Annotated in this window: 45 protein-coding genes (2 of these 45 only partly in view); 28 read left to right on the forward strand and 17 right to left on the reverse strand. The window is 47.3% G+C overall.

Annotated features, from left to right (window positions below; genetic code table 11):
- From EL341_RS13790 to EL341_RS13820, 7 genes are all read right to left on the reverse strand, one after another.
- Positions 1–310 carry the 5' portion of a class I SAM-dependent methyltransferase gene (locus EL341_RS13790; RefSeq protein WP_126468046.1) on the reverse strand. Its footprint begins 431 nt before the window's first position, so 310 of the gene's 741 nt are visible here — the first part of the coding sequence; it begins with the start codon at positions 308–310; the stop codon falls past the left edge of the window.
- Positions 311–692: 382 nt separating this feature from the next.
- Positions 693–2735 carry a hypothetical protein gene (locus tag EL341_RS13795; RefSeq protein WP_126468048.1) on the reverse strand — a complete coding sequence of 681 codons (2043 nt, stop codon included), beginning with the start codon at positions 2733–2735 and terminating at the stop codon, positions 693–695.
- 641 nt (positions 2736–3376) lie between these two features.
- A complete protein-coding gene (gene dps / locus EL341_RS13800; protein ID WP_047781842.1) occupies positions 3377–3880 on the reverse strand; it encodes a DNA starvation/stationary phase protection protein Dps in 504 nt (167 codons plus the stop codon).
- Between the two features lie 385 nt (positions 3881–4265).
- Positions 4266–4616, reverse strand: a complete 351-nt coding sequence (locus EL341_RS13805; RefSeq protein WP_047781843.1) for a DUF1937 family protein — start codon at positions 4614–4616, stop codon at positions 4266–4268.
- A 134-nt stretch (positions 4617–4750) separates the two neighbouring features.
- Positions 4751–5530, reverse strand: coding sequence for a DeoR/GlpR family DNA-binding transcription regulator (locus tag EL341_RS13810; RefSeq protein WP_074821857.1), 780 nt, complete (start codon positions 5528–5530; stop codon positions 4751–4753).
- A 41-nt stretch (positions 5531–5571) separates the two neighbouring features.
- The gene (locus EL341_RS13815) at positions 5572–6786 is read right to left on the reverse strand and encodes an NAD(P)/FAD-dependent oxidoreductase (RefSeq protein WP_074821855.1); all 1215 of its coding nucleotides are present in this window, start codon (positions 6784–6786) and stop codon (positions 5572–5574) included.
- Positions 6783–8183, reverse strand: a complete 1401-nt coding sequence (locus tag EL341_RS13820) for an NAD(P)/FAD-dependent oxidoreductase (protein ID WP_074821852.1) — start codon at positions 8181–8183, stop codon at positions 6783–6785. Before EL341_RS13820 ends, EL341_RS13815 begins: the two co-directional genes overlap by 4 nt.
- Before the next feature lie 246 nt (positions 8184–8429).
- Between EL341_RS13820 and EL341_RS13825 the strand changes: the two genes are divergently transcribed.
- Positions 8430–9872, forward strand: a complete 1443-nt coding sequence (locus tag EL341_RS13825; protein ID WP_074821850.1) for an FGGY family carbohydrate kinase — start codon at positions 8430–8432, stop codon at positions 9870–9872.
- Between the two features lie 25 nt (positions 9873–9897).
- Positions 9898–11142, forward strand: coding sequence for an ethanolamine utilization protein EutH (gene eutH, locus EL341_RS13830; protein ID WP_074821849.1), 1245 nt, complete (start codon positions 9898–9900; stop codon positions 11140–11142).
- 369 nt (positions 11143–11511) lie between these two features.
- Here eutH and lysS read toward each other — a convergent pair whose 3' ends face one another.
- On the reverse strand, positions 11512–13035 hold the full coding sequence (gene lysS, locus EL341_RS13835) for a lysine--tRNA ligase (protein WP_074821846.1): 1524 nt from the start codon (positions 13033–13035) through the stop codon (positions 11512–11514).
- A gap of 15 nt (positions 13036–13050) precedes the next feature.
- Positions 13051–14149 (reverse strand): peptide chain release factor 2 gene (gene prfB, locus EL341_RS13840; RefSeq protein WP_114987013.1). Its coding sequence is split into 2 segments (ribosomal slippage): positions 13051–14073 and positions 14075–14149, totalling 1098 coding nucleotides; the frame shifts between segments, so codons are not numbered across the junction.
- A gap of 386 nt (positions 14150–14535) precedes the next feature.
- On the opposite strand from prfB, the gene EL341_RS13845 reads away from it, so the two are divergent.
- Together EL341_RS13845 and EL341_RS13850 are read left to right on the forward strand one after the other, a co-directional pair.
- Positions 14536–16551 (forward strand): LTA synthase family protein, encoded by a 2016-nt coding sequence (locus EL341_RS13845; RefSeq protein WP_074821843.1) that lies wholly within the window; start codon positions 14536–14538, stop codon positions 16549–16551.
- A 268-nt stretch (positions 16552–16819) separates the two neighbouring features.
- On the forward strand, positions 16820–17917 hold the full coding sequence (locus tag EL341_RS13850) for a hypothetical protein (RefSeq protein ID WP_074821841.1): 1098 nt from the start codon (positions 16820–16822) through the stop codon (positions 17915–17917).
- A 345-nt stretch (positions 17918–18262) separates the two neighbouring features.
- Here EL341_RS13850 and hpaR read toward each other — a convergent pair whose 3' ends face one another.
- Positions 18263–18712, reverse strand: a complete 450-nt coding sequence (gene hpaR / locus EL341_RS13855) for a homoprotocatechuate degradation operon regulator HpaR (RefSeq protein ID WP_047781852.1) — start codon at positions 18710–18712, stop codon at positions 18263–18265.
- 409 nt (positions 18713–19121) lie between these two features.
- Here hpaR and EL341_RS13860 point away from each other — a divergent pair, with 409 nt between their 5' ends.
- The 12 genes from EL341_RS13860 to EL341_RS13915 all read left to right on the forward strand — a co-directional run bounded on the left by EL341_RS13860 (position 19122) and on the right by EL341_RS13915 (position 31355).
- Positions 19122–19757 (forward strand): fumarylacetoacetate hydrolase family protein, encoded by a 636-nt coding sequence (locus EL341_RS13860; protein WP_074821838.1) that lies wholly within the window; start codon positions 19122–19124, stop codon positions 19755–19757.
- Positions 19754–20524: a fumarylacetoacetate hydrolase family protein gene (locus EL341_RS13865; protein ID WP_074821835.1), complete on the forward strand. Its 771-nt coding sequence runs from the start codon at positions 19754–19756 to the stop codon at positions 20522–20524. Before EL341_RS13860 ends, EL341_RS13865 begins: the two co-directional genes overlap by 4 nt.
- Positions 20515–21981 carry a 5-carboxymethyl-2-hydroxymuconate semialdehyde dehydrogenase gene (hpaE, locus tag EL341_RS13870; protein ID WP_047781855.1) on the forward strand — a complete coding sequence of 489 codons (1467 nt, stop codon included), beginning with the start codon at positions 20515–20517 and terminating at the stop codon, positions 21979–21981. The genes EL341_RS13865 and hpaE overlap by 10 nt, the downstream gene beginning before the upstream one ends.
- A gap of 97 nt (positions 21982–22078) precedes the next feature.
- Positions 22079–22954 (forward strand): 3,4-dihydroxyphenylacetate 2,3-dioxygenase, encoded by an 876-nt coding sequence (gene hpaD / locus EL341_RS13875; RefSeq protein ID WP_047782752.1) that lies wholly within the window; start codon positions 22079–22081, stop codon positions 22952–22954.
- 58 nt (positions 22955–23012) lie between these two features.
- On the forward strand, positions 23013–23405 hold the full coding sequence (locus EL341_RS13880; protein WP_114987018.1) for a 5-carboxymethyl-2-hydroxymuconate Delta-isomerase: 393 nt from the start codon (positions 23013–23015) through the stop codon (positions 23403–23405).
- Positions 23405–24874: an NAD-dependent succinate-semialdehyde dehydrogenase gene (locus EL341_RS13885; protein ID WP_126468050.1), complete on the forward strand. Its 1470-nt coding sequence runs from the start codon at positions 23405–23407 to the stop codon at positions 24872–24874. The genes EL341_RS13880 and EL341_RS13885 overlap by 1 nt, the downstream gene beginning before the upstream one ends.
- A complete protein-coding gene (hpaH, locus tag EL341_RS13890; protein ID WP_126468052.1) occupies positions 24868–25671 on the forward strand; it encodes a 2-oxo-hept-4-ene-1,7-dioate hydratase in 804 nt (267 codons plus the stop codon). The genes EL341_RS13885 and hpaH overlap by 7 nt, the downstream gene beginning before the upstream one ends.
- Positions 25672–25687: 16 nt before the next feature.
- Complete coding sequence (gene hpaI, locus EL341_RS13895) at positions 25688–26506, forward strand: 4-hydroxy-2-oxoheptanedioate aldolase (protein ID WP_047782753.1); 819 nt, start codon at positions 25688–25690, stop codon at positions 26504–26506.
- Positions 26507–26659: 153 nt separating this feature from the next.
- Entirely contained in the window at positions 26660–28045 is a 1386-nt protein-coding gene (hpaX, locus tag EL341_RS13900) for a 4-hydroxyphenylacetate permease (RefSeq protein WP_047781859.1), read from the forward strand.
- 70 nt (positions 28046–28115) lie between these two features.
- Positions 28116–29048 (forward strand): 4-hydroxyphenylacetate catabolism regulatory protein HpaA, encoded by a 933-nt coding sequence (gene hpaA / locus EL341_RS13905; RefSeq protein ID WP_074821826.1) that lies wholly within the window; start codon positions 28116–28118, stop codon positions 29046–29048.
- 178 nt (positions 29049–29226) lie between these two features.
- Positions 29227–30396, forward strand: a complete 1170-nt coding sequence (locus tag EL341_RS13910; protein ID WP_074821823.1) for a p-hydroxyphenylacetate 3-hydroxylase oxygenase component — start codon at positions 29227–29229, stop codon at positions 30394–30396.
- Between the two features lie 17 nt (positions 30397–30413).
- Positions 30414–31355 (forward strand): p-hydroxyphenylacetate 3-hydroxylase reductase component, encoded by a 942-nt coding sequence (locus EL341_RS13915; protein ID WP_074821820.1) that lies wholly within the window; start codon positions 30414–30416, stop codon positions 31353–31355.
- 652 nt (positions 31356–32007) lie between these two features.
- Here the strand turns inward: EL341_RS13915 and recJ are convergent.
- From recJ to xerD, 3 genes are all read right to left on the reverse strand, one after another.
- Entirely contained in the window at positions 32008–33738 is a 1731-nt protein-coding gene (recJ, locus tag EL341_RS13920; RefSeq protein ID WP_074821818.1) for a single-stranded-DNA-specific exonuclease RecJ, read from the reverse strand.
- A gap of 90 nt (positions 33739–33828) precedes the next feature.
- Positions 33829–34566 carry a bifunctional protein-disulfide isomerase/oxidoreductase DsbC gene (gene dsbC, locus EL341_RS13925; protein WP_047781864.1) on the reverse strand — a complete coding sequence of 246 codons (738 nt, stop codon included), beginning with the start codon at positions 34564–34566 and terminating at the stop codon, positions 33829–33831.
- 36 nt (positions 34567–34602) lie between these two features.
- Positions 34603–35502, reverse strand: a complete 900-nt coding sequence (xerD, locus tag EL341_RS13930) for a site-specific tyrosine recombinase XerD (RefSeq protein WP_047782754.1) — start codon at positions 35500–35502, stop codon at positions 34603–34605.
- 103 nt (positions 35503–35605) lie between these two features.
- Between xerD and fldB the strand changes: the two genes are divergently transcribed.
- Positions 35606–36124 carry a flavodoxin FldB gene (fldB, locus tag EL341_RS13935; RefSeq protein ID WP_126468054.1) on the forward strand — a complete coding sequence of 173 codons (519 nt, stop codon included), beginning with the start codon at positions 35606–35608 and terminating at the stop codon, positions 36122–36124.
- A 66-nt stretch (positions 36125–36190) separates the two neighbouring features.
- Here the strand turns inward: fldB and EL341_RS13940 are convergent, their stop codons facing one another.
- Positions 36191–36937, reverse strand: a complete 747-nt coding sequence (locus EL341_RS13940) for a GntR family transcriptional regulator (protein WP_074821813.1) — start codon at positions 36935–36937, stop codon at positions 36191–36193.
- Between the two features lie 322 nt (positions 36938–37259).
- Here EL341_RS13940 and acnA point away from each other — a divergent pair, with 322 nt between their 5' ends.
- Positions 37260–39932, forward strand: coding sequence for an aconitate hydratase AcnA (acnA, locus tag EL341_RS13945; RefSeq protein ID WP_074821810.1), 2673 nt, complete (start codon positions 37260–37262; stop codon positions 39930–39932).
- Positions 39933–40096: 164 nt separating this feature from the next.
- Here acnA and torS read toward each other — a convergent pair whose 3' ends face one another.
- Positions 40097–42838, reverse strand: coding sequence for a TMAO reductase system sensor histidine kinase/response regulator TorS (gene torS, locus EL341_RS13950; RefSeq protein ID WP_126468056.1), 2742 nt, complete (start codon positions 42836–42838; stop codon positions 40097–40099).
- A 210-nt stretch (positions 42839–43048) separates the two neighbouring features.
- Here torS and torT point away from each other — a divergent pair, with 210 nt between their 5' ends.
- Positions 43049–44116 carry a TMAO reductase system periplasmic protein TorT gene (torT, locus tag EL341_RS13955; protein ID WP_181811610.1) on the forward strand — a complete coding sequence of 356 codons (1068 nt, stop codon included), beginning with the start codon at positions 43049–43051 and terminating at the stop codon, positions 44114–44116.
- Here the strand turns inward: torT and torR are convergent.
- On the reverse strand, positions 44089–44793 hold the full coding sequence (torR, locus tag EL341_RS13960; protein ID WP_047781869.1) for a two-component system response regulator TorR: 705 nt from the start codon (positions 44791–44793) through the stop codon (positions 44089–44091). The two genes, torT and torR, sit on opposite strands and share 28 nt — an antisense overlap.
- 178 nt (positions 44794–44971) lie before the next feature.
- Between torR and torC the strand changes: the two genes are divergently transcribed.
- The 4 genes from torC (at position 44972) to EL341_RS13980 (ending at position 50577) form a co-directional block, all read left to right on the forward strand.
- A complete protein-coding gene (torC, locus tag EL341_RS13965; RefSeq protein WP_126468058.1) occupies positions 44972–46135 on the forward strand; it encodes a pentaheme c-type cytochrome TorC in 1164 nt (387 codons plus the stop codon).
- A 24-nt stretch (positions 46136–46159) separates the two neighbouring features.
- Positions 46160–48682, forward strand: coding sequence for a trimethylamine-N-oxide reductase TorA (torA, locus tag EL341_RS13970; protein WP_074821798.1), 2523 nt, complete (start codon positions 46160–46162; stop codon positions 48680–48682).
- Positions 48683–48767: 85 nt separating this feature from the next.
- A complete protein-coding gene (gene torD, locus EL341_RS13975) occupies positions 48768–49442 on the forward strand; it encodes a molecular chaperone TorD (RefSeq protein ID WP_074821792.1) in 675 nt (224 codons plus the stop codon).
- A gap of 325 nt (positions 49443–49767) precedes the next feature.
- A complete protein-coding gene (locus EL341_RS13980; protein WP_074821789.1) occupies positions 49768–50577 on the forward strand; it encodes a DUF4198 domain-containing protein in 810 nt (269 codons plus the stop codon).
- 483 nt (positions 50578–51060) lie between these two features.
- Here EL341_RS13980 and EL341_RS13985 read toward each other — a convergent pair whose 3' ends face one another.
- Positions 51061–51753 carry a helix-turn-helix transcriptional regulator gene (locus EL341_RS13985; RefSeq protein WP_074821785.1) on the reverse strand — a complete coding sequence of 231 codons (693 nt, stop codon included), beginning with the start codon at positions 51751–51753 and terminating at the stop codon, positions 51061–51063.
- 528 nt (positions 51754–52281) lie between these two features.
- On the opposite strand from EL341_RS13985, the gene EL341_RS13990 reads away from it, so the two are divergent.
- The 5 genes from EL341_RS13990 to EL341_RS14010 all read left to right on the forward strand — a co-directional run.
- Entirely contained in the window at positions 52282–52713 is a 432-nt protein-coding gene (locus tag EL341_RS13990; protein WP_074821782.1) for a DoxX family protein, read from the forward strand.
- Between the two features lie 197 nt (positions 52714–52910).
- Positions 52911–53900 (forward strand): secretion protein HlyD, encoded by a 990-nt coding sequence (hlyD, locus tag EL341_RS13995; protein ID WP_074821779.1) that lies wholly within the window; start codon positions 52911–52913, stop codon positions 53898–53900.
- 9 nt (positions 53901–53909) lie between these two features.
- Entirely contained in the window at positions 53910–55664 is a 1755-nt protein-coding gene (locus EL341_RS14000) for an ATP-binding cassette domain-containing protein (protein ID WP_074821776.1), read from the forward strand.
- The gene (locus tag EL341_RS14005) at positions 55657–56811 is read left to right on the forward strand and encodes an ABC transporter permease (RefSeq protein ID WP_047781876.1); all 1155 of its coding nucleotides are present in this window, start codon (positions 55657–55659) and stop codon (positions 56809–56811) included. The genes EL341_RS14000 and EL341_RS14005 overlap by 8 nt, the downstream gene beginning before the upstream one ends.
- A gap of 20 nt (positions 56812–56831) precedes the next feature.
- A protein-coding gene (locus EL341_RS14010; RefSeq protein ID WP_047782757.1) for an ABC transporter permease crosses the window boundary here: on the forward strand, positions 56832–57671 show its 5' portion. It continues 267 nt past the right edge of the window; the window shows 840 of its 1107 coding nt (coding positions 1–840); the start codon lies at positions 56832–56834; its stop codon lies off the right edge, out of view.

Here is a 57671-nt window from a genome sequence, read left to right on the forward strand (position 1 = left end):
CTGGCAGTTGCAGATGTTCCAAATCCCCCTGTTGATAGGTAATCGCATCATCCGCCGTCATCTCTCTGGCTTTATTCAACATCTTCTGTGATAAATCGATGCCCAATACCTGAGCTGCCCCTTGCTCACGAGCGCTGCGGCAAAACCAACCGTAGCCACAGCCTAAATCAGCAATATTAAAGCCGGCCATATTCGGTAACATATCGCAAATCGCAGGCCATTCTGGCGCACCTTTTAAGCCATTTACCGAACGACTAAGCTGTGCATAGCCATCAAAAAATGCCTTATCGTCATAAATATTTTGCGCCATCTTGGTTCCTTAAAATAAAAATCGGATACATTGATCGGTAAATAACACGGTAATTCTACTGCGATATATTACGAAGAAAAAATAAATACGTGGTTAGCCATAATGCTTATCAGTTAAGAGTTTCACTCGGTATGCGATAACTGATAAATTTCGTCATTCCGGTGAAAACAGGGACTTCAATTTTAGGTCAAACGTTATCATTAAGCTAAAACCAAGATTCCGGCTTTCGCCGGAATGACGGGGTAGATGGAATAAAAACGCCTAACCGATCGGCATCACGTAGTTAGCCACCTATTTTAGTCCAAAAAAATATCCCGCTACACATCGCAGCGGGATATATTTATTCAGGCTTAGTTATCAGTAAGTGACTGTATAATTAACCTTAAGCATAAAGTAACTGTTCTGGTTCTAAATTGAAGCCACCGGTAACAATAATATTCAGGTCGTTATTCACCGCTAAGTGTAAGTCCTTACCTGACACGTTGACATCCAACAGTTGATTCACATCCTCAATGCCCAGTTCTGTCAGGCGAATTCTATCACCCTCTTTCGCGCTAAAATCAGCGATGGTTGTAGTACCGGTACTGCCCTGACTAAAGTTAAATACGTCAGCACCACCGCCGCCATAAAGCTGATCATTACCGCCGTTACCGGTTAACAGATTATTTCCGTCATCGCCGATCAAAACGTCATCAAAACGAGAACCAATAAGGCCTTCAATTTCAAATAATAAATCACCTTCGGCATCACCGCCGCTATTAATATTCTTGCCTTCCTCATCCACTCTGAGCATTCTGCCATTATCCAGCCTGACCGTAACGCCAGCCTCGGATTCGCTATAATCGGCGATATCAAATCCCATGCCGCCATATAACGTATCAGCACCCGCTCCGCCAACCAGAATGTCATTACCGGCACCGCCAAACAGCGAGTCATTCCCTTCGCCACCGTACAGTTTATCGTTACCCAGGCCACCCACCAGAATATCATTGCCGCCATTGCCAACCAGCACGTCATCACCATCACCGCCGATCAGATAGTCAACGCCGTTCTGACCAACAATCACGTCATCACCAGCGCCACCAAATCCCCAGCCGGAAACGTCCATGGTGTCATCGCCATCGGTTCCTTCCGCAATCGCCTCATAGCCAACGACGTTGATACCTGCTAATCCATTTTCTGTCACTGAGTACGCGCCACCGGCGTTAAATTGAACATTTTCAACCGAAACCAGATCGTTTACCGAGCTGGCATTGACGATAAACAGATGTCCATCCTTAGTACGGGCAATAGAAAACTGACTCAGCTCACCAGCCACTTCAACGGTGTCATTACCTGCTCCGCCGTCGACGGTGTTATGACCAAAACTAACGCGGAACCGATCGTCACCTTCAAAGCCTTCTAAGAAGTCATCGCGAATGCCATCCTGTAACAGGTCAGCGTTCTCACTCCCCAAGATAAAGGCGGATTGACCAAAGTGATTAGATGACGCGGAGGCTTTATCTGAAACCCAAACTTTATCTCTTAACTCATCAGAGAGTCCGGCAATAACGATAGGCGAGTTTAAATCCATCTGCTCATAAAACGCAGACTTAGAAACTTGCAATAAAGACTTATAAGCCATCGGCATATGCGCTGACCATGACGGGAAGTTTAAAATAGAAAACTTACCGTCTGGATAATTATCCGCCGCATAAAAGTCATTATAAATGACCATATTATTTGTTGCGCCGTTCAGCTCTGGATAAACACCTTTCAGCTGTAGGCCATGGCTGTCCGAAATAACCCGATGAACAGGATCATTCTCATAGCCAATATTCAACACCGAATCCTTCTCTTCATACACATAGGCCGCAGCAAAACCAATAAACTCAGAGTTTTCATAAAAACCATTCCAATTGTCATGACGCAGTGCTGCCATGCCATTCACCGCCGCGCCACCCAAGCTATGCCCGGTAACCAGAACGTCTTCCCCGCTCAGGCCATTTTCTGTCGCATAATCAGCGATGGTCTTAAAGAGTTTATTAAATGCTTTCTTTGGATAGTCTTTATGATTAAAAATTAATCCCAGATCTGACTTAATATCCGAAATGGTATTAATCTGTCCCCATAAGCCCTGAGAACGCGTACCCGTGCCGTGAAAGCTGATGCCAATTTGCTGGAGTGTGCCGGAATCATCAAAACGACCTAAAACTTCAGCCTCAGCCCCTAAGGTTTTAAGTCGTTCTCCCAGATAGGTGCCACTTTTATCAACCTTACCTGAATAACCAATTTCATTTGGCGTTAACAAGCGCCAGCCAGCATCCGACAAGCTTTGCTTCGCGATCGCTTCTTCCTCAGCACCTGACTGATTGTAGCGAATCATATCATTAGCCGTTTGTACCAAATGCCGTCCATCTTTGCCTTTATAATCGTATATAGCCATTATCAACCTTCTACTTTTTATAGGAATATAAAATATGTCAGGCCTGTCATTTCCTCCATTTTCCTATGGAAGAAATAAAACAAACCACGAATAGAAATAGAATATTTTTAAAAAATTAATGCAGAACATTCGGTAGAAGAAGTTATAAAACACCATCAATAAAAACAATAAGAAAAATAGCCAAAAGAATAAATTATCTATAAATAAATATTAAAAAATGACGCTGATATATTAATAGATGTTTATCAAGCCAAAGAGACTCGTTATTTTCTCAAGAAACATTAATATTTCCATTTAAGCAAACTGAATTTAAATGACTTTCTCAATAACTCACTATCGATTCTGCCAATTCCCTTGGCACTGCGACGTAACATGGAAGAAAACATGAATCTTAAAATTTTTATTTTCAAATAAGTATCAAAAGACCAGATAAACTGACTATGGAAGAATTTATTATATTAAACACGTCGTGATGGCTGACGTTTATAGATTAAATAATAATGCTTAAAGAATATTTAATTCTACTTAGGCTTGAATAAATTAATGCTAAATATCTAAACACTTTTCTATAGATAATAAAAACCCCGCTGACGATAGCGTCAGCGGGGTTAAAAAAACGTCGAGTTATTGTCTGGTTGGGCTTAGACTAAATGAGCCTCAATAAACCACAGGAACTTATCCAAATCACGTGAAGCTGCGGTAAACATATCAGCCACGTCTTCATCTTCAGCTTCAGTAATCGCTTTACGCAGTTCATTAGCGACGGTGGCATAACGATCCGCCAGCTCTTTTAAGTGATCGGTTACGCTGAAAATATTGGTTGGATAAGGTTTTAACGAGCTGGTTGCTTCTATCGCCTGTAGCGTCCCCATTGCGGTACCACCAAACTGCACCACACGTTCTGCGAAAGTGTCCTGATGATCCAACAACACATCACGGAAACCATCAATCATTTCATGAACGCTGATAAAGTTTGCACCTTTCATATTCCAGTGCGCTTGCTTGGTAACCAGAGCCAAATCAGCCAGTTGAGCAACCATATAGTTCAATGCTTTAATGGAAGATAATTTGACGCTGTCTTTTACATCATTACGAGTAAACGCTAATTTAGAATCTTTAGTTTTTAGTGATTTAACTGTACTCATTATCCGAATCCTCATTGTTATTTAACATTGAAGTGCTTCTTAATATGAAATAAGTATAACACCATGAAAATATTCTAAAGATAGTATCTACCTATTATAGATATAGGCTACTGTTTTCTTCATTAATTTAATTTACTACTTATTTTAATAGGGAATAATGAGGAGAAAATACCTGACATTTGAATATAAACAATGATTATTTATGCCATCTATATATTTTTTCTATACCTCATATAAAAATTAAATAATTCATGGTAAACATCCGCTACGCCAGTCTTTGCCTCTTAAAAAACGCAAGAAAGCACCCAATGGCACCCTCTTGCTTAGACAGATACAACGATTTTCTCCAGCATATGCATGCTGCAAATTAAGCGGTAATTAGTGATTATAATTTATGTTCCGCGGCAAAATCGTCATAAGTCCATACCTTACGATTGCGTGATTTAAAATATTCAATCTCATTTGCCACACCGCTGCTTTCATCCCAGCCAGGTAGCGTCAGAACAATTAACTCATCACATTTCGCCATAAACGCTTCATCAATGGGGGCCCATCTGATTCTTCTATCCATCTTGGTCGCCAGCACATTCATCGGATGTGACATGGTGATTTGGCTGTATACGGCATAACCTGCCATGGTTAACTTGGTGGCGGCCGAAGTACAAAGATCAAAGCGCTGCTGAACAATCTCCTCATCCGCATGAGAGTAAGGGCAGGCAATAAAGTAGAGTTTCATCGTTTCGTCCTTAACTTAAACATTAAATTCATTAATATAGCAATATCATTAGGTTATTATAAAAATCTAATAAATATAGATAACATTGAATAAAGCTATATCACTATAGCTTTATTCTCCGTCAATAAAATAAATCACCGATTATCTTCAGCATCAGCGAAAATAATTTTCGTCTTTTTATTGGCTTCGGTAATTTTTATATCTCTACTGGTGGTAACAAGAATATCAACATTCTCCCAACCGCTGACTAAACTTATTGCATGCTTATTAGACTTAGTGGAGTCAGCCAACACAATAAGTTTGTCACTGTTTTCCATCATCTTTCTTGCAACGGCCGCTTCATCAATATTCTGATTCATGATGCCCTTATTGGCATCAATCGCCCCCACACCAATCACCGCGTAATCCGCTGAGAACTCACCAATATTCTTCAGCGTAATAGCCCCCAAACAGGCAAATTTGGAGCCACTAAACTGTCCGCCAATCAAAATGGCATCAATGGTCATATTTTCCTGCACAATACCGGCAATCAGAGGTGAATTGGTAATCACCGTCAGCCCATCAATATTTTTCACCTGCTGAGCAAATTCCATGGTTGTGGTACCGAAATCAATCAACAAGGTATCGCCCGATTTAATAAACTCAGCGGCCTTCATGGCGATGGCTTTTTTCTCATCCGCAGCCAGTTTAGCGCGCTCACTAAAGTCACGTTCAAACTTTGACTGAATATTTACCGCCCCACCATGCACTTTTTTGAGTAGCTTCTGAGACTCTAACTTGGTCAGATCGCGACGGATAGTCTCTTGTGCCACATTAAACTGCTCAGCTAAATCATGAACAAACACCTGCCCATTAGAAAACAGCTGTTCAAGAATAGCCTGATGTCGCAAATTACTCGGACGTCCTTCAGTCATAACCAAATACCCTTAAGATCGCTTAACGATGTATCGGCAAACTATACGATACTCACATTGATTTCTGTAGCATTTCCGGAAATCAGTCTGGAATTCACCCCTTTCAACATGATCCGTCGCCCAGGTAAACAGCGATGTTTCTTTTGATACAGAACCTGATTGCCTGATTTGACCACCACCGTACCTGTGATAGCCTGTTTCACCCGGATATTGAGGTCTAATGTCGATAAATTCTCATCAGCGGCAATACAAGAAGGCGCAGTAAATTGAATCTTTTCATCAAAAACAATCGGCAAACGTAAGGAGGCTTTCGGCGCTGGGCACTGTAGGTCTTTGGCAACCGCCAGACCCACTTTCATACCTTCCTGATAGCACTGATCCCCCATATCTGCCGGATGAAGCAAGTTGCCAATGGCATAATAAGCGGCGTCAGAACAGCGTCCCTGATTATCAACCACCGGACAACCGGTATCCGCTCGATAATCCAAATGGCTCCCTTTTATCAAGGTATATTCACCGGTAAATTCACCGGTAAAGATAACTGAATCACACTCAATCTTTTCGCGCTGGCCGTTACATTCAACCATCACATACTCAACGCGATTCAGTCCGCCAATCTCAACTAATTTAGTCTGGCAATAAACCGGAACACCAAAAAGTTTAGCCGCCATAATTAAAGGCCGGTTCGCCGTAATTCTTGCGCCCTGTTCAATCATCGCCTTGGCTTTAACACCCGCATTACGCAACGTCCATAATGCTGAAAAGCTGACAATCTCAGTACCGATAATCACCGGGTTGCGGCAAGGGGTCTGTCGATTTAAATAAATAAATTGCTGTAAAGCCCCGGTGGTTAAAACACCCTGCGGGCGAAGGCCGGAAACCAATCTCGGATGGCGTGGGGTTTCACGAACGCCGGTGGCAATAATGATGCGTTTAGCCTGTATATTAACCAGACCCGCATCACAAGAAACCTGAATTTTTCCGTCAGGATAAATCCCCACCACGGTCATGCCGGTCAATACCGGAACGTCACCGCGAATCTTCAGAATGTGCTCAACAAAATGCGATCCTTTCATCGGCCGTTTAAAGGTCAGTAACCCAAACGTCGGATGCTGGCAATGTCGGGGAACACCACCGGCCTGCGCTTCCCGCTCCAGAATAACAATATCATGCACACCTTGTTGCTTTAACGCCGTTGCTGCCGCAATACCAGAGGGGCCAGAGCCAATAATAACCACATCGTAATTTAGCTTCATTTCAGCACCTCTACCGCTAACGTATTCTCAAAACGATAATTAATGATTTCTGCCACCTTATGGCTACAGTAAAAACCGTTACACCGCCCCATCATCGCTCGGGTTCTCCGGCGCAGGCCTCCCAAACATTCCGGCGGAATATCTGAATCAAAAATCGCCTCAATTTCATTACGGCTGACGCGTTCACAGTGACACACAATGCCACCGTTATGCTCGGTCTGATAACTGCGCTGTTCATGCTCCGCCAACATTGGCATCTTAGGCCAGATCAGTTCAGCCGGCGGAGACATGTCAAACAACGGTGAAAAATTATTCTGATACAACGCCAGAACGTGCTTCGCAACACCCAGTGCGGAAGTCAGGCCGGTGGAGCGAATTCCTCCGACACATATCCACTGTTTTTCCGGATAGTCATTAATGCGGTAGTGTTTCTCTTCCGTTGCGGGACGCAGACCGGCATAGGTTGCCGTTACACTATAGTTATGCAAGCTGGGTAACATGTTGCTGCCCTGACGAATTAAATCTTTCAGGACATTTTCATCCACTTCCGCTTTCCAGCGATCCTCTTGTTCTTCTGCCGTTGGCCCTAACAGCAGATTGCCAAAAATAGTTTTGGCTAACAGCACGCCTTTCGTGATGGCTGTCGGAACAGGCAGGATAATGGCATTAATATCGGCCGCGGCTTCTTTATCGTAAACCAGGAACTGCCCTTTTCTTGGCTTAATCTGGAAAGGTGACGGATGGCAGATACTTTCCACAATATCCCCATTGATGCCTGCACAGTTGATCACCAGAGGAGCTTGAAATTCCCCTTTTTTAGTTTTCAGCGTCCATAAGCCATCATTGAAACTTCCGCTTTCAACCTCACAGTGGAACGCATATCCAGCACCGTGCTTTACCGCCTGAGTTAAGTACGCCAGCGGCGAACTCCACGGATCCATCACGCCTTCACCGGGGACGCTAACCGCCGCCAGCGCGCCTTCCGCCAGCTTCGGCTCCCGCCGATAGACTTCTTCTTTATCAACCAGACACACATCCATAACACCATTCTGATGTGCCTGTTCAACAATAGCGGGCAATTTAGCCAACTGTTCTTCATTCCAGGCAATCACCAACGCGCCAGTCTGCAGCAATGGTAGATTCATTTTATCTTTGATGGCCATAAACTCTCGATAGCCATTCTGTATACATTCCAGTTCAAGACTGCCGGGAGGCGCATCAAAACCGGTATGCAATAACGCACTGTTCGCTTTACTGGCTCCCGAAAGGATATCTCCGCCCCTTTCCAGTAATAAAGCATTAGCACCGGCAATCGCAAACTGACGATGGACAGCACACCCGACCACGCCACCGCCGATAACAATCACATCCCAATTTTTTTTATTTTCGTTCTTCATATGTAGCCAATCCTAGTGACCAATGTCTTTCGATATCATAAAACCACATGATAACCACAATATCAACACATAAAAAAACGACAATGACACTTAATAGCAAAACAAATCACACATTGTTAAATAAATGTGACCAAGGTCATAAATAAGTATCGATATGTGAATTTTATGTGGATTTAAGTTCCGTTTGATCGTAATAATCCACAAAACAGTCTAATTACCAACAAAAATAATAAAGGAAGATGCGTCATGCTTAACCAACGCTACGCCGCGATAGATCAGGGAACTACCGGTACCCGAGTTGTCGTTTTTGATGAAAGCGGACGTTCTCATTCTCCCATGAGCATTCCGCATAAACAGATCACCCTGAACAGCGGATGGGTTGAACAGGATCCGGAAGAGATCTTAGGTAATATTGTAAAATGTTTAGCCAGCTGTGAAGTGGTTGATGCGATTGGCATCTGCCATCAGGGTGAAAGTATTGTCGCCTGGCATGCCGATACCAAACATCCGCTGTATAACGCCATTATTTGGCAAGATATGCGGACAGAAAAACGTATTCAACAGCTAAAGGATGCCGGTCTGGAGCCTATCGTTCAGTCAAAATCTGGACTACCCCTCGATCCTTATTTTTCCGCCAGCAAAATGAACTGGATCATCGAAAATATCGTTGGTGTAAAAGAGCTGGCCGCAAAAGGCAAATTGCGTATCGGTACCATGGACTCCTTTTTTCTCGACCGTTTATGCGGAGTTTATTGCACTGACTATAACTCGGCCTCACGCACTTCACTGTTTAATATCCATACCTTGGAATGGGACAGTGAACTTTGTGAGATCTTCAATGTGCCGATCCACTGTTTAGCCCCAATTCGGGACACCACCAGCCACTTTGGCAACATTAATCTGGACGGGCATCTGACGCCGGTAACCGCCTCAATTGTCGATCAGTTTGCTGGCACTTACGGTCATGGCTGTCGGCATAAAGGCGACGCAAAAGTCACGTTTGGTACCGGCGCATTTCTTCAATCACTCACCGGTACGGAAATTGCCGACATTGGTGATTCAGGACTCCTGCCGACCCTATGCTGGAAATTCCCGGATAGTCCGGCGGTATTTGGTCTGGATGGCGGTGTTTATAACGCCGCGTCAGCCATTAACTGGGCTCGTAAAATTGGTCTGTTTAATGATTTTGATGAGCTTGATAGTTTTTGGAAAGAATCAGCTATTTCACGGGGGCTGGCTTTCGTTCCGGCACTGTCCGGGCTGGGTTGCCCTTATTGGGATCGTTCGGCCGCAGGAATCTGGACCGGTTTATCATTAGATGTAGAAAGAAAAGACATGCTTCAGTCAGTCTTGGAAGGCATTGCCGTCCGTTCTGCTGAAGTGATTCTGGCTATGGATAAGCTATCTCCTCTGGGAGACAGTATTTCCGTCGATGGCGGTCTCTCCTCCAATACTTACTTTAAGCAATTTCTGGCCAATATCATTCAGAAAAAGATTGTCGCACCTGCTAATCGAGAAGTGACTGCCCTCGGTACAGCCATGCTAGCCAGAAAGGGATTTGGCCTCGAACGCCCCATTTCTTTCAATACAGATGCCCATATCACAACACCAAATGATGCCTCGATGTTTGGCGTGATTGAGCAATATCAAGACATTATCTCCCGCTCTCGCGGCCTACGTCATTCATAAAATAAACAAGAATAAGGAATATCACATGGCTGAATTCGGTAACTATGTTATTTATCTGATTATGGTGGGCACCCTACTCGGTGCATGTGCCTCCATTATTAAACCGCAGAGCGGGCTGGGCCAAGAATTCGTTAATGGCATTCACTCTATCGGCCCGGTCTTTCTGGCTCAGGCCGGTATTATGGTCGCGGTACCGATACTGTCACAGGCTATCTCACATCTGCTGGGGCCGGTATTCAGCGCCGTAGGCTCGGATGTCTCTATTGCTGCCCTGTCAATTATTGCCGTGGATATGGGGGGCTATCAGCTCGCCGACGCACTCACCACCAACCGTGACATGTGGATTACCGCCATGCTGGTTGGTTATACCTCCGGTGCCACCATTGTTTATCTGATTCCGGTTGGATTAACCATGCTTAACCGTAAAGACCATAAATATCTGGCGCTGGGTGCGATGGCCGGGCTTATCAGCATTCCTTTTGGTGTACTTGCTGCGCTGTTGCTGATTACCTTTAACAATATTCCGGTACGGGACATTATCTCAACCAGCTCACCGGCCACGTATTACCTGAGCATCGATTTTGTCACCATGTTGCAGTATCTGATGCCGCTGTTTATTTTCTGTTTTCTGTTGGCCGCTGGTCTGAAATACCGCCCAGCGTTCATGGTGGCCGGCTTCCTGATTTTCGGCAAGATTATGGATGCCTTTATTAAGTTAGTGCTGGCCTGTTCCATCATTCAACATTTTACCGGAGTATTTACCCTTGTATTCGGCTGGTGGGGATTCGATCCGATGTTTGCCGATCAAAAAGAGCTATTCCGAGCCATTGAAATTGCCGGTTACATTGGCATTATGCTGGCGGGTACCTTTCCAATTTGTTATCTGTTCCAGAAATATTGTAAAGGTCTGGTCAGTATCTTTGGCCGCAAGCTGAAGTTAACCGATACCGGTGCGCTGGGCTTTATTATGGTACTGGCTAATATCATTGCCACTTATCACCTGTTCAAAGGTATGCGTGCCCGCGACAAAGTACTGTGTGTTGCCTTCGGCGTATGTGCGCAGGCCACTATCGGCGATCATCTGGCCTTTACCGCGAACTTTCAACCGACGCTGGTTCTGCCAATCCTGCTCGGTAAGCTAATCGGCGGTTTCCTGGCGGTGGCTATCGCCATTAAGATTTCAGTACCGGCAGCGGTTAAGTTTGAACAGCAGGATTTGGAAGAAGTTGAAGATATCAAACAACAAAACGGTGAGCTGCAACCTGCCTGATTTCTTTCCCTTATCAAGGTGGAATAACGTCGGATAAGGCATAATAAAAAGGAGCGTGATAAATATCACGCTCCTTGAGGCTGCTGACAAACTTTTTAATCAGCATCAATGGTTGTTCCGGCTGTAAAAATCTTGAGTGAATATCACCTAAGTGCTCAGCCGGAAGGACATCAGTATTCAACTTTAGCGTGCGTCGTGCCTAGCCGGGTTACGGGCACTCCGGCGGGCAAGCCCGCTACGACCCCCACACCCGTCTCTCCCGACGATTGCGTATATTAGTACTTTATCAACAATCTGAAGGAGCGTGATAAATATCACGCTCCTTTTTTCTCTATGCTTCTATATGATTTTTTCTGTCAGGCAGAAAACTTATTTCACCGGGCGCATGGCCGGGAACAAAATCACATCACGAATGGTATGGCTATTGGTAAACAGCATCACCATACGGTCAATACCAATACCCAGGCCTGCGGTTGGCGGTAAACCGTGTTCCAACGCAGTCACATAGTCTTCATCGTAGAACATCGCTTCATCATCACCAGCATCTTTTTGGCTGACCTGATCGGCAAAGCGCTGCGCCTGATCTTCCGCATCGTTTAACTCAGAGAAACCGTTACCAATTTCGCGACCACCAATAAAGAACTCAAAGCGATCGGTAATAAACGGATTATCGTCATTACGACGGGCTAAAGGAGAAACCTCTGCCGGGTATTCAGTGATAAAGGTTGGCTGAATCAGATGACTTTCTGCCGTTTCTTCAAAAATTTCACACTGAACGCGGCCTAAGCCCCAGCTCTTCTCAACTTTAATGCCCAGTGATTCCGCAATAGCCTTCGCTTTATCCATATCGTCTAAATCCGCCACATTGGTTTCAGGACGATAGTGACAGATGGCTTCTTTCATGGTCATTTTGGTAAACGGCTTACCAAAATCAAAAGACTGGTCGCCATACTCAACGGTCGTGCTGCCCAGCACGTCCTGAGTCAGGGTGCGGAACAGATCCTCAGTCAACGCGATCAGATCTTTATAATCGGCATAAGCCATATAAAGCTCGATCATGGTGAACTCTGGATTATGACGCGGAGAAACCCCTTCATTACGGAAGTTACGGTTAATTTCAAACACCCGCTCAAAACCACCGACCACTAAACGCTTGAGGTACAGTTCCGGCGCAATACGCAGATACATATCGATATCCAGCGCATTATGATGGGTAATAAACGGACGTGCAGTTGCACCACCCGGAATCACCTGCATCATTGGCGTTTCTACTTCCATAAATTCACGTTGCACCATGAAGTTACGAATAGCAGCCATAATTTTGGAACGCACCACAAAGGTACGACGAGAATCATCGTTGGTGATCAGATCCAAATAACGCTGGCGATAACGCGTTTCCTGATCCGCCAGACCGTGGAACTTATCCGGTAACGGACGCAGTGCTTTGGTCAGCAAGCGAACTTCATGACAATGAATCGATAGCTCACCAGTCTTGGTTTTAAACAGTCGACCGCGGGCAGCAACGATGTCACCCAAGTCCCACTTCTTAAACTGCTCGTTATAAATACCTTCCGGCAGATCGTCACGGGAAACATAAATCTGAATGCGTCCACCTACGTCTTGTAGGGTAGCGAAAGAGGCTTTACCCATAATGCGGCGAGTCATCATACGACCGGCAATGGCGACTTCTAAACCTAACGCTTCCAGTTCTTCGTTCTCTTTATCATCGTATTGTCTATGTAGCTTGTCCGATGTCATATCACGGCGGAAATCATTAGGGAATGGGTTACCTTGCTCACGCAGGGCTACCAACTTCTCACGGCGCGCTTGCAGTTCGTTATTTAACTCTGCGGCTGACTGCGCTGCATCATGCTCTTGAGGTTGCTCAGACATATCTATCTATCCTTTTTATAGCCCAGCTTTTAAGCTTGCTTCAATAAATCTATCCAGGTCGCCATCTAATACGGCCTGAGTATTCCGGGTTTCAACACCGGTACGTAAGTCTTTAATCCGTGAATCATCCAGCACATAAGAACGAATCTGGCTACCCCATCCGATATCCGATTTGTTCTCTTCCATCACCTGTTTATCAGCATTTTTCTTTTGTAGCTCAAACTCATACAACTTAGCTTTAAGCTGACGCATCGCCTGATCTTTGTTTTTATGCTGAGAACGGTCGTTCTGGCACTGCACCACAATATTGGTCGGCATATGGGTAATACGCACCGCAGATTCCGTTTTGTTAACGTGCTGACCACCGGCACCAGAAGCGCGGTAAACGTCAATACGTAAATCAGCCGGATTGATTTCAATATCGATATCATCATCCACTTCTGGATAAATGAAAGCCGAGCTGAAAGAAGTATGGCGACGGCCACCGGAGTCAAATGGACTCTTACGCACTAAACGATGCACGCCGGTTTCAGTACGTAGCCAACCGTAAGCGTAATCACCCATCACTTTAATGGTGGCCGATTTAGTACCGGCAACGTCACCGTCAGATTCTTCAATCATCTCGGTTTTAAAACCTTTGGCTTCCGCCCAACGCAGGTACATACGCACCAGCATACTCGCCCAATCCTGTGCTTCCGTACCGCCAGAACCGGCCTGAATATCAATATAGCAATCAGCGCTGTCATATTCGCCAGAGAACATACGGCGGAACTCTAACTGAGCTAATTTATCTTCCAGTTGATTCACTTCTTCAACGGTTTCATTGAAGGTGTCTTCATCATTTTCTTCAACGGCCAGTTCTAACAGGCCGTTGACATCTTCAACGCCTTGCTCGATCTGATCGATGGTTTCTACAATCGCTTCAAGTGAAGAACGTTCTTTGCCTAAAGCCTGAGCACGCTCAGGTTCGTTCCAAACATCGGGCTGTTCAAGCTCGGCGTTTACTTCTTCCAGACGTTCTTTCTTGGCATCATAGTCAAAGATACCCCCTCAGAACCGCTGTCCGTTCAGACAGGTCCTGGATCTGGTTTCTTACCGGATTAATTTCAAACATGATTTGTACTTACCGTTATGTGGTATAAGTTGACAGAATTATAATTGTAAACCGGTAATTCTAGCGGATCTGCGCTGTAGAATATAGCGGGTTCGGCGGCTTTTTATCGTTATTCGCTAGCGAATAACGTCCTTTCGTGCCAACCGCACAAATTAAATTCCCTGCCCCAGTTATTCCAAAGCTTAGCGAATAGGATTTTCCAGACAACGAACGCCTACATCAGACTTCTGCTTTACCTATGATTCAAACCAGAATGACTGAATGAATGACGCCCTGAAACGATTACACATATAATCTTTATTCAAATAACTTTCACAAATTTCGTACACTCAGTATCTTATTGCGCTGTCCTACCCATATCCGTTTTGATCTGTAAAGAAGGTACTATGTGGTTTTACCGATTTCGACAAGCTCTGATTGCCCTGTTATTGCCCTGGCTGTTAGCCGTAATTACCCAATCCACAGGTAGATTGTATCTATTACTGACCTATGGTACGCCTGAAGCGTTAAACGGCTTCGGCATGGATATTAAACGCATGTTCTGGATTGGCGGGCTGTTTGATATTCGCATCGCCAGTCTCTTGTTTGTCCCTTGCCTGCTGATTGCCGGTTTGCTGGCTATAAGCTCACGCAGTTTCCAATGTTGGCAGCGCTTCTGGCCATGGTTAGCGGCAATATTAAGCACTATCGTCACCACGGTAACCGTCGGTAATATTTTCTATTACGCCACCTATGAGCGCGCCATCGATATCTTTGTCTTTGGACTGGTTGAAGATGATACCGCCGCCGTTCTGGCCACCATGTGGCATGACTATCCGGTTATCCGTGGATTACTCAGCCTGGCGCTGTTTGCCGTTATTACCTTCTGGTTTTATCGTCGCTGGCAGCGCCGGCTAGGCGCTAAACCTGAGCGTAAGATTAACCTGCCAATCTCAGCAATCTCAACGCTGGTTATTCTGGCGGTCTGCTTTGTGGGTATGCGTGGTTCAATCGGTACTTTCCCACTTCGTCAGTCGGACGGGCAAGTCTCTGAAGTTAAAATGCTGAATATGCTAACCCCTAACGGGCTAATCGCGTTTAACTGGGCATTTAAAGCCCACAGCGAGGACAATACCTTTGCGGATGCCACCGATGAACAGGGTGAAGCGCTGCTCAGCCGCTTTTTGGATAAACCCACGGCGGCAAGCCTGACGCCGTTTAGCGCCCGAACCGACGTTAATCCACTGGCTAAAAGTAATCCACCGAATGTGGTACTGGCCGTGATGGAAAGTATGGGCTATCACCTGGAAAGTTACGATCGCCCCGATCGCGATCTGTTCGGCGCGCTGCGACAACACTGGCTAACCGACTGGCGCTTTGAACGCTTTATCTCGGAAGGTGACGGCACCATTGATACCCTGAACCGCTTCTTTGTACGCAGTCCCATGAGCGGCATTAGTCAGTCCAGTGCTCAGGCTCTCGACTTTGACAGTAATATGTTTAAGCCTTATCTGGCTAACGGTTATAAAATTATTTTTGTCACCTCCGGAAACGGTTCATGGCGCAATCTAAACCAGTTTCTACCCCGTTTAGGCGTCAGTGAGTTTATGGAGCAAAACGGCCTGAAAAAGCGCTATCCACAGGCTCACATGAGTACCTGGGGTATACCTGATGAATATATGTTCCGCTATATGGAAGAGCGTCTGGCTGAGGCAGACAAAAAAGGGGAACATATTCTGATCATGTCGATGTCTACCACTCATCATCCACCTTATAAAACACCGGACGGCTATCAGAAAACCAATATCCAACTAACCGATGCGGAAAAGAAACGGCTGAGCAATTTAGCCAGCGGAGATGAGCTGCAAGAGGTGATGCATACCCTGCGTTATGCGAACGATCAATTGGGGCAGTTTATCAGTTGGGTTAAATCGCAGCCGCTGGGTGGCCATACGATTATTGCAGCAACCGGCGACCATAACGTGCGCGGTATTGGTTATCAGGATACACATGAGCTGGTACTGGGTCATGCGGTGCCGTTTTACCTGTATGTTCCTCAGGCTTATCGTGACCACAGCCATTTTGATGCTGCTCGCGTAGGAAGCCATAAAGATATCTGGCCAACGCTCTATCAGCTTAGCCTGTCCGATACGCCATATTATCGCACCGGCTGTAATTTGCTGGCGGAGAAGCTGGATGATATCTGGTGTCAGGGCTATAACCCCGAAGCGGTGATTACCCCTCAAGGGGCATATATTCTGACCGGCAAAGGGGAGTTTCGCCCATGGGCAGCGGATAAAGGTCTGTTGCTCGGCGATCCACAGACGATGACGCCAGAACAGGAAAAACAGTTTAACCGCTGGGGCGCCTTTACCGATCTGCTATGGTGGCAGCTTAATCGGCAGGTACATGGGCAGAAGTAATGAGCAATAGCGAAAATGTTCTTTCGCGGTAAACCAGAGCGGCTCCCTCACCATCCCTCTAAAATGAACTGAACCCCAAAAAGTTGGACACGATAATCCAACTTTTTGGGGATATGAATGAAAACGTTACTTAACATATAAATATTCACTAACACCATAATAGAACGCTTCAAGTTATAACGTTAATAATCATCGAATTAAGTAATTACCTCCCCTTAATATTGTGTTATTATTTTAAAATTAAAAAAACCATGGATTGGTCACTAAATTGAGTAACATAAACTTCATTACGGCAAAATTTACCCGATGCGATAAGAATAGTAATCAGGATTATCCCTGTTGTTATCGTATTATTACCAGCTTAGATACGTTCTATTTTTTGGAGGATCAATTTCTCGATCTAAACGTATTAGATAAGCTAGAGAAAGGGGATATAATCCACATTGGTGCTCACTCGTTAGATGACGGCACTTATTGGCTACACTGGTTATTATCAGAAGAAAAAGGCTCATGTGAGGTTGTACAACGGTTAAAATTTACTATATTTCAAAAAATGACACTTATTCTTTATTTTTTGTCTGTATTTTTTCATATCATTGATCACCCTTCAATAATCACTATTATTGCACTTTTTACTTTACCTATTACTTTGATTTGTAGCTTAAATATTTTTATTAAGTGTATTAATTTTTTTTCCGTTAAAGCACGAATACAACGAATACACTTCTCCAGGGCAAAAAAAGGCGATCTCTCATTTATGCGGGATACCCGTAATGAAAAACGTAAACGACAATATTTTTCAGATATAACACTTCATATTATTGATGGAACAGCTCAAGATATTGAAATGAGGCTCACCTCAAAACACCAAAATCTTATAATTAATTTTAATATAAGTGGAATATTAATAACATTACGAGAATATGCGTATTCTTTGACCAAAACCACCATCCCGATAGTCCACTATACTACACATCCTACCTTTATTGCCGAAAACGATCGGTTAAAATTACTTATTGATAATAATAAAGTAAAAGCCATTGTAAATAGAACAGATCGGGCAACATATTTATTATGTAATCCGACTTGGATGAGCAACCAAAAAGTAAAAAAAATATTACTACATTGTTATTCTATAATGATTCCTGCGCTTTTATTTGGATACCCAATTTTTATTATGACAATCAGCGACCTTAACTCCTATATTTACTTTTTTACTATAATAGTGATATTACCAACACCATATTTCATCGTATTTCTTTATTACTTTTTTTCGCTATTTGGCGATCATTCCTCAACTAAACAAGCTCTCAGTTGGCTATTAAAAATTACGGATAACAAGCCACCTAAAGAAATTTGGCAATAAGCATTTTTAAGGTTCGTGCTAAAATAGTTATTCAACAATATAGCCAACCACCCAATTTGAAGTCGCCATGCCAACCAAAGAGAAGGTGTTGAAGAGAACCGCCTTTCTGCGAGCTAGTACTTACATACTGTTAAAATCTATTTCCGACAAATTTTTCACTATCAGTAATACTGCCCGGCAGCCGTGAGTTCATGGTGATACTGTTTTTCGGGTCAAGCCAAGTTTTACCAAAAGTTTCAGATGGCCCTTGCCAACTGACTTTGCACTTAGAATTAACTGTTAGATCAAGTTGTAGCTGTCATTTAAAACAGGACGGGGTGATGAGTACAAACCAACCTAACGGGTTCAACTCTCTTCCCTCTCTACTTCCGCCCCACCATTATTATCCACCACCTCAATAAACCGCTCCAACAACACCATAAGTTCATCCAGTTTATCGGCGGAAAAACGCTGTTCGATCTGACGATATCCCCGTTCAATATGCTCTTTAGCCTGTTGGTAAACCGTGTGCCCTTTATCCGTCAGAGAAACATATAGCTTACGCTGATCGTTCAATGGCTTAAGACGAAGAATCAATCCATCGCGTTCCATTCGCGACAGGATCCCGGTTAGGCTTGGCCGAAGAATACAGGTCTGGCGCGCCAACAGATGAAAGTCGCAAGAATGCATCTCCGCCAACACGCGAATAATCCGCCATTGCTGCTCAGTCAGGTTATATTCGTTGAGAATGGGTCGGAAAAAACCCATCGCTGATTCCCGGGCTTGTAATAAGGCAATGGTCAGAGATTCATGCATAAATTCTTTTCACTCTTGATTAAGGCGACAAACATCACGCCATTAGTATGACATGTAAACGCCACTTTTCACCCTATGATTGCCATAACACTCCCTTCCCCTTGATGGTAAAAACAAAATTCATTTTCATATTAATAATTTAACAATTCGAGTCAATATGAATTCAATGAAATCATCATACTTAAAGCAAAATGCTGAATCGTTAAAACCAAAAATTAATTAATACACTGATAAATAACTATAATATTTTATTAATGTAAATAGATTGTTATACAGATCACAAGAATGAAACGTTTATTTGATCGCCAAACAACATCAAGATAAATAGATATCATTAATATATTAACAATCTATAAATTTAAGCCTCAATAGAAATTATGCATACGACTGACCACAGAGGAATTCGTTCATGAAGAACAATGTATTTGCCGTTGCCCTGAACCATAAAAGCCAAATGACGGCCTGGAACAGTGCGTTTCAACAGCCTCCTTACCAGACGCTGCCCAAAACGCCGGTCTGGTTTATTAAACCGCACAATACCGTTATTGGCTCACTGGCCCCGATTCCCTATCCATCCGGCGAATCAGAAGTGCTTAGTGGCGCTACGCTAGCTATCGTTATTGGTAAAACCGCCCGCAAGGTACAGCTTGAACAAGCCGCTGACTACATTGCCGGTTATACCTTGGCAAACGATGTGAGCCTGCCGGAAACCAGCTTTTATCGCCCGGCTATCAAAGCCAAATGCTGCGATGGTTTCTGCCCGATAAGTGAAAACGTGGTTGATATTCATCCCCAAGACTTAGTCATCATTACCGAAATTAATGGTCGCGAAGTCGATCGCTGGAGTACCGCCGATCTTATCCGTTCTCCCCATGAGTTGGTTTGCGCACTGAGCGACTTCGCGACCCTACAACCCGGTGACAAAATTCTGATTGGTACCCCACACCAACGCGCCAAAATCAATCCCGGCGATCGAGTCACCGTACGCGCTCAGGGATTAGCGGATTTAACCAATATCGTTATGCAACAAGGAGCTACCGCATGAGACACGCGCGCATCCAATATCAAGGTCAACAGCATCAAGCAGTGATTGATGAACAAGAGCGGGCGATTCTCAGCAACGGTACTCAACTGGCGGCCAATAGCTTTGAGTGGCTACCGCCAGCGGACGGCACCCTGTTTGCCCTTGGTCTAAACTACGCTGACCACGCCGCCGAGCTGGATTTTAAAGCGCCGGAAGAGCCGCTGATCTTTATCAAAGCCTCCAATAGCTTAACCGGTCATCGTCAGGTTAGCGTACGCCCGGATAACGTTGACTATATGCACTATGAGTCTGAACTGGTGGTCGTTATCGGTAAAACGGCACGCAACGTTAGCCGTGAAACCGCCATGGACTACGTTGGCGGCTACACCGTGTGTAACGACTATGCCATCCGGGATTATCTGGAAAACTACTATCGCCCCAATCTGCGGGTAAAAAGCCGGGATATCTTAACGCCAATTGGCCCATGGATTGTCGACAAGGCCGATATTGCCGACCCACATAATCTGACCTTAACCACCCATGTCAACGGTGAACTACGGCAAAAAGGATCCACTCAGGATCTAATTTTCGATATCCCATTCCTGATTGCCTATCTCAGCAAATTTATGACCCTACAACCCGGCGACATGATTGCGACCGGCACGCCGAAAGGCCTTTCCGATGTACGCCCCGGTGATGAAGTGATCGTGGAAGTTCAGGGCGTCGGACGACTGGTTAATCGGATTGTAAGTGAAACTGAATACGAGGAAGCGCTGTTATGCAAATAGTTAATCACTGGATCAATGGCAAAAACGTCGCCAGTAAAGAAACCTTCCAAACCGTCAATCCAGCAACCGGCGAAGTACTGGCGGAGGTGGCTTCCGGCGGCGAAGCAGAAGTGAATCAGGCAGTGGAAGCGGCCAAACAGGCTTTCCCGAAATGGGCGGGGCTACCGATGAAAGAGCGGGCGCGCCTGATGCGCCGTTTAGGTGACTTGATTGCGCAGCACGTACCAGAAATTGCCAAAATGGAAACCGCCGATACCGGCCTGCCCATTCATCAAACCCAAAACGTACTGATTCCACGCGCTTCCCATAACTTTGAGTTTTTTGCCGAAGTGTGTCAGCAAATGAACGGCAAAACCTATCCGGTTGACGACAAAATGCTGAACTACACTCTGGTTCAGCCGGTGGGGGTATGTGCGCTGGTTTCGCCGTGGAACGTGCCGTTTATGACCGCTACCTGGAAGGTTGCCCCGTGTTTGGCTTTGGGCAATACCGCGGTATTGAAAATGTCGGAACTCTCGCCGTTAACCGCCAACTATCTGGGGGAACTGGCGCTGGAAGCCGGTATCCCGGCAGGCGTACTTAACGTGGTGCAAGGCTATGGTGCCACCGCCGGTGACGCTTTAGTTCGTCATCACGATGTGCGCTCGATTTCCTTTACTGGCGGCACCACCACCGGCCGTAAGATTATGGAAAGCGCCGGACTGAAAAAGTATTCCATGGAATTGGGAGGAAAATCGCCGGTACTGATCTTTGAAGATGCCGATATCGAGCGCGCGCTGGATGCCGCACTGTTTACCATCTTCTCCATCAACGGCGAGCGCTGTACCGCGGGTTCACGCATCTTTATTCAGCGCAGTATCTATCCGGAATTCATTAAACGTTTCGCCGAACGCGCCAACCGCCTGAAAGTGGGCGATCCTCAGGATCCCACCACCCAGTTGGGTTCTTTAATCAGCCAACAACACTGGGACAAAGTCTCCGGTTATATCCGCATTGGTATGGAAGAAGGCGCTACGCTGCTGGCGGGCGGCCCGGATAAACCTACCGATTTACCCGCCCATTTACGCGGCGGTCATTTCTTACGTCCAACCGTACTGGCCGATGTGGATAACCGGATGCGCGTAGCGCAGGAAGAAATCTTTGGCCCGGTCGCCTGCCTGATTCCGTTTGACAGTGAAGAGGACGGTCTGCGAATGGCGAACGATGTGGAATACGGTTTGGCTTCCTACATTTGGACTCAGGACATCAGCAAGATCTTACGCCTGTCCCGCAGCATTGAAGCCGGCATGGTATTCGTGAACACTCAAAACGTGCGTGACCTGCGCCAGCCGTTTGGCGGCGTTAAGGCCTCCGGTACTGGCCGTGAAGGGGGTGAATACAGTTTTGAAGTGTTTGCTGAAATGAAGAACGTCTGTATTTCATTCGGCGATCACCCCATTCCCCGCTGGGGAGTTTAGTTGTTATCTCGGCACGTTGCTCGTAACGGAGCCTGCAGGCTCCCTATCACCAGCCATTTTTATGATTTCCGGCACTCGGGAATCAAGTGAGGAAGATATGGGTAAATTAGCATTAGCAGCCAAAATAACGCACGTTCCCTCGATGTACTTATCAGAATTACCGGGGAAGCATCACGGCTGCCGTCAGGCTGCCATTGACGGACATAAAGAGATCGGCAAACGCTGTCGTGAGTTAGGGGTAGACACCATCATCGTGTTTGATACCCACTGGCTGGTCAATAGCGCCTATCACATCAACTGCACCAAGAACTTCAGCGGTGTTTATACCAGTAATGAACTGCCACATTTTATTCGCGATATCAGCTTCGATTACGACGGTAATCCGGAATTAGGCCAGATGATTGCCGAGGAAGCCCGCAAGCTCGGCGTTCGCGCTCAGGCTCACGATATCCCAAGCCTGAATCTGGAATACGGCACGCTGGTTCCCATGCGCTATATGAACGATGACAAGCACTTCAAAGTGGTGTCCATTTCTGCCTTTTGTACCGTGCATGATTTTGAAGATAGCCGCCGCATGGGTGAAGCCATTCGTCAGGCCATCAAAAACTATGATGGCACCGTTGCGGTATTAGCCAGCGGCTCACTGTCACACCGCTTCATTGATGACCGCCGAGCCGAAGACGGTATGCACAGTTATACCCGCGAGTTTGACCGCCAGATGGATGAGCGAGTGGTGAAGCTGTGGAAAGAAGGCCGCTTTAAAGAGTTTTGCGCCATGCTGCCGGAATACGCCCAGTACTGCTTTGGTGAAGGCAATATGCACGACACCGTAATGTTATTGGGTCTGCTGGGCTGGGATAAATACGACGGAAAGGTGGAGTTTATCACCGATTTATTTGCCAGTTCGGGCACCGGTCAGGTCAACGCGGTGTTCCCGCTGCCGGATAACATCAATCAACAGGCCGCAGCTTAATTTAGCCCGGTGTGCCGCAGTTCTTCACTGTGACCACACCGCAACAACCGGAGGCGATATGCCACATTTTTATGCTGAATGTACAGACAACATCCGTGATCAAGCCCAGTTGCCTGCACTGTTCGCCAAGGTTAACCAACATTTAGCCTCAACCGGGATTTTCCCGCTGGCGGGGATCCGCAGTCGAGCTATCTGGTTAGATACCTGGCAAATGGCCGATGGCGCTCACGACTATGCCTTTGTCCATATGACATTAAAAATCGGTCATGGGCGCAGTCAGGAGAGTCGAAAGCAAGTGGCAGAGTCGCTATTTTCCCTGATTCAACAGCACTTTGCACCGCTAATGGCGCAGCGTTATCTGGCTCTCTCATTTGAAATGGTGGAACTGGATGCCGAACTTAACTTTAAACAGAACAACGTTCACGCCCTTTTTAATCAGGAAGCCAAATAATGCTGTCGAATCTCATCTATCGCCAGGCGTTTATTAATGGCCAGTGGATCGACGCCAACAATAACGCCACCTTTGCGGTAAATAACCCGGCTAACGGTACCACCATTGCCCACGTGAGCGATCTTGGCGAAGCAGAAACGCTGGACGCGATACAGGCCGCTAAGCAGGCACTGCCCAGCTGGCGTCAGTTAACGGCTAAACAACGTAGCCAATATCTACAGCAGTGGTATCAGTTGATCGTTAGCCATCAGGAACCGCTGGCGGAATTGCTCAGTTTGGAGCAGGGCAAACCGATGGCGGAATCTCGCGGAGAGATCCTGTATGGCGCCAGCTTTATTGAATGGTTTGCGGAAGAAGGTAAACGCACCTACGGCGAAACCATTCCTTCTCCCCTGCCCGGTCGACGCATCACCACCATTAAACAACCGATCGGTGTTGTCGCCGCCATTACTCCGTGGAATTTCCCCAATGCCATGATTACCCGCAAGGTCGCACCAGCGCTGGCCGCTGGCTGTACCGTGGTACTCAAACCTGCGCCGGAAACGCCATTATCCGCCTTAGCGCTGGCGGCGCTGGCTCAGCAGGCGGGGATTCCCGCAGGGGTATTTAACGTGGTGACCGGCACCGATGCCGTCGCCATTGGCAGAGCCTTAACCCAAAGCCCGACGGTGCGTAAGCTGTCTTTCACCGGCTCGACCCACGTTGGCAAATTACTGATGGCTCAGTGTGCCGCGACGGTGAAAAAAATGTCGCTGGAGCTGGGGGGCAATGCGCCATTTATCGTCTTCGATGATGCCGATCTGGATGCCGCAGTAAGCGGCGCGCTGGCGGCCAAATTTCGCAACAGCGGTCAAACCTGCGTCTGCGCCAATCGATTATTGGTTCAAGACTCAGTATACGACGCCTTTAGTCAAAAGCTGGCCGCTGCGGTAGCCGCTTTACAGGTTGGCCCAGCTCAGGAAGGTGACTTTCAGCAAGGCCCCTTAATCAACGCTGCTGCCGTGGCCAAAACCCGGTCTCATATCGACAATGCCAAACAACATGGCGCCAAGGTACTTACCGGGGGTGAACCTCACCCACGGGGTGGCCTGTTTTTTCAGCCCACTGTGCTGACTGAGGTGACTGAGAACATGTTGATTGCCAATGAAGAGACCTTTGGCCCGGTAGCGCCCTTAATCCGTTTCCATACCGAAGAACAGGCCATCGCGCTGGCTAATCAAACCGAGTCAGGTCTGGCCGCCTACTTTTACTCACGGGACATCGGTCGTATTTACCGCGTTGCGGAAGCGCTGGAATGCGGCATGGTCGGAATTAACGAGGGCATTATTTCAAACGAATCCGCCCCTTTTGGCGGCATAAAACAGTCCGGACTGGGGCGTGAAGGCTCCCGCTACGGCATTGAAGACTATATGGAGATTAAATATCTCTGTTTCGGCGGACTGGATCTGAACGGGAAATCAGTATGTTAACTCAAGAAACCATTAAGCACATGGCTCAGCAATTAAATCAAGCTGAGCAGCAGCGACAGCAGATCCGACAGATCTCTTTGCAAAACCCAGAAATTACGCTGGAGGATGCTTATGCTATCCAAAGAACGTGGGTAGCGATGAAAATAGAAGAAGGCCGCAAGCTCAAAGGCCATAAAATCGGCCTGACCTCGAAAGCCATGCAGTACAGTTCGCAAATTAGCGAGCCGGACTACGGCGCCCTACTGGACGATATGTTTTTCGACGATGGCAGCGATATTCCCGCCGATCGTTTTATCGTGCCGCGTATCGAAGTCGAGCTGGCCTTTATTCTGGCCAAGCCCCTAAGCGGGCCAAACTGCACGCTGTTCGATGTGTATAACGCCACGGATTACATTATTCCCGCGCTGGAAATCATCGATGCTCGCTGCCACAACATCGACCCGGATAGCCAGCGCCCGCGCAAAGTCTTCGACACTATTTCTGATAATGCCGCCAATGCCGGTGTGATTATGGGAGGGCGTCCGATTAAGCCTGATGCGCTGGATCTGCGTTGGATCAGTGCGCTGCTTTATCGCAACGGCGTGATTGAAGAATCCGGCGTGGCGGCCGCGGTGCTTAATCATCCGGCGAACGGCGTGGCATGGCTGGCCAATAAGCTCTTCCCACACGGCGTACAGCTAGAAGCAGGTCAGGTAATCCTTGGCGGCTCCTTTACCCGCCCGGTTCCCGCCAGAGCCGGTGACACCTTCCACGTCGACTACGGCCCTATGGGCTCCATCAGCTGCCGGTTTGTCTAAGGAGAACATCATGCAAATGCCCGTTAACCATTTTAAACGCGCACTGGCAGAAAAGCGGCCGCAAATCGGTTTATGGCTGGGTCTGTCTAGCCCTTACAGCGCCGAGCTACTGGCCGGAGCAGGCTTTGACTGGCTGCTAATTGATGGAGAGCATGCGCCCAACGAGCTACAAACTATTTTAGGCCAGTTGCAGGCTATCGCTCCTTACCCATCACAGGCGGTAGTTCGTCCACCGTGGAACGATCCGGTGCGGGTAAAGCAAATTCTGGATATCGGCGCACAAACCGTCTTGTTACCCATGGTGCAAACTGCCGAGGAAGCCGATATCGCCGTGCGCTCAACCCGCTATCCCCCTAACGGTATTCGCGGCGTTGGCAGTGCCTTAGCCCGAGCATCGCGCTGGAACCGGGTGGAAGATTATCTGGCTCAGGCCGACGCGCAAATGTGCGTACTGGTGCAAATTGAAACTCACCGTGGGTTAGTTAACCTGCCAGAGATTCTTAAGGTTGAGGGGATTGATGGGGTATTTATCGGTCCGGCGGATCTGTCCGCCGATATGGGTTTCCCCGGCCAACCCAATCACCCAGAAGTCAGACAGGCCATTGAACATGCCATGGCCCAAATTGTGGCAGCCAATAAAGCCCCTGGCATCTTGATGGCCGCCACAGACATGGCCCATCACTATTTATCCTTAGGTGCACTATTTGTGGCGGTTGGTGTCGATACCACCCTGCTCAGCAAAGCCGCTGAATCATTGGCGAAACAATTTCGCCCTTCAACCCATGATGCAGCTTATGACCAACGAGAAATCAACGATAAGAATGCGGTGTATTAGCCGCCCTGTTTATTGAGACATGTGAAGGCAGGCTAATGCAGAGCCCATCATTACGGCTGCATTGATCGCTTTAATTATTAACGGCAATAACACTGATTATAAGGAGTGGAGTATCGCTTTGCCTCCGGCAGGCTGATACTTCCAAAAAAGCCTATGAATAATACTCAATCTCTGCCCAATACCGCCGGAGGCGATGGTTCCCCGGCCATGCAACATAAAACCCACACGCCACAGCAACAAGCGGTGATTAAAAAGCTGTTTCGTCGGGTAATTATCTTTCTGTTCGTGCTGTTTATTTTCTCATTTCTGGATCGAATTAATATCGGCTTTGCCGGGCTAACCATGGGTAAAGATTTAGGATTAACCTCCACCATGTTTGGGCTGGCCGCCACCCTGTTTTATGTCACTTATGTGATTTTTGGTATTCCCAGTAACGTGATGTTAAGTAAGGTCGGCGCCCGACGCTGGATAGCCACCATCATGGTATTGTGGGGCTTGGCTTCTACCGCCACCATGTTTGCTACTGGGCCAACCAGTTTGTATATCCTGCGTATGCTGGTCGGTATTACGGAAGCCGGTTTTCTGCCGGGTATTCTGGTGTATTTAACCTACTGGTTTCCTGCTTTCTTTCGCGCCAGAGCCAACGCCCTGTTTATGATTGCAATGCCGGTCACCATGGCCTTCGGTTCACTGGCCTCCGGCTATATTCTGTCCCTTGATGGAGTATTAGCGTTAAAAGGCTGGCAGTGGCTATTCCTGTTGGAAGGCTTCCCGTCGGTGCTATTAGGCGTTGTGGTGTGGTTCTATTTAGATGATACGCCGCAAAAAGCTAAATGGTTAACCGATGAAGATAAAGCCTGTCTGAATGACATGATGGAAGCAGATCGCCTGACGTTGATTCAGCCCGAAGGCCCTAGCAGCTATGATGCCATCAAGCAAAAAAGCCTGTGGCGCGAGATATTGTCGCCGGTTGTTCTGATGTATACCCTGGCCTACTTCTGCCTGACCAATACCCTGAGTGCGATTAATATCTGGACGCCACAGATTATGCAGAGCTTCAATCAGGGTAGTAGCAATATTATGATTGGCGTTCTCACCGCCATTCCACAGTTCTGTACCATTGCCGGTATGTTATGGTGGAGCAAGCGCTCAGATCGCCTACAGGAACGTAAAGTACACACGGTACTGCCCTATCTGTTTGCCGCCTTTGGCTGGATACTCGCCTCCCTGACCAGCCATCCGTTGATACAGTTATTGGGCATCATTATGGCTTCCGTTGGCTCCTTTACTGCCATGGCAATCTTCTGGACAACCCCCGACCAGTCCATCAGTCTACAAGCCCGGGCAGTCGGCATCGCCGTGATCAACGCCACCGGTAATATTGGTTCGGCCGTGAGTCCGTTACTGATCGGTATGCTGAAAGACAGCACCGGTAGCTTCTCCGCCGGGCTCTATTTTGTCGCCGGACTATTGATTGTTGGTGCCATTATTATTTGGTTTATTCCTATGCAGCACTCCAGACCGCGCGCAACGCCGTAATCTTTTTATCGATAAGGGGCTGAATTCATTCTGCCCCTTATCGACTATCGGAGATATCAGGTAAACATTTATGCATGACAGACAACATCATTCATCGTCGTTTATACCCAATATTGATATCAGCAAAGTGTACGACGCCCGTTACGAGTCGCGCGATGTTCACTATGAATCTTTTGCGCGTTTAGCCGAGTTTTTCGGACGGGATATGCAGGTTCACTGGCACGACTGCTATTTTCAGATCCACTTTCTCGACAGCGGACAAATTGAGTTGCAGCTCGACGATCAGCATTATTCGGTTCACGCCCCGCTGTTTATCATCACGCCGCCCTCCATTCCCCATGCTTTTAATACCAAATCCGATAGCGATGGCCACGTCCTGACCCTGCGTCAGGAGTTAGTCTGGCCGCTGTTGGAAAAGTGCTATCCCGGAAATCAGGGCGCGCTAAATCTACCGGCCATTTGTCAGTCACTGTCCGGACATGAGGCAGAATTAACCACCATCAGAACCTACTGGCAGATGATCGCCAGTGAGTTTCAGAGTAAAAATACGCTGCATCAAGAAACCCTGACACTGCTATCCCAAGCCCTGTTTATTCAGCTATTGCGCAATATCGAAGAATTGGAATCATCAGTCTGTAGCGTAAAAGGCAATATCAAGCTATTTCAGCGTTTTAACTTACTGATTAGTCAGCATTATCGTGAGCACTATACCGTACCGAACTATGCCGAGATGATTGGCATTACCGAATCTCGCCTCAACGATCTATGCCGTCGGTTTTCTAACCTTCCGCCTAAGCGATTAATCTTTGAACGTCTGGTGAGCGAGGCCAAACGCCGTTTGCTGTTTTCCAGTGATTCCATCCATATCATCGCCTATCAGCTTGGCTTTAAAGATCCTGCCTATTTTGCCCGATTCTTTAGTCGTATGACCGGCAGTTCACCAACCAATTACCGGTTAGCACAGGCTCAGCTAATCAATGCCGCGGCTAAACCCGGTAGTTAATCCTGTCAGCCCATGAAAAGTACCCATCATTGCCTCGAAAGTGTCTTCTTTGTTCGCAGATTAATTGCTTCAATAAACAAACAAAAATTAAACAATTAAATAACATTCTCAGTTAATCAATCGTACAGCAATAAACACTGAGTCGCCGTGTAATCATGCACTATGGAGGCAATCGATAATGACCAAAACCAACCCGATGCTCGACAAATTACAATCCATCCTGCCGGATATTGCAGCCAACGCCGGTCGTGCCGAACTGGAGAGAAAAGTACCCGATGAGAATATCAAGCTGCTGAAAGATATCGGTCTGCACCGTGCCTTTCAGCCGAAAAAGTATGGCGGACTGGAAATCTCTCTGCCGGAATTTACCGACTGTGTCGCCGCGCTGGCCGGTGCCTGCGGCGGCACCGCTTGGGCGTTCAGCCTACTCTGTACCCATAGCCATCAGCTCGCCATGTTCTCGCAAAAGTTACAGGATGAAATCTGGGGACAAGATCCCGATGCCACCGCCAGCAGCAGTATCGCGCCTTTTAGCACCATCCGAGAAGGTGACGGTGGGGTTTATCTGAGCGGTGAAATGGGCTGGAGCAGCGGCTGCGATCATGCTGACTGGGCCATTGTCGGCATGCGCCGAGCCAATGATAAAGGTGAACTGATTTACAGCTTTGGCGTAGTTCCCCGTAGCGATTATGAAATCCGCGATGATTGGTACGCCGTAGGCATGCGCAGCAGCGGTTCTAAAACACTGGTGCTAAAGGAGGCCTTTATCCCTAATCATCGTATTGAAGCGGCACAAAATATGATGGAAGGCCGCTCCAGTGGTTTTGGCCTCTATCCAAACAGCGATATTTTCTCTACCCCTTATCGCCCATACTTCGCCTGCGGGTTCGCCGCAATTAGCCTTGGCGTTGCTGAACGTATGCTGGTGGCGTTTAAAGAAAAAACCAAAAACCGAGTGCGGGCTTATACCGGTGCCAATGTGGGCGCAGCAACGCCGGCGCTGATGCGTCTGGCAGAATCGACGCAACAAATCTCCGCTGCACGCGCTTTTCTGGAAAAAACCTGGCAAGAACATGCTGAATACGGTCGTCGTCGTCAGTATCCCACTCGCGCCACGCTGACCAACTGGCGTACCAATCAGGCTTATGCGGTGAAAATGTGCGTGGCCGCCGTCGATCGTTTGTTTAGTGCAGCTGGTGCCACCAGTTGGATGGAACACAATGAAATTCAACGCCTGTTCCGTGATGCCCACATGACCGCTGCCCACGCCTACACCGATTATGACGTATGCGCGCAAATTCTCGGCCGTGAACTAATGGGTCTTGAACCCGATCCAACCATGGTTTAATTAAGGAACTTCAACAGATGACCGCTCATATTGATGACGCACTGGATCCACGCGCCTTTCGGCGCGCATTAGGCAACTTTGCCACCGGAATTACCATTGTTACCGCCGCCCTGCCTGACGGTAATAAAGTTGGCGTAACGGCGAACAGTTTTAACTCCGTCTCGTTAGATCCACCGCTGGTGTTATGGAGTATCGACAAACGCTCCGCCAGCTACAGTACCTTTGAGCAGGCCAGCCACTTTGCGATTAATGTACTGGCCGCCGACCAAATAAACCTATCGAACCAGTTTGCCCGTGCTCAGGAAGATAAGTTTGCCGGTGTTATCCATGAATGTGGATTGGGTGGCGCACCATTACTCAATGATTGTGCAGCGCGTTTCCAATGCGAGCAATATCAGCAGGTGGACGGCGGCGATCACTGGATCATGATCGGCAAAGTGGTGGCATTCGATGACTGTGGCCGCGCGCCACTGCTTTACCATCAGGGTGCTTATTCCATGGTGCTGCCCTACCCACGGCTCCAAAAAAAGGAGCAGTGCTGCGCCACGTCCAGCAATATGCAGGGACGGCTACGACATAACGTCTTTTATCTGCTCACGCAGGCATTACGCAGCTATCAAACCCGCTATCAGCCGAAACAGCTCTCCAGTGGTTTACGCACCAGTGAAGCCCGGATGCTAATGGTGCTGGAAAACGATGCCGAACTGGATATGGATCGCCTGTTAACCGAAGTCGCCATGCCAGCCAGAGAAATCGAAGAAGCCGAGGAAAACCTACGGCGTAAAGGAATGGTAGCGAATACCGAGAATGGCTATCGCCTGACGCCAATGGGGGTTGAACAGGCGGAGATGCTGTGGGATATCGCAGCAAAACAGCAGAATGAGGTGTTGGGGGAGTTTAGTGAGGAGGAAGTTGAGGTGCTGAGGAAGGTGTTGAGGAGGATTATTGAGTTAACATAAGTTTTAGCTTAACGACAACGCTTGGCTTAAGAACGAGGTCCCCGCTTTCGCAGGGATGACGGTATAAATGCAGGAATGACAACATAGGTCTAATCAAGCTTTCCCCCTCCGTCATTCCGGTGAAAACCGGAATCCAGGTTTTAGCTTAATGTCCGCACTCGGCTTAAGGGCGAGATGATTCGCTTCGCTCACCCTTCGGGCCATTCACTATGTGAATGTTTGCTTCGCCTACGGCTACGCGTTCCAGCTTTCGCTGGGATGACGGTATAAATGCGAGAATGACAACATAGGTCTAATCAAGCTTCCCCCTCCGTCATTCCGGTGAAAACCGGAATCCAGGTTTTAGCTTAATGTCCGCACTCGACTTAAGGGCGAGATGATTCGCTTCGCTCACCCTTCGGGCCATTCACTATGTGAATGTTTGCTTCGCCTACGGCTACGCGTTCCAGCTTTCACCGGGATGACGGTATAAATGCGGGAATGACAATATAAACCATAGTTAAGAATTCAAGTTTATTTTTCTGGGGAGCCTTCAAGCATCCGCCCTAATGCTCCCCTGCTCGGCCGTTACGTCCATGCTGAGCCATACGCTGAATCTTTGACGGCCGAAATTTACGCCCAAATCAATCCACTACAAACAAAATAACCTACCTTACTTCGCCCACAAATGCTGAATCATCAACTGCACACTTCGATTACCGCGAAACTCGTTAATATCCAATTTATAAGCAATCGTCACCTGTTTAATACTGGCGTCCGGCCACTGGGTGGTATCGATATTAAATGCGATACCGTCCAACAGCGCACCACCGCCAACTGGTTCAACGGTCACTTTCAGATGACGTTCGCCCACCAGCCGCTGCTGTAGAATTTTAAACTCGCCGTCAAAAACCGGCTCAGGGAATGCCTGTCCCCATGGGCCGCCGTCGCGCAGTTGTTCCGCCGTCTCCAGCGTTAACATGGCATTTTCCAGCTCACCATCACTCCAGATCACCCCTTCCAGCGCGGAAGGCTCCAGCCATTCACCAATCAGTTCAGCAAAACAGCGCTGAAATTCATCAAAGCGGGACTCTTCTATCGACAAGCCTGCGGCCATGGCATGACCACCAAAACGCAGGATTAAACCGGGATGAATGGTATCTAAACGTTCAAGGGCATCACGCAAATGCAGTCCGGCAATCGAACGGCCAGAACCTTTTAGAATACCGTCACCGGCAGGCGCAAAAGCAATCACCGGGCGATAAAAACGTTCTTTAATACGCGATGCCAGAATGCCAACCACCCCTTGATGCCATTCCGGATGATACATGGCTAAACCGTAAGGCAGTGCTTCAGCGCTTTTCTCCAACTGTTCGCACAAAGTGAGCGCTTCAACCTGCATACCGGCTTCAATTTCACGGCGAGTATGATTTAACGCATCCAGATCGCTGGCCATCGCTCGAGCCTCAACCATATCATCACACAGCAATAGCTCAACGCCGATAGACATATTGTCCAGCCGCCCGGCAGCATTGAGACGAGGCCCCAGCGAGAATCCCATATCGTTAGCCGTCAGTTGACGCGCATCGCGTTTGGAGACTTCCAGCAACGCGCGAATCCCTGGGCGACACTGCCCAGCGCGAATACGGTTTAATCCTTGGTAAACCAAAATACGGTTATTGGCATCCAGTGCGACCACATCGGCTACTGTGCCCAGCGCGACCAAATCCAATAGTTCCGCTAAATTAGGTTCAGCAATCCCCTGCTGTTCAAACCATTTTTCCTGACGTAAACGTGCCCGTAGAGCCAACATCAGATAAAAGGCAACGCCAACTCCCGCCATTGATTTAGACGGGAATTCACAGCCGTTCAGGTTCGGGTTAATCATCGCATCCGCTGCCGGCAGAGTTTCTCCCGGCAAATGATGATCGGTAACCAGCACCTGAATACCTTTGTCGTGAGCCCTGTCCACGCCAGCATGGGATGAAATACCATTATCGACGGTAACGATCAGTTCAGCGCCCAAAGAAGCGGCCTGCTCTACCACTTCCGGGCTCAGGCCATAACCATCTTCAAAACGATTTGGCACCAAATAGCTCACGCGGGTAAACCCCATACTGCGCAGTGCCAGAACGCTTAACGCGGTACTGGTTGCACCATCGGCATCAAAATCGCCGACGATAACAATCTGTCGATGTTCTTTTAATGCGTTAACCAGTAAATCAACGCCCTGTGGAATGCCATCCAACTGTTGATAACCCAGCAACGCTTTCGCCCCTTTCTCTAATTGGCTGGCATCCGTTACCCCTCTGGAGGCATAAAGATGGCGTAATAATGGCGAAAGACTGGATGGTAAAGCGCTGCTGTCAACCTGAGGACGGCGGCGTAATTGCGTTTTATTCATAATTGAAGAGTACTTAAACCGGATATTAACTATCGGTATGCAGAAGAAGAACGAGATCCACAAAGTGCTGTGGATCCCGTTAGAAGAATCTTACTTGGCTTTAGCCACGTTCTTGTGAGCGATATAGGCATCTAACGAAGCTTTAAGATCGCTCGGTGCGCTATAACCCGGCACTACGGTAGCCCCGTCAACAATAATGGCTGGCGTGCCCTGAATACCGTACAGCGAACCCAGTTCATAATGGCGCTTTAAATCGATCTTACAGGTAGCTGGCTTCACCGCTTTACCGGTCATCGCGTTATCAAACGCAGTCATACGGTCTTCCGCACACCAGATAGAGGCCATCTTCTTCTCAGCGTCAGAGTCTGGCCCTTGACGTGGGTATGCCAAATAGCGAACGGTAATACCTAAATCATTATAACCGCTCATCTCTTTGTGTAATTTGGTGCAATAACCGCAAGTGATATCGGTAAATACCGTGACCACATATTTTTCCTGCGGTGCTTTATAGATAATCATTTCATCTTTCAGCGCTTCTAAGCGCTTAGATAAGATCGGCCCTAATTGCTCATTGGTGGCATTCACCGGCATTGGACCACTAATATCATATAAAGGCCCTGACAAAATATGTTTACCATCGCTGGAAACATACAGGACGCCACCTTCCGTTAACACTGTTTGCAACCCCGCAATCGGTGAAGGCAGAATATCAATCTGTGTCGCCCCAACCTTTTGCTGTAACGCCTGTTTAATTGCCGCATCATCCGCCTGAGAGACAGAAGCCAGAGCGGTCAGCGCTAACGTAAATAGCCATAAACCTTTCTTCATTATTTTTCCTTTGGAGGGAAATCCATTCCCATCCAGTTAAGCACGCGGATGGTGCTGTTGATGTAACTGTTTCAACCGCTCGGTTGCTACATGTGTATAAATCTGGGTGGTCGACAGATCGCTATGACCTAATAACATCTGTACGACACGCAAGTCAGCACCATGGTTCAATAAATGTGTAGCAAAAGCATGACGCAATACGTGTGGAGACAAGGCTTCACTATCGATACCGGCCAAAACCGCATAATGTTTGATGCGGTACCAGAATGTCTGACGCGTCATTTTTTGCCCACGTTTGCTGGGGAATAGAATATCTAGAGTGCCGCCATTGATCAACCACGGTCGAGCATACTCAAGATATTGTTCCAGCCAATATACGGCCTCTTCCCCCAACGGCACCAAGCGTTCTTTGTCTCCCTTACCGAGAGCACGAACCACGCCCTGCCGCAGGCTAACGTCGCTGATGGTTAATCCCACCAGCTCAGATACTCGTAAACCGGTCGCGTACAGCACTTCAAGCATTGCTTTATCGCGTAATTCAATCGGGTCTTCCGTTCCCGGCGTTTGTAGCAGTGTATCAACCTGTTTTTCCGTTAAATCTTTCGGCAAACGCTGAGGAAGCTTAGGAGAAGACAGCAGCGCAGAAGGATCATCTGCCCGTATCTTCTCGCGATACAGGTATTGAAAAAGGCGGCGCATCGCGCTCAGCATGCGAGCAGAACTGGTTGCCTTATAGCCACCATCAACTCGATCCGCCAGGAAAGATTGTAAATCCAGCGCCTGAACATGCTCCAGAGTTAAATGATGAGCCACCATCCAATCGGTCAAAGCACGGAGATCCAGCCGATAGGACGCCAGCGTATTCTCTGCCAGATTTCGCTCCAGCCAGAGCGCATCAAGAAATTGTTCAATCACAATCGAATTATCTTGCGACACCGTTCCCCCTGCTGACATAACACCTTCGGTTAATTATGTCCGATCATACCCTATCTGGTATACTTTCCGGCAAACTTCTACCCATAATAAAGCGATATACACCATGAAGATTGGTCTGTTTTATGGTTCCAGCACCTGTTATACCGAGATGGCAGCAGAAAAAATCCGCGATGTACTCGGTGAAGAGTTAGTGGTTCTACATAATATTAAAGACGATCCCGTTACGCTGATGGAACAGTATCCAATACTGATTCTTGGCATCCCTACCTGGGATTTTGGCGAACTACAGGAAGATTGGGAGAAGATCTGGGACGATCTACAGAAGCTCGATCTACAGGACAAAATTGTGGCGCTGTACGGCATGGGCGATCAGGACGGCTACAGTGAATGGTTTCTCGACGCTCTGGGCATGCTCCACGACCAAATCCAACCGCTGGGGGTGAAATTTATCGGCTACTGGCCAACTGAAGGTTATACCTTTATTAGCCAACGAGCCGTTACCTCAGAGGGGACTCAATTTGTCGGTTTAGCGCTGGATGAAGTGGTGCAGTACGATCTGAGTGAAGAACGAATAGAAAACTGGTGTGAGCAAATCCTTGGCGAAATGCAGGCGCTGCTGTAATCCACCGCTGATTCATTAATGATGATGCGACCTTAAGCCCCATTTAAACGGGGCTTAATAGCAACTTTACTCTTCTGAAACAAACACGTACATATCACTGCGGCACAGGTTATAGCTATACTCAATCGGCCGATTCTGGCGATCGAATGCCACTTGCTTAATCACCAACACGGGTATCACGGTATCCAGTTTCATATATGACTGAAATTCCTTATCCGGCATACTGGCGCTAACCTTACTTTTGGTATGCTGAGGAATAATATGGCGACTGCGAAAATAGTCGTACAAAGACAGGCCAATATCATCCACATTATCAATAAGATCGACCGGAACATAAGACTCTTCAATCGATACCGGATCCTGATCGACATAGCGAATACGTTTTAGCATAAACACATCACTACCGGGCGCGATATCCAGTAACTTGGCCACTTCTTCCGAACAAGAGACAATACTCTTATTCACCCAACGGGTATCCGGTTTATTGCCACGTAATACCACCTGATGTGAGAAACCTTTGGCTTCTTTCAGAGAATACTCAAACTTATCGCTGATTTGGGTACCGTAACCGCGAGAACGAATAACCGCACCCTGTTTTTCCAGCATTTCCATGGCTTTTCGCACCGTAATGCGTGAAACACTGGTCAGTTGACTGAAATCACGTTCACCGGGTAACACGTTCCCCGGCGGCAATAAACCGCTATGGACCGCCTGTTTTATCGTATCAGCAAACTTTACATATAACGGCGTATTATCTTTCTCCGTTAATCGAGTACAGAGCTGTTTAATCAACGTTGCATGAACATCATTCATATCAGTCAAACCACCGAGAACGGGTTAATAAGGGGGGATACTCTAAATACGAGACGGTTATACTATCATCGATTATATGGCGATTGATCTATCACTGCAGTTAATTTTCACTTCTGTGACGAATCGATATTCAGCGAAAATGATTATCCGCAACTCTTCTATTAAGCACAATTCACATCAAACCTATTCTATTAATCGCCATCAACGAATTTGTTAATCAAATGTTGTCAAATATTTGTGTTATCTTTAATACAGCAATGCAGCACTTCAAAAAAATTATTACCGGTAGATATCGGTAATATCGATAATCAATGGAGGAGCTATGTCATCTGACCTACGTCAACAAAGCCTTGAGAAGCTGACGGTCGACCGGCAGGATTACTATTATTATAGTCTGCCCAAAGCCGCGACTCGTTTAGGCGATATTCAACGCCTGCCGAAATCACTTAAAGTCCTGTTAGAAAACTTACTGCGTTTCATCGATGGTGATACGGTGCAGGAATCTGATCTGGCGGCGCTGGTGGACTGGCTGAAATCGGGCCATGCCGACCGGGAAATCGCCTACCGCCCTGCCCGCGTATTAATGCAGGACTTTACCGGCGTGCCGGCAATTGTCGATCTGGCGGCCATGCGTGAAGCCGTACAACGCCTCGGTGGCGATGCCAGCAAAGTGAATCCGCTATCGCCCGCCGATCTGGTGATTGACCACTCCGTCACCGTTGATGACTACGCTAACGCTGGCGCGTTTAGTGCCAACGTTAAGCTGGAAATGCAGCGTAACCATGAACGCTATGCCTTCCTGCGTTGGGGGCAAAAAGCCTTTAGTCGCTTTCGCGTCGTTCCTCCCGGTACCGGTATTTGTCATCAGGTTAACCTTGAGTATTTGGGGCAAACCGTATGGCAGGAAGAGCAGAACGGTAAGCTGATGGTTTATCCCGATACGCTGGTCGGTACCGACTCTCACACCACCATGATTAACGGTCTGGGTATTCTTGGCTGGGGCGTCGGCGGTATTGAAGCGGAAGCCGCCATGTTAGGACAGCCGGTATCAATGCTGATTCCTGATGTGGTTGGATTTAAAATGATCGGCCAACTACGGGAAGGGATCACCGCTACGGATCTGGTGTTAACCGTCACCCAAATGCTACGCCAACACGGCGTGGTCGGTAAGTTCGTTGAATTCTATGGCGATGGTCTGGCCCGTTTAACGCTGGCAGACCGAGCGACTATCGGCAATATGTCACCTGAATTTGGTGCCACCTGCGGCTTTTTCCCGGTGGACGAGGAAACGCTGCGCTATATGCGCCTGACCGGACGCAGTGAACAACAGATTGCGCTGGTTGAAGCCTATAGCAAAGCGCAGGGAATGTGGCGAAACCCCGGTGATGAACCGGTATTTACCAGCACCCTTTCACTGGATTTATCCACGGTAGAAGCCAGCCTTGCCGGACCTAAACGGCCGCAGGATAAGGTCCTGTTAACCAAGGTGAAACAGGCATTTGAAGCCTATACCGAGCTGGATACCACCGCCCGTACACCACGGGTTGAGGAGGTTGCCGTTACGCTTAACCAACAAACCTTCCCATTAAAACAGGGAGCGGTGGCCATTGCCGCGATTACTTCCTGTACCAATACCTCCAACCCCGGCGTGATGATGGCTGCCGGTCTACTGGCGAAAAAAGCGGTAGAGAAAGGTCTACAACGCCAGCCATGGGTGAAATCCTCACTGGCTCCGGGTTCCAAAGTGGTTACCGATTATCTAAACGGTGCGGGCTTAACCCCCTATCTGGAAAAGCTGGGATTTAATCTGGTGGGCTACGGCTGTACCACCTGTATTGGTAACTCCGGTCCATTATTAGCCCCCATTGAAGCGGCAATTAAACAAGGTGATATCACCGTCGGCGCCGTCCTATCCGGTAACCGAAACTTTGAAGGGCGTATCCATCCGCTGGTGAAAACCAACTGGCTGGCTTCACCGCCGCTGGTGGTAGCCTATGCGCTAGCCGGGAATATGAAAATCGACCTGACTCACGATCCGTTAGGTGTCGGTAAAGACGGCCAACCGGTTTATTTGAAGGATATTTGGCCTTCCAATCAGGAAATCGCTCTGGCAGTTGAGGGGGTCAACGCCAGCATGTTCCGCAAAGAGTATGCCGAAGTGTTTGATGGCGATGCCGAGTGGCAATCAATTAAGATTGAGCCATCCCAAACCTATCACTGGCAGGAGGATTCCACCTATATCCGCCATCCGCCTTTCTTTACCACCATGCAATCAGAGCCGGAGCCGGTACAGGATATTCACGGCGCGCGGATTCTGGCGCTACTCGGCGACTCCGTCACCACCGACCACATTTCACCGGCAGGTAATATCAAGGCCAACAGTCCGGCCGGACTTTATCTCAGTCAGCATGGTATTGAAGCGAAAGACTTTAACTCCTACGGCTCTCGTCGGGGTAACCACGAAGTAATGATGCGCGGTACGTTCGCCAATATCCGCATTCGCAATGAAATGGTTCCCGGTGTCGAAGGAGGATTCACCCGCTATATTCCTACTCAGGAAACCCTGCCGATTTATGATGCCGCCATGCGCTACCAGCAAGATAACGTTCCGCAGGCGGTGATTGTCGGTAAAGAATACGGCTCTGGCTCCAGCCGCGACTGGGCGGCCAAGGGGCCGATGCTGTTAGGCGTGCGGGTAGTTATTGCCGAGTCCTTTGAAAGAATTCACCGCTCTAACCTGATTGGGATGGGCATTCTGCCACTAGAATTTGCACCGGGCGTGACGCGTAAAACCTTAAAGTTAACCGGTGATGAAACCATTACCGTTACCGGATTAACCGACCTGAAGCCGGGGCAAACGGTTATCGTCACCATTACTCATCCTGACGGTCACCATGACATGATCAATACGCAGTGCCGTATTGATACCGGCAATGAATTAACCTACTACCAAAACGGCGGTATTCTGCACTATGTTATCCGTAGAATGTTGTAGTTCGATAGAAGAAAAATGTCTGTCTAATCGGGTAATTCCGTTCAATTAAGCATTTTTACTCGGTATGCAGTAACTCGAATCCCGTCATCCCGGTGCAAACCGGGATCTCGGGTTAACTGATAGATATGGAGGCTGATTATTTCTTTGATACTCCTGCGCTTCCTTTACTCAGCCAGCGCCTTTTCCAAAGCGCTTAAGCTATCCGCCACTAACCGCTCCAGATAATCAATATCGACCCATTTGCCCTGTTCAATATCCCCGAAGCATAACGATAGCGCACTCATCGCCAGTGACTGGCTGCTGCTTTTCAGTTGATGGGCTAATCGGCCTGATGCTTCAGTATCTTGGCTGGCAAGGTTGTCCTTCAATTGTTCAATCAACGGCAGATTTTGCTGTCGATAAAGCTGTAGCCATTGGGCAAGTTTCTCTCGACCAAAACAGGCAATATCCTCACTGAACTGCTGTTTATCCAGTAGATTATTGTCCTCTGGCTGAGACAAAGTCATCACTGGCCGGTGATGGGATAAATAATCCGTCAAATCCCTTAAGCGTAAAGGTTTACTGATAAATCCGATAAATCCACTCTGGTGACAACGTTCGATGACTTCACTTTGAATATGGGCGCTAAATGCAGTTAAGGGTAAGTCAGGGCAACGCTGATGCAGAGCATTTGCCAGGGTAAAGCCGTCCATATCCGGCAGATCCAGATCGACCAGCGCCATATCAAACGTCAATGCAGATTGCGCCACCTTGGCCAGCGCTTCTGCGCCATTAATCGCTGGCGTTACGGAGCAACCAAGCTGGGACAGCAGTTCAGCGGTAATTTTCTGGTTCAATAAATTATCTTCGACTAATAAAACCTGCATTCCCGCATAGCTCACAACGCTCCCGGAATTCGCTGGGCTTAGCGCTAATGGCGCACTCACCTCAGTAACCGGAATACTCAGGGTAAAGCAACTCCCTTCCCCCGGTCGGCTCTCAAAGTAAAGCTGGGCTTGCATGGCTTCGGCCAGTCGTTGGCAAATCGTCAGGCCGAGACCGGTGCCACCGCGTCGGTGCGTCAATTGCGTAAAAGGCTGGAACAATGCTTTTTGACTCTCAGAAGGAATACCGATGCCAGTATCTTTAACCGAAATATTCCACCGTTCGGCATCGCCATAGCTCGACAGAGTAATCGTTCCCCTATCGGTAAATTTAATGGCATTACCCAGTAAATTACAGACGATTTGCCAGACCCGTTGCTGATCGGCTTTAACATACTCCGGTAAGCCCGCCGCCATCTCCAGACGCAAATCCAGCCCTTTCTTCTGCGCGGCACCGGACATCAACTGCCCCGCCTGTTGTATCAACTGAGCAGGGGCTACGGGGGAAGGACAAATGGCAATATTTCCTGACTCAATCGAGGAGTAGTCCAAAATATCATTCAGGATAGATAACAGATTCTCACCGCTATCATGAATCGTATTAATGGCTGACGTATTCTCCGGCGACTGTGGTTTAAGCAGCAAAATTTGAGTGGTGCCAAGAATCGCGTTGAGCGGCGTGCGGATTTCATGGCTCATCATCGCCAAAAAGGTCGATTTTGCTCGGTTAGCCACTTCCGCTTCTTTTCTGGCTAACGTATGTTGCTCCACCAGTTGGCTTAACTCTTGCGTTCGCTGATCCACCAGCGTTTCCAGATGACGCTGCTGATGGTGAAGAGAAACCGTATTGGTACGAAACTGTTCGACCAGATGACCAATGGTCTTTAATTCACTGGCGGAAATTGTCTGGGGCAATGGCGTTTGTAAATCCCCATTCAGAATACGCTTGAGCGCTTCCGTCTGAATCGTTAGCGGACGAGCCACCGAACGCCAAACGATATGCCACAAAATCAGTAGTAGCGTGATTAATGAGACAATACTCATCACGATTAATAAATTTTGGTTAGTCTCTCTGGCGGAGCTAACCTGCCGTAACGCCTGCTGATTTCGGCTACTCACCAGATGAACCAGCGCGTTTAACTGTCCGTTAAACTGCGAAAACAACAAGAGGTTATATTGATTGGAATTATCCAGCTGTTTCTTTAGCTCAAGACTGTGTCTTTTAAGTTGAAACAGCTCCTGATAAAGCGCCAAATCAGACGCCAGCAGCCGAAGATTGGAGCGACGATGAGGATCGGCCACAAACTGCAAGCGACGCTTAACAATATCAACCAACTGACGAAATCGGGGTTCAATATCCGCCAGCGTTTTCTCAGCGTTGGTATTGGCAATCTGCGAAAGTAAATAGGCCACGGTGAGCGACTGTTCATGAAGCTCGGTCATTCGGCTTTGACGATCTAAATCCACTTCCACCAACCGATCCAGCGCCTGCTCTACCCGGGTTTTATCCTGCCGCTCAAGATTGTCATACAGGGAAGCTATATTCGCGCTCACCTCGGTTCTGGCATTATTCACCTGACTTTTCGTCAGCTCTGAAATTTGATTGGCCGCCGATGCAATACGTTCATTGATTTGACTAATTTGCCGTTCCCGCTCCAGTTTCTGCTGAACCAACGTCCCCTGAAGGCTTAAGTTGTCTGCCAGTTTCTGTTCTTGCCGTCCAATGTCGGTAGTATCAAAACCCAGTTGCTGTAAGCTTTCCAACAGTTGGCGAATGCGAATACTCTGAGTGGTTAGAATCTTGCCCTGCGCCTCCAGCTCCGTTTCCGAAGTGACTTCATTTAGCGCTTGGGCAGAAAACAGGATATGGGCTCCCGACTCACTCAACTGACGGGCAGCATCCATCGTCGGCAGTAAATTAATGGTGCTCTGTTGTTCAATCTGCTTAATATGACGAAAACCTGCCCAACCGATCAGCGCACTGGTTAATGACAATATTGCCATTAATACAAAGGCCAACCATAAACGATAGGTTAATGACATAGAGGATGATCTGCTTGGTGTGATATTAAGTTAATTTCCGGCAGTGTATCAGAGAATGATTTGCACATAATCCTTTAACAAGGATCTGTCACAACACTATTGATCCAAAATAACGCTGGCTGCTAAATGATATATCGATTATTTTAAAGCCAAATCAGCTTATTAATAAATAAGCTGGCTCTCTATTTATAATTTGTGGCGATCAACAGCATGATGCGTAATTTAATACGTCTTCTTGGCATTACTCTGCTTTTTACGGTTTGTTATGCCAATAGCTTCAGCAACCGTATTAACGTTTGGTCGCCGCCATTCTCCTATTCAACACCGCCGGAAGAGCAGTCTTATCGTTCGGTCACGGCTAAACAAGCCTGGCGGCTATGCGCGCTTTATCCCCACCTTAAGGATTCCTATTGGCTATCCGTCAACTATGGCATGGTGGAGCAGGCTCGCCTCTCAAACATTGAATTACAGGTGTTTGACGCTGGGGGTTATTACAGCTTAGCGACCCAACTTGAACAGATTCAACAGTGCCGAAGTTGGGGAGCCGATGCCATTTTATTAGGTGCCATCTCGTTTGACAGAATCAATCCTCAGCTCACTGAATTGGCCGGTAACATTCCGGTCTTGGGATTGATCAATGAAACGATTCCACAGGGTATTTCCGCCAGAGTCGGGGTGCCGTGGCGTGAAATGGGCATCAACGTTGGGCAATTTCTTGCTCAACGATCACAACATCATCCGTTAAAGGTATTACTGTTACCCGGCCCGCAAAACCGAGGTGGCACCGATCTGGTTGAGCAGGGTTTCTATAAAGAAATTGCCGGTCACCCGATTGAGGTTGTCGATATCGCTTGGGGTGATAACGATCATGAGGCTCAGAGAAATTTGCTACAGCAAATGCTGGAACAACACCCGGATATTAATCTCATTGCTGGCAGCGCCGTAGCTATTGAGGCCGCTATTCCAGAACTACAATTGCACAAGCTGGCCGATAACGTGGATTTGGTATCATTTTATCTTTCCCATGAGGTCTACCGTGGGCTGAAACGCCATCGCGTATTAATGGCAAATAGCGATCAAATGGTACTTCAGGGCAGATTAAGCGTCGATCAGGCCATCAGGCTGCTGCAAAAAGAGCCCTTATTGCAGGATATCGGGCCAAAAATTTTAACCCTAACCCCAGAGAATCTGGCGGACTTTGATATTCACTCTTCACTGTCGCCGGGAGAATTTCGTCCTGAGTATGAGGTTCACTCTACGTCGGCGACAAATAAGTAGCCTTCACCATGGATAGCGGTAAACAGATCGGCATGCAGTTTATTACGTAGCCGCCGCACCAACACATCAATAGTGCGCTCATCCGGGCTATGATTACGATGTGTCATCATTGACAGCAAACGCTCGCGGTTAAGCACTTGCTGCGGGTAACGGGTAAATGCCAGCAGCAGTTCAAACTCCGAACGGGTTAACTTAACCTGTTGGTCATTATCCCATAGCTGGCGCTTAGGAATATCCAGAACATACTGTTCAAAGCGAACCACTTTATCGTTATCGGGAGTTAAACTATTGATTTCGGCCTGTTCCACCAAAGCCATGCGCCAAAGCAAGTTTTTAACCCTGACCGAAAGCTCCCGCAGTTCGATAGGCTTAGTAACATAATCATCTGCGCCCATTTCCAGGCCAACAATGCGATCGACGCTGTCGGTTCTGCCGGTCACCAAAATAATCCCAATATCAGAGCGTTCACGTAATTGTCGGGTTAACAGTAAACCATTTTCGTCAGGTAAATTAATATCCAATAAAATTAAATCAATCCGTTGCAACACCATTATCTCTTTTAGCTGCACCGCATTTTCCGCCGCCGAGACCTGATACCCTTCCTGCTTAAAATAGCTGGTTAATCTGTCACGCGTTATCGCGTCATCTTCAATTACCGCAATATGCCACTGTTTCATCGACTTGGTTGCCTCGGGAATACCCCAAAATTATTTTCATATTTTTTCATATATTATTTTTATTTTTTCATTTGTTATTTTTGTCTGTTCATTTATGGCTACAACCCTATTCATATATAACCGCTAGTATACCAAAGATAATAAAAATAACGCCTACTGAGGAAAATAAGGAATATTCATGAAGCGTCTTTGGTTAGCTCTTAAAAAGCCGAGTAAGAAATGGTCCGTTCTAAGTTTATTACTCATCGGTACCATTATCGGCATCGCCCTGATTATGGTTCCACACGCTGGTTTAGAAATCACCGGTTCAACAAAATTCTGTATCAGCTGCCATGAAATGGAAAGCACCGTCTATAAGGAATACCAGCAAACGACCCACTTTAGCAATGCTTCTGGCGTCCGTGCTGAATGTAAAGATTGCCACATCCCGCCGGGTACTTTCTCCGCGATAGGTCGGAAAATTGAAGCCAGTAACGATCTCTATCAGAAATTTATCACCGGCTCGATTGATACACCGGAAAAATTTGAGGCGAAGCGAGCAGAGCTGGCGGCGCGTGAATGGGAGAGAATGAAAGCCAACAACTCTGCAACCTGTCGCACCTGCCACAACTATGATGCGATGGATCATGCTAAACAACATCCTGAAGCGGCCAAACAGATGAAAATCGCTGCTAAAGATAACCAAAGCTGTATCGACTGCCACAAAGGCATCGCCCACAAAATGCCCGATATGAGCAGCGGGCTGAAAAAAGACTTTGAAGCACTGATTCAAATGGCTGAAAAACAGTCTGACGGCGAAACGCTATATACCCTCAATCAGAAACCAATATTTGCCAACAAAGGTGATAAAGAGCCTGAAGGTTCCCTGCTACCAGCCTCCGAAATCAAAGTATTAAAGCGTGATGGTGATTGGCTGGAAGTCTCTATCACTGGCTGGACTGAAACCGAAGGCCGCCGCCGCGTGCTGTCTCTGCTACCGGGTAAACGTATATTCGTCTCAACCTTGAGAGGTGAGCTACAAACCCGAGCCAAGGTAGAGGAAGAGGCTGTGGTGCCGGAAACCGGAACTAAATGGAGTAAGTTAACCACCACCGCTTGGATCCAAAAAGGTGAGCTGATTAATCAAGTCGAGCCTATCTGGAGCTATGCCGGAACGTTATATAACAACACATGTAACCAATGCCACGGTGCACCGGACATTAAGCACTACGACGCTAATGCCTGGATCGGCACCCTGAAAGGTATGCTTGGATTTACCAGCCTGAATACCCAGGAAGAACGTATCTTACTGAAATATTTACAGGTTAATGCATCAGATATGCCAACTGAAAAACAACAATAAACGCATACGATTCAGGAGAAAAAAATGAAGCTTAATCACGATACGATCACCTTATCCCGACGCCGTTTCCTGTCAGGACTGGGCGCCTGTACCGCACTGGGTATGCTGAGTCCTTCCCTGCTGGTACCCAATACTGCCAGAGCCAACGCACAGGATGCGCGCCTGGTATTAACCGGCTCTCACTGGGGAGCCATCCGGGCTAAAGTCGTTGATGGTCGTTTTACCGAAGCACTACCGTTCGAGCTGGATAAGCATCCAACCAAAATGATTGCAGGTCTGGCGGATCACGTTTACGCCACTTCCCGCATTCGTTATCCCATGGTTCGCGTGGACTGGCTCCGCAAGCGTCATTTGAGCGATACTTCTCAGCGCGGCGACAATCGCTTTGTGCGCGTAAGCTGGGATGAAGCCCTTGATTTGTTTTATCAGGAGTTGGAGCGAGTCCAGAAGGAATATGGTCCATCCGCCCTGCTCACCAGCAGCGGCTGGCAATCTACCGGGATGTTACATAACCCCGGCGCGATGCTAAGCCGGGCTATCGGCCTACACGGTACTTCGGTAGGAACCGGCGGCGATTACTCCACCGGGGCGGCTCAGGTCATTCTACCGCGGGTTGTTGGCGCGATGGAGGTTTATGAACAACAAACGTCCTGGCCCTTGGTATTGCAACACAGTAAAACCATTGTCATTTGGGGATCCGATCCTTATAAAAACCTACAGGTTGCATGGTGGTGTCCGGATCACGATGAATATGCCTACTATGAAGAATTAAAACAGAAAGTCGCCAGCGGTGAGATTAAGGTGATCAGCGTCGATCCAACGGTTTCCTCAACCCACGATTATTTGGGTCGCGAGCACGTTCAGCATATTGCGCTGAACCCACAGACCGACGTTCCATTGCAGTTGGCTATTGCCCATACCCTCTACACTGAAAGCCTGCACGATAAAAAATTCCTCAGCGAATACTGCGTTGGTTTTGAGCAATTTTTACCTTATCTGCTGGGTTCAACGGATGGGCAGCCTAAAGACGCCCAATGGGCGGCAACGCTATGCGGCATTGATGCAGAAACCATTCGGGCACTGGCCCGACAAATGGCGGCCAACAGAACCCAGATTATTGCCGGGTGGTGCGTCCAACGCATGCAGCACGGTGAGCAATGGGCATGGATGGTGGTGGTTCTGGCGGCGATGCTGGGCCAAATTGGCCTTCCAGGCGGCGGATTTGGTTTCGGCTGGCATTACAACGGTGCCGGTATGCCTACCCGCAAGGGAGTGATTCTCGGTGGTTTCTCCGGTGCCAGCAGCACGGCACCAATCCACAACGGCGATTTCAAAAACTACAGCAGTACCATCCCTATCGCCCGTTTTGTTGATGCCATGCTACAGCCTGGATCGACCATCAACTGGAATGGTAAGCGCGTTGTCCTGCCAATGATAAAAATGTGCGTTTTTGCCGGTACTAACCCCTTCCATCGCCATCAGGAATATAACAAGATGCGCGAAGGCTGGAAAACGCTGGAAACCGTGATTTCGGTGGATAATCACTGGACCTCTACCTGCCGATTTGCCGATATTGTTTTGCCTGCCACCACTCAGTTTGAACGTAATGATATCGACCAGTTTGGTAACCATTCCAATCGCGGTTTGATTTCAATGAAACAGGTTGTGCCACCACAGTTTGAATCTCGCAACGACTTCGATATTTTCCGAGATCTATGTAAGCGCTTTGACCGTGAAGCCGCCTTTACTGAAGGTTTGGATGAAATGGGCTGGCTAAAGCGTATTTATCAAGATGGTGTACAGCAGGGTAAAGGCAAGTCTATCCCGATGCCTGACTTCAATACCTTTTGGAATGAAAAAGAGTATCTTGAATTTGAGGGCGGTAGCCTGTGGGTACGCCATCAGTCTTTCCGTGACGATCCCGATCTGGAACCATTGGGTACGCCGAGCGGTTTAATTGAGATCTATTCAAAGACCATTGCCGATTTTCATTATGCCAATTGCCAAGGGCACCCAATGTGGTTTGAAAAAGCGGAGCGCTCCCACGGTGGCCCGGCTTCTGAGCATTTCCCACTGCATTTACAGTCGTGCCATCCAGATTATCGCCTGCACTCACAGCTTTGTGAGTCAGAAACCTTACGTGCGCACTACACCGTAGCCGGACATGAACCGCTTTATCTTAGTCCGCAAGACGCGGCCGCAAGAGGCATTCAGGATGGTGACGTGGTCAGAGTATTTAACCAGCGCGGTCAGGTACTGGCAGGGGCGGTGATTTCCGATCGCTATAAGCCGGGCGTAATCCGCCTGCATGAAGGAGCCTGGTACGATCCGATCTGGGATGGCGAACACGCAGGACTATGCCGCTACGGTAATCCAAACGTGCTAACGCTGGATATTGGCTCATCCGATCTGGCGCAGGCCACGTCGGCTCATACCGCGCTGGTTCAGATTGAACGCTTCACTGGCGGTGCTCAAAAAACGGCAGCCTTTATGGGGCCGAAAGAAATGGTAGCTCAGTGTGAATACGTTGAAAAACCTGAGTCATAATGGATAACTTTCTTCACGGAGGTAGCTACGCTGCCTCTTATCCGTTTATGTGAACCATAACGTCTAGCAGGATGGTAAAAATAGCATGAATGCATCACAAGAGATCGGACAAATCGGTCAGCAACGTGCCGCCGTATATGCGTGGTTTAGCGGCCTATTTGCCAGCGAACTGGATAAAAACGCCCTTGATAATCTACAATCAGAGCCCGTCGAGCAATGGCTAAATGCATTGTCAGATGAGCCACTGATGCAGAATTCCGTTAGCCAATTTCAGCAAATGATACAGGCAGTGACGATTAGGCCAGACGCCATTTTGGAACTCTCCGCTGACTTTGCCAGCCTGTTTTTAATGGCTACGCCAGTAGAAACTCAGCCTTATGCCTCAATGCATATCAATAAAGATAATCCCCGCTACTACGGCCAGAGTTCCGCCGATATGCAGAATTTGCTAACAAAGCTCGGTCTACAAACCCATGAAGCATTCCACGAACCGGAAGACCATCTGGCCATCATACTTGAACTACTCAGTCATCTGGCCTATGCCACATCGGAACAGATGGATAACCAATATGAATTGTTAATGCTCCAACAACAGCAAATTAGCCAGCTATTAGTTTGGCTACCCGCGTTTAGCACGGCCTGCCAGCAGCATGATAAATTTGGTTTCTATGCTGCCTTAGCGGATCTTACACTCAATTTTATTCAGTCCGATCGGCTATGGCTGGCAGAGATAGTCCCTTCCCCACATTTACCTCAATGAATCCGTCAGTGGTCAATCTTTGCTTCCGGGACAAGAATTGACCTGCTGACGCTAAATCCCTGGATTCAACACGGCTACAGACGATTCAACATTCCCCAGCCCCCTATTCTTCCCACATCGTTCGCCTCTATTCGTTGCAATGACTCGCCATCCCTAAGTTATCCCTTAATCAAAATAATTATTAATTGTTATGTTATAACGTTTCACTTAATAATTATTATCATTTATAGTCATCGTCTGAAACAGCAGTGATTCAGGATCTCTGTTTCAAACGTCAGCCTGCTTTAACAGGTGCCTATTAACATGAAGATGAAAGGATATTCATATGATAAGAATAGAAAACATACTAAGAATGGCATTAATAGTACTGCCTTTGGCATACACCACCGCCGCTCAATCCCACAGTCTCTGGGTTAATCAACCAACCGTTGAATCGGGAAAAACGGTCGTCGTTGAAATGGGCTATGGTGATGAATTTCCTACCGCAGAACCGATCGTGGCCGATCGTTTACATATCTTCGCGCCAATGAAAATGATTGGGGCGGCGGGTGAACTGACACTTCTGCCCGGAAATGAAAACTACCAGTTTGTCAGTAAGACACCGATAACTAAAGGAAGCTATCTGGTTCTGGCAACCTATAATCCGACCTTCTGGTCAAAAAATACCAAGGGATGGAAGCAGCAGTCCAGAAACGAAATGAGCGATGCCTCATACTGTGAAGTTGCTTCAATGTTTGGTAAAACCATCATTGATGTCGATCGTGCCAACAATATGGCGTTGCTCAGTGAGCCCCAAGGGCAAAAATTGGAAATTATTCCCCTTGCCAATCCATCGCTGATAAAACCCGGTCAGCCATTTCCAATTCAAGTACTTTATGATGGAAAACCAGCGAAAAATATTGCTGTTAGCGCCACCTTTGCCGGATTTGGCGATCCGCATGAACATCACGGCCATACCCACAGTCATGCTCAGGCATTTCTAAATAAAACCGATGGGCAGGGTAAGGTAAACATTTATCCCCTAAAAGCAGGCTACTGGATAGCATCCGTAGAGTATAAATCCCCATTTGAAGATAAAACCCAATGCGATGAATACGTCACTCAATCCACGCTAACATTTACCATCACAGAGTAGTCTCTTCCTATTTTCGCGCGCTGGTTAATACAGCGCGTACATTTACCAACCGACAAAATATGCGTGCATTCAACAAACTCTAAAAAATAAAACCCATCGATAAAAGTATCGAGTTTATCCCAATCGAAACGGTCATAAAGCAGAGAAGCATTCTGAAATGAATTCGATTAACCTGACTAATTAACTACTCATTAGACACAGGGAGAAATGATAACCACACTACCACTTAAGTACAGGTGTACATTCAGCTAAAATACTTAATACTCCTGACAAATCAATCAATTAATGAAAGTAACGATAATTCCTTGTTTTTACTACACTCCAGCATTTTTGATTAACACACGAGAAATAAATCCATTTAAATCAATTAGATAAGTTCACGCCTCATCTAAAAACTTATTTCGCAAAAAAAAATTACATGGGAAAACCCACTGTTTCGATTATTTTCTGCGAATCGCGATATTGACTTCAAATAAATCAACACTAATTCAACAAATTTAACTCAATCGCCTTTTTAATTGCGTGTTTAGCATTTGAAACATTTAATTTATTTACGATATTTTTCATATGAAATTTAATCGTTCTCTCACGGATACCCAGAATAATGGCTGACTCTATATATGTTTTTCCGATGCTGACCCACTGCAATATTTCCAGCTCTCTGGAAGATAATATAGAGTCTTTATTCTCAATAAGTTGGAGTAGATTAATTGTTTTATTTACGCGATCGTGAACATTAATTAATAATAATTGAAGATCGGCCAGATGCTTTTGAATTTTTTCATAAAAACAACTGTCACCGTCAATATTGCACAAACTCAGCAATGACAGATAATTATTGGCATCATGAACAACAAAAGTGTAGCCATCAAACACACTATAGCGTGAAGCAAAACTGCTCATCTCCGTGCTACCAGTGGATCGGCATGGTTCAGTCAGTTCATTCCATGCAAATGGAGTAATGGTTTGTTTCGCATACAAAACTACCGGATCATAGTGATAAAGCTCTGATTCCATGTAACATGAAATCCACTCATCTGGATAATTAGATAAAATAGCCGGTGTGGTATGGGCATATTTTGGAGATAAAAAATAACAATAATGGCTTATCCCATATGTTTGTAACTGTTTCTCAAGAAACAGTTTAATACTTTTATCATTTTTAAAAGGTCCCATATCTACCTCGATACTATTACCCAATATACTAAAAATAGTTTTAACTCTCCTATAGCATAATCCGATATCGTAAGTAGAGATACTGTCATAATTACCAATATTTCAGCTTAAAAAAATAAATATAAATCCAAAAAACTTAAAAATTACGATGTTCTAAAATAGTAAAAACAAAATTTAGGAATAACTCTGATGCCATTCTAATGTGTTCCTCCTCTGAAATATGGCTCCCTTCACAGCACAAACGGAATATTCACAATATATTTAATGATTATCTCGATCTAAAAAACCAACAAACCAACTTAATGTGATCTTTTATATTGATTACTACCTCTAATGAGGCAGCCGCTTATTTTACTTGAGGAAATAAAGAAAAGTGCGATTAGATAACAAAAAAACTTCACCTATACTTCAAGCTATCAGGGAGGGAAATTTGTCTCAGACTCGCTGATTACGCTCGAGATAGCCTCATATAAGACAAGTTAGTCCACTCAAATAGTTATCTATACCGTTAATATAGGATTCCCTATTATGCTTAAAACACTAAACCAATTTTTTACTCGTCTAACCGATCATCAAGATGGTGGCAAACTGCTGCTAAGAGTCTCTTTCTCTATTCTTATCCTGTTTCACGGTGTCGCCAAAGTACAGCACGGAGTTGGTTGGATTGGCGATCTTCTGGTCAGCAAAGGCCTTCCTTATTTTATTGCCTATGGTGCTTATATTGGTGAAATCGCTGCGCCAATTTTAATCATTCTCGGTATTTTCACTCGCCCCGCAGCTTTAGTGGTCGCCATTAATCTGCTGGTTGCCACATTGCTGGTAGGGATGGGGAAATTCTTCACATTAACTAACGTGGGTGCCTGGGGATTGGAATCTGAAGCGTTTTTCTTTCTGGGGGCCGTTATTACTATGATGCTGGGAAGCGGTAGATATTCCATGGTTGGGCCAGACTACCGATAAGTTCCCGCCATTCCGGTAGACCTTAGAGAGCACCACCCGCGGTGCTCTCTATAAACATTATTTTTCTCTATTCCAACCAAAACACCTCAAATTCAGCCTTCAACTAAATAAAATACATATTCATCATCTCCTTATGCTAACGTTAATGACTATACGGCACGGTTAATATTGTCAAATAGAGACGGAAGCTTGGCCTTATGCATAAGAAAAAAATAATTTTTATCATTGTGTTAGCCATTATCTGCATCGTGAGTGCACTGTATGGCTGGAATAGCTATCGCAATAATCGAGATCAAACGCTGTCTCTTTATGGCAATGTTGATATCAGAACGGTCAATCTGAACTTTCGCGTTGGTGGCCGTTTAGCTTCCCTAAACGTCGATGAAGGCGATCGGGTTAAACCGGGTCAAGTCCTTGGTCGATTAGATGATGCACCCTATATCAATGCCCTACAGCAGGCTAAAGCCAATGTCGCGTCATTGCAGGCTCGTCTTTCTCTGGTTCAGGAAGGCTATCGTGCCGAAGAGATCGCACAGGTAAAAGCAGCCGTTGACCAAAGTCAATCCGCTTATAATTATGCCGAAAGCTTTTATCAGCGTCAGCTAGGACTATGGAAAACTCGGTCTATTTCCGCCAATATGTTGGATGATGCCCGCAGCGCCAGAAATCAAGCTCAAGCGACATTGCAATCAGCCAAAGATAAATTGACCCAGTTTAAAACCGGTAATCGACCACAGGAAATTGCTGAAGCCAAAGCCAACCTTTCTCAAGCCGAAGCCGTTCTGGCACAGGCTGAATTAAATCTGTCAGATACCACATTGCTCTCCCCTTCCGAAGGCACCATTCTTACCCGAGCCATTGAACCGGGCAGTATGTTAAGTGCCAGTAACACGGTATTCAGCCTATCATTGACGAATCCAGTTTGGGTACGCGCCTATGTCAATGAAGTCAATTTAGCCAAGGCAGTTCCGGGGACTAAGCTGGAAATCTATACCGATGCCCGCCCTAATAAGCCCTATCACGGCACTATTGGTTTTGTCTCGCCCAATGCAGAATTTACGCCCAAAAGCGTTGAAACACCGGAACTACGCACCGATTTAGTTTATCGCCTGCGCATTATTATTGCCGATCCCGATGATAATCTGCGTCAGGGGATGCCCGTCACCATAACCTTTCCCGCTCATTAAGGAATCGTTATGACGGATACATCCTCAACACCTCATCACTGTATTGTGCTCGACAAGGTTGAGAAAAGTTTCCGTGGATTAACCAAACCCGCCGTTGCCAGCCTGACCACGCAGATAGACAGCGGTGGCGTTATGGGCTTAGTCGGGCCGGACGGAGCCGGGAAAACCACGCTAATGCGTATGCTAGCCGGTTTATTGAAGCCGGATGCGGGCACCATTCGCGTGATTGGGCTGGATCCCCTTCAAGATGATGGTCAACTTCACGCCATATTAGGCTATATGCCGCAAAAATTTGGTTTGTATGAAGATCTGTCAGTCCTTGAGAACCTGAATCTGTATGCTGATTTACGCAGCGTTATCGGTGAAGAACGTACAACCATCTTCGAAAAACTGCTCAATTTTACCGATCTTGCCCGTTTTACCGATCGTTTAGCCGGAAAACTATCCGGCGGTATGAAACAGAAACTGGGCCTGGCCTGTACACTAATCGGCCAACCGAAAGTTCTGCTGCTGGATGAACCCGGCGTCGGCGTTGATCCTATATCCCGCCGCGAACTGTGGAAAATGGTGCATGAGCTGGCGGATGAGGGCATGCTAATTCTTTGGAGCACTTCCTATCTGGATGAAGCAGAACAGTGCCGTCATGTGATGTTGATGAATGAAGGTGAACTCATCTTCAGTGGCCCACCACAAACGCTAACCCAGCGCATGGTCGGCCGTAGTGTACTGATGGCTGCGACTCAGGGCACGAACCGCAAGATGCTACAAAAAGCGCTGACTCTGCCACAGGTTAGCGATGGCGTGATTCAGGGAAAAGCCGTGCGCTTGATCCTAAAACAGGGAGAAGATCATCAGCAACTCCCTGCATTACTCCATCAGCCGGGGGCAAAAGTCGAAGAAGCGGAACCGCGTTTTGAAGATGCATTTATTGACCTGTTAGGGGGGAATCCCGCCAGTGAATCCGCCCTGGGGCAGATTATGCCGTCGGTAGAAGGGAGCCCGCAGGATGTGGTGATTGAAGCAATATCTCTGACCAAAAAATTTGGTCCGTTTGCAGCAACGGATAATGTTAGCTTTCAGGTCAAACGCGGTGAGATTTTCGGTCTACTCGGCCCCAACGGCGCAGGTAAATCAACCACCTTTAAGATGATGTGCGGCCTGTTGGTACCCAGCGGCGGAAAAGCGCTGGTGCTAAATCTGGACTTAAAAACCAGTTCCGGCAAAGCCCGCCAGCATCTGGGCTATATGGCGCAAAAATTCTCTCTGTATGGCAACCTGACCGTTGCACAGAATCTGAAGTTTTTTTCGGGAGCCTATGGTTTGTACGGGCAACGGCAAAAAAACAAGATCGCCGATATGACCAAAGCCTTTAATTTCACCCCAATTCTTAATCAGGAACCCAATTCCCTGCCGTTAGGATTTAAACAGCGGCTGGCACTCGCCTGTGCCCTGATGCATGAACCGGACATTCTGTTTCTGGATGAACCGACCTCTGGCGTTGACCCCATCACCCGCCGAGAATTTTGGCTGCACATTAACGGTATGGTAGAAAAAGGCGTCACGGTAATGGTCACTACTCACTTTATGGATGAAGCTGAGTATTGCGATCGTATTGGCTTGGTTTATCGGGGGAAAATTATCGCCTCAGGTTCACCCGACGATCTGAAGCAGCAAGTTGCCAGCGCGGAAAATCCAAACCCAACCATGGAACAAGCGTTTATCGATCTGGTACTGGGCTACGATCAAGGAGGACAGAATGAGTAACGCCTCCGCTAAAAAGCCCCATACCTTTTTCTCGCTACGGCGGTTAATCGCCCTATGCCGTAAAGAGACCTACCAAATCCTGCGCGACCCCAGCAGTGGGCTTATTGCCTTTGTCATTCCGCTGATGCTGCTCTTTATCTTTGGCTACGGTATTAATCTGGATTCCAGCAAATTGAAAGTGGGTATTCTGATGGAGCAACAAACGCCGGAAGCCCGCCATCTGGTTGATGCCTTTATCGGCTCAGCCTATATCGCCCCAACCATCAGTACCGATCGTCGGGAATTGATACATAAGCTTCAAGCCGGTGAAATCCGCAGCATGATTGTCATTCCATCTGACTTTGCTCAACAGCAATATCGTCCGGAAAATACCGCACCGATCCAGGTTATTACCGACGGCAGTGAACCGAATACCGCGAACTTTGCTCAAGGGTATGCCCAAGGTATCTGGCAAATATGGCAGCAAAATGTGGCCATCGATCATGGTCAAACACCACAAGGACTGATTGATGTCCAACTGCGCTATTGGTTTAACCCTTCGGCCATCAGCCGCAACTTTATTATTCCCGGCGCGATAACTATCATCATGACGGTTATCGGCGCGATCCTCACCTCACTGGTGATTGCCAGAGAGTGGGAACGCGGTACCATGGAAGCCCTGCTCTCCACTCAGGTAACCCGTGGAGAGTTACTCCTGTCAAAACTGATTCCCTACTATTTTTTGGGCATGATCGCCATGGCGCTGTGCGTGATCGTCGCGGTATTTGTGATGAATGTTCCTTACCGGGGCTCGCTGCTGATCCTATTTGCCATTAGCAGCCTGTTTTTAGCCAGCACTCTGGGAATGGGGCTCTTGATTTCGACTCTGACGCGCAATCAGTTTAATGCGGCGATGGTGGCATTAAACGCTGCCTTTCTGCCCGCGGTCATGCTATCCGGATTTATCTTTGAAATTGACAGTATGCCGCAGGTGGTCAGGGCTGTGACCTATATTATTCCCGCTCGCTACTTTGTGAATACCCTACAAACTCTGTTTCTGGCGGGAAATATCGGACCAATCCTGTTGATGAATACTCTGTTTTTAATTGCCTCGGCGATTTTCTTTATCGGACTGACGGCATTAAAAACCCGACGGAGGCTGGATTAATGGCCGGACACACCGTCACCATGCTGCATCGACTGTTATCCCTCATCATCAAGGAGCTACAGTCGCTGCTGCGCGATCCACAAACCCGAGTTATTCTGGTGCTTCCGGTATTGATGCAGGTTATTTTGTTCCCCTTTGCCGCCACGCTGGAAGTGACCAATGCTACCATTGCCGTTTATAGCGAAGATAACGGTAAAGCGTCGGTAGAACTGACCCAGCGTATCGCCAAAGCCAGCGCGTTTAGTCAAGTGCTGTTATTACACAGTTCACAGGAGATTGAGCCAACCATCAATCAACAAAAGGCGCTGTTGCTGGTTCGTTTTCCTGCCGATTTCTCACGCAACCTGGCCGCAGGGCAAACTACCCCGTTGCAGATTATTCTCGACGGACGCCGCTCCAATAGCGCTCAAATTGCCGCTAACTATATTCAGCAAATCATTAAACAATATCAGTTGGAACTCAGCGCCAATATACCAAAGCAAAACAACAGTGAACTGGTGATTCGCAACTGGTATAACCCCAATCTGGACTATAAGTGGTTTGTGGTGCCGTCGCTTATCGCCATGATTGTCACTATTGGCGTATTAATCGTGACGTCTCTATCTGTTGCCCGGGAACGGGAACAGGGAACGCTGGAGCAGCTTTTAGTCTCTCCGTTGACCACCTGGCAAATCTTTATCGGTAAAGCCGTTCCTGCGATGATTGTGGCGATATTTCAGGCTTCCATCGTACTACTGGTGGGGATCTTCTGTTATGAGATTCCGTTTGCCGGTTCTCTGCTGCTGTTTTACAGCACTATGCTTATTTACACCCTATCGTTGGTTGGCTTTGGGCTGTTGATTTCTTCCCTGTGCGCCACC

The organism is Pragia fontium (genome assembly GCF_900638655.1).
Classification (GTDB): domain Bacteria; phylum Pseudomonadota; class Gammaproteobacteria; order Enterobacterales; family Enterobacteriaceae; genus Pragia; species Pragia fontium.

Bases quoted from the DNA above. Each gene is read 5' to 3' on its own strand.
- hpaE (WP_047781855.1), top strand. From the start codon at position 20,515: ATGCAAATAGTTAATCACTGGATCAATGGCAAAAACGTCGCCAGTAAA.
- EL341_RS13865 (WP_074821835.1), top strand. From the start codon at position 19,754: ATGAGACACGCGCGCATCCAATATCAAGGTCAACAGCATCAAGCAGTG.
- EL341_RS14000 (WP_074821776.1), top strand. From the start codon at position 53,910: ATGACGGATACATCCTCAACACCTCATCACTGTATTGTGCTCGACAAG.
- EL341_RS13860 (WP_074821838.1), top strand. From the start codon at position 19,122: ATGAAGAACAATGTATTTGCCGTTGCCCTGAACCATAAAAGCCAAATG.
- EL341_RS13990 (WP_074821782.1), top strand. From the start codon at position 52,282: ATGCTTAAAACACTAAACCAATTTTTTACTCGTCTAACCGATCATCAA.
- EL341_RS13810 (WP_074821857.1), bottom strand. From the start codon at position 5,530: ATGACTGAAGGACGTCCGAGTAATTTGCGACATCAGGCTATTCTTGAA.
- torC (WP_126468058.1), top strand. From the start codon at position 44,972: ATGAAGCGTCTTTGGTTAGCTCTTAAAAAGCCGAGTAAGAAATGGTCC.
- EL341_RS13845 (WP_074821843.1), top strand. From the start codon at position 14,536: ATGTGGTTTTACCGATTTCGACAAGCTCTGATTGCCCTGTTATTGCCC.
- hpaI (WP_047782753.1), top strand. From the start codon at position 25,688: ATGCCCGTTAACCATTTTAAACGCGCACTGGCAGAAAAGCGGCCGCAA.
- recJ (WP_074821818.1), bottom strand. From the start codon at position 33,738: ATGAATAAAACGCAATTACGCCGCCGTCCTCAGGTTGACAGCAGCGCT.
- torR (WP_047781869.1), bottom strand. From the start codon at position 44,793: ATGAAACAGTGGCATATTGCGGTAATTGAAGATGACGCGATAACGCGT.
- EL341_RS13980 (WP_074821789.1), top strand. From the start codon at position 49,768: ATGATAAGAATAGAAAACATACTAAGAATGGCATTAATAGTACTGCCT.
- EL341_RS13795 (WP_126468048.1), bottom strand. From the start codon at position 2,735: ATGGCTATATACGATTATAAAGGCAAAGATGGACGGCATTTGGTACAA.
- hpaH (WP_126468052.1), top strand. From the start codon at position 24,868: ATGTTAACTCAAGAAACCATTAAGCACATGGCTCAGCAATTAAATCAA.
- hpaR (WP_047781852.1), bottom strand. From the start codon at position 18,712: ATGCATGAATCTCTGACCATTGCCTTATTACAAGCCCGGGAATCAGCG.
- EL341_RS13815 (WP_074821855.1), bottom strand. From the start codon at position 6,786: ATGAAGCTAAATTACGATGTGGTTATTATTGGCTCTGGCCCCTCTGGT.
- torT (WP_181811610.1), top strand. From the start codon at position 43,049: ATGATGCGTAATTTAATACGTCTTCTTGGCATTACTCTGCTTTTTACG.
- hpaA (WP_074821826.1), top strand. From the start codon at position 28,116: ATGCATGACAGACAACATCATTCATCGTCGTTTATACCCAATATTGAT.
- EL341_RS14005 (WP_047781876.1), top strand. From the start codon at position 55,657: ATGAGTAACGCCTCCGCTAAAAAGCCCCATACCTTTTTCTCGCTACGG.
- hpaD (WP_047782752.1), top strand. From the start codon at position 22,079: ATGGGTAAATTAGCATTAGCAGCCAAAATAACGCACGTTCCCTCGATG.
- EL341_RS13915 (WP_074821820.1), top strand. From the start codon at position 30,414: ATGACCGCTCATATTGATGACGCACTGGATCCACGCGCCTTTCGGCGC.
- acnA (WP_074821810.1), top strand. From the start codon at position 37,260: ATGTCATCTGACCTACGTCAACAAAGCCTTGAGAAGCTGACGGTCGAC.
- torS (WP_126468056.1), bottom strand. From the start codon at position 42,838: ATGTCATTAACCTATCGTTTATGGTTGGCCTTTGTATTAATGGCAATA.
- dps (WP_047781842.1), bottom strand. From the start codon at position 3,880: ATGAGTACAGTTAAATCACTAAAAACTAAAGATTCTAAATTAGCGTTT.
- torD (WP_074821792.1), top strand. From the start codon at position 48,768: ATGAATGCATCACAAGAGATCGGACAAATCGGTCAGCAACGTGCCGCC.
- eutH (WP_074821849.1), top strand. From the start codon at position 9,898: ATGGCTGAATTCGGTAACTATGTTATTTATCTGATTATGGTGGGCACC.
- hlyD (WP_074821779.1), top strand. From the start codon at position 52,911: ATGCATAAGAAAAAAATAATTTTTATCATTGTGTTAGCCATTATCTGC.
- dsbC (WP_047781864.1), bottom strand. From the start codon at position 34,566: ATGAAGAAAGGTTTATGGCTATTTACGTTAGCGCTGACCGCTCTGGCT.
- EL341_RS13885 (WP_126468050.1), top strand. From the start codon at position 23,405: ATGCTGTCGAATCTCATCTATCGCCAGGCGTTTATTAATGGCCAGTGG.
- torA (WP_074821798.1), top strand. From the start codon at position 46,160: ATGAAGCTTAATCACGATACGATCACCTTATCCCGACGCCGTTTCCTG.
- EL341_RS13910 (WP_074821823.1), top strand. From the start codon at position 29,227: ATGACCAAAACCAACCCGATGCTCGACAAATTACAATCCATCCTGCCG.
- EL341_RS13985 (WP_074821785.1), bottom strand. From the start codon at position 51,753: ATGGGACCTTTTAAAAATGATAAAAGTATTAAACTGTTTCTTGAGAAA.
- EL341_RS13825 (WP_074821850.1), top strand. From the start codon at position 8,430: ATGCTTAACCAACGCTACGCCGCGATAGATCAGGGAACTACCGGTACC.
- EL341_RS13820 (WP_074821852.1), bottom strand. From the start codon at position 8,183: ATGAAGAACGAAAATAAAAAAAATTGGGATGTGATTGTTATCGGCGGT.
- fldB (WP_126468054.1), top strand. From the start codon at position 35,606: ATGAAGATTGGTCTGTTTTATGGTTCCAGCACCTGTTATACCGAGATG.
- lysS (WP_074821846.1), bottom strand. From the start codon at position 13,035: ATGTCTGAGCAACCTCAAGAGCATGATGCAGCGCAGTCAGCCGCAGAG.
- EL341_RS13940 (WP_074821813.1), bottom strand. From the start codon at position 36,937: ATGAATGATGTTCATGCAACGTTGATTAAACAGCTCTGTACTCGATTA.
- EL341_RS13805 (WP_047781843.1), bottom strand. From the start codon at position 4,616: ATGAAACTCTACTTTATTGCCTGCCCTTACTCTCATGCGGATGAGGAG.
- hpaX (WP_047781859.1), top strand. From the start codon at position 26,660: ATGAATAATACTCAATCTCTGCCCAATACCGCCGGAGGCGATGGTTCC.
- EL341_RS13880 (WP_114987018.1), top strand. From the start codon at position 23,013: ATGCCACATTTTTATGCTGAATGTACAGACAACATCCGTGATCAAGCC.